At 72.8% G+C, this 57,140-nt stretch carries 52 protein-coding genes (1 of these 52 only partly in view); 39 read left to right on the forward strand and 13 right to left on the reverse strand.

Going from position 1 to position 57,140, the window contains the following annotated elements:
- The 9 genes from leuS to G6W55_RS21505 form a co-directional block, all read left to right on the forward strand.
- Positions 1-2,109, forward strand: partial view of a leucine--tRNA ligase gene (gene leuS / locus G6W55_RS21465; protein ID WP_175522458.1) — the 3' portion only. Its footprint begins 762 nt before the window's first position; 2,109 of the gene's 2,871 nt are visible here — the last part of the coding sequence; the start codon falls outside the window, past its left edge; it ends in the stop codon at positions 2,107-2,109.
- A gap of 202 nt (positions 2,110-2,311) precedes the next feature.
- Complete coding sequence (locus tag G6W55_RS21470; protein WP_175522459.1) at positions 2,312-3,151, forward strand: hypothetical protein; 840 nt, start codon at positions 2,312-2,314, stop codon at positions 3,149-3,151.
- Between the two features lie 85 nt (positions 3,152-3,236).
- On the forward strand, positions 3,237-4,082 hold the full coding sequence (locus tag G6W55_RS21475) for a DegV family protein (RefSeq protein WP_175522460.1): 846 nt from the start codon (positions 3,237-3,239) through the stop codon (positions 4,080-4,082).
- A 155-nt stretch (positions 4,083-4,237) separates the two neighbouring features.
- Positions 4,238-5,275, forward strand: a complete 1,038-nt coding sequence (locus tag G6W55_RS21480) for a ComEA family DNA-binding protein (RefSeq protein ID WP_175522461.1) — start codon at positions 4,238-4,240, stop codon at positions 5,273-5,275.
- A 74-nt stretch (positions 5,276-5,349) separates the two neighbouring features.
- On the forward strand, positions 5,350-7,854 hold the full coding sequence (locus tag G6W55_RS21485) for a ComEC/Rec2 family competence protein (RefSeq protein WP_309243779.1): 2,505 nt from the start codon (positions 5,350-5,352) through the stop codon (positions 7,852-7,854).
- A gap of 4 nt (positions 7,855-7,858) precedes the next feature.
- Positions 7,859-8,734, forward strand: a complete 876-nt coding sequence (locus G6W55_RS21490; protein ID WP_175522463.1) for an arylamine N-acetyltransferase — start codon at positions 7,859-7,861, stop codon at positions 8,732-8,734.
- Between the two features lie 48 nt (positions 8,735-8,782).
- The gene (locus G6W55_RS21495) at positions 8,783-9,028 is read left to right on the forward strand and encodes a hypothetical protein (RefSeq protein WP_078633459.1); all 246 of its coding nucleotides are present in this window, start codon (positions 8,783-8,785) and stop codon (positions 9,026-9,028) included.
- Positions 9,029-9,094: 66 nt separating this feature from the next.
- Positions 9,095-10,081 carry a DNA polymerase III subunit delta gene (gene holA / locus G6W55_RS21500; protein WP_205069611.1) on the forward strand — a complete coding sequence of 329 codons (987 nt, stop codon included), beginning with the start codon at positions 9,095-9,097 and terminating at the stop codon, positions 10,079-10,081.
- 69 nt (positions 10,082-10,150) lie between these two features.
- Positions 10,151-10,549: a nuclear transport factor 2 family protein gene (locus G6W55_RS21505; protein WP_175522465.1), complete on the forward strand. Its 399-nt coding sequence runs from the start codon at positions 10,151-10,153 to the stop codon at positions 10,547-10,549.
- Between the two features lie 193 nt (positions 10,550-10,742).
- On the opposite strand, the gene rpsT is transcribed toward G6W55_RS21505, so the two are convergent.
- Complete coding sequence (gene rpsT, locus G6W55_RS21510) at positions 10,743-11,009, reverse strand: 30S ribosomal protein S20 (RefSeq protein WP_030779316.1); 267 nt, start codon at positions 11,007-11,009, stop codon at positions 10,743-10,745.
- A 221-nt stretch (positions 11,010-11,230) separates the two neighbouring features.
- Here rpsT and lepA point away from each other — a divergent pair, with 221 nt between their 5' ends.
- The 5 genes from lepA to G6W55_RS21535 all read left to right on the forward strand — a co-directional run bounded on the left by lepA (position 11,231) and on the right by G6W55_RS21535 (position 19,349).
- The gene (gene lepA / locus G6W55_RS21515; protein ID WP_175522466.1) at positions 11,231-13,099 is read left to right on the forward strand and encodes a translation elongation factor 4; all 1,869 of its coding nucleotides are present in this window, start codon (positions 11,231-11,233) and stop codon (positions 13,097-13,099) included.
- A 233-nt stretch (positions 13,100-13,332) separates the two neighbouring features.
- Complete coding sequence (locus G6W55_RS21520; protein WP_175522467.1) at positions 13,333-15,207, forward strand: long-chain fatty acid--CoA ligase; 1,875 nt, start codon at positions 13,333-13,335, stop codon at positions 15,205-15,207.
- 311 nt (positions 15,208-15,518) lie between these two features.
- Positions 15,519-17,411, forward strand: a complete 1,893-nt coding sequence (locus tag G6W55_RS21525) for a SpoIIE family protein phosphatase (RefSeq protein ID WP_175522468.1) — start codon at positions 15,519-15,521, stop codon at positions 17,409-17,411.
- 27 nt (positions 17,412-17,438) lie between these two features.
- Entirely contained in the window at positions 17,439-18,671 is a 1,233-nt protein-coding gene (hemW, locus tag G6W55_RS21530) for a radical SAM family heme chaperone HemW (protein ID WP_175522469.1), read from the forward strand.
- A 99-nt stretch (positions 18,672-18,770) separates the two neighbouring features.
- Entirely contained in the window at positions 18,771-19,349 is a 579-nt protein-coding gene (locus G6W55_RS21535; RefSeq protein WP_175522470.1) for a Uma2 family endonuclease, read from the forward strand.
- Here G6W55_RS21535 and G6W55_RS21540 read toward each other — a convergent pair.
- Entirely contained in the window at positions 19,318-20,142 is an 825-nt protein-coding gene (locus G6W55_RS21540) for a DUF3097 domain-containing protein (protein WP_175522471.1), read from the reverse strand. The two genes, G6W55_RS21535 and G6W55_RS21540, sit on opposite strands and share 32 nt — an antisense overlap.
- 42 nt (positions 20,143-20,184) lie before the next feature.
- On the reverse strand, positions 20,185-20,910 hold the full coding sequence (locus G6W55_RS21545; protein ID WP_175522472.1) for an MBL fold metallo-hydrolase: 726 nt from the start codon (positions 20,908-20,910) through the stop codon (positions 20,185-20,187).
- Between the two features lie 156 nt (positions 20,911-21,066).
- On the opposite strand from G6W55_RS21545, the gene hrcA reads away from it, so the two are divergent.
- The 4 genes from hrcA to G6W55_RS21565 all read left to right on the forward strand — a co-directional run bounded on the left by hrcA (position 21,067) and on the right by G6W55_RS21565 (position 25,172).
- Positions 21,067-22,083 (forward strand): heat-inducible transcriptional repressor HrcA, encoded by a 1,017-nt coding sequence (gene hrcA / locus G6W55_RS21550; RefSeq protein WP_030779292.1) that lies wholly within the window; start codon positions 21,067-21,069, stop codon positions 22,081-22,083.
- Positions 22,084-23,220, forward strand: coding sequence for a molecular chaperone DnaJ (gene dnaJ / locus G6W55_RS21555; protein WP_030779289.1), 1,137 nt, complete (start codon positions 22,084-22,086; stop codon positions 23,218-23,220).
- A 123-nt stretch (positions 23,221-23,343) separates the two neighbouring features.
- Positions 23,344-24,429: a nitronate monooxygenase gene (locus tag G6W55_RS21560; RefSeq protein WP_175522473.1), complete on the forward strand. Its 1,086-nt coding sequence runs from the start codon at positions 23,344-23,346 to the stop codon at positions 24,427-24,429.
- Entirely contained in the window at positions 24,426-25,172 is a 747-nt protein-coding gene (locus G6W55_RS21565; RefSeq protein WP_175522474.1) for a 16S rRNA (uracil(1498)-N(3))-methyltransferase, read from the forward strand. The genes G6W55_RS21560 and G6W55_RS21565 overlap by 4 nt, the downstream gene beginning before the upstream one ends.
- Positions 25,173-25,209: 37 nt before the next feature.
- Here G6W55_RS21565 and G6W55_RS21570 read toward each other — a convergent pair whose 3' ends face one another.
- Positions 25,210-25,569, reverse strand: a complete 360-nt coding sequence (locus G6W55_RS21570; protein WP_175522475.1) for a hypothetical protein — start codon at positions 25,567-25,569, stop codon at positions 25,210-25,212.
- Positions 25,570-25,929: 360 nt separating this feature from the next.
- Between G6W55_RS21570 and G6W55_RS21575 the strand changes: the two genes are divergently transcribed.
- The 5 genes from G6W55_RS21575 to G6W55_RS21595 all read left to right on the forward strand — a co-directional run bounded on the left by G6W55_RS21575 (position 25,930) and on the right by G6W55_RS21595 (position 32,108).
- On the forward strand, positions 25,930-26,466 hold the full coding sequence (locus G6W55_RS21575; RefSeq protein WP_175522476.1) for a hypothetical protein: 537 nt from the start codon (positions 25,930-25,932) through the stop codon (positions 26,464-26,466).
- A 116-nt stretch (positions 26,467-26,582) separates the two neighbouring features.
- On the forward strand, positions 26,583-29,783 hold the full coding sequence (locus tag G6W55_RS21580; RefSeq protein ID WP_175522477.1) for a S41 family peptidase: 3,201 nt from the start codon (positions 26,583-26,585) through the stop codon (positions 29,781-29,783).
- A gap of 49 nt (positions 29,784-29,832) precedes the next feature.
- Positions 29,833-30,186 (forward strand): histidine triad nucleotide-binding protein, encoded by a 354-nt coding sequence (locus G6W55_RS21585; protein WP_030779272.1) that lies wholly within the window; start codon positions 29,833-29,835, stop codon positions 30,184-30,186.
- Positions 30,187-30,192: 6 nt separating this feature from the next.
- Positions 30,193-31,098, forward strand: a complete 906-nt coding sequence (locus G6W55_RS21590; protein WP_175522478.1) for a ribonuclease Z — start codon at positions 30,193-30,195, stop codon at positions 31,096-31,098.
- Between the two features lie 20 nt (positions 31,099-31,118).
- Positions 31,119-32,108, forward strand: a complete 990-nt coding sequence (locus tag G6W55_RS21595) for an adenosine deaminase (RefSeq protein ID WP_175522479.1) — start codon at positions 31,119-31,121, stop codon at positions 32,106-32,108.
- 14 nt (positions 32,109-32,122) lie between these two features.
- On the opposite strand, the gene G6W55_RS21600 is transcribed toward G6W55_RS21595, so the two are convergent.
- Entirely contained in the window at positions 32,123-33,184 is a 1,062-nt protein-coding gene (locus G6W55_RS21600) for a hemin ABC transporter substrate-binding protein (RefSeq protein WP_175522480.1), read from the reverse strand.
- A gap of 86 nt (positions 33,185-33,270) precedes the next feature.
- Here G6W55_RS21600 and G6W55_RS21605 point away from each other — a divergent pair, with 86 nt between their 5' ends.
- The 15 genes from G6W55_RS21605 (at position 33,271) to G6W55_RS21675 (ending at position 49,171) form a co-directional block, all read left to right on the forward strand.
- Positions 33,271-34,077 (forward strand): hypothetical protein, encoded by an 807-nt coding sequence (locus G6W55_RS21605; RefSeq protein ID WP_175522481.1) that lies wholly within the window; start codon positions 33,271-33,273, stop codon positions 34,075-34,077.
- 88 nt (positions 34,078-34,165) lie between these two features.
- A complete protein-coding gene (locus G6W55_RS21610; RefSeq protein ID WP_175522482.1) occupies positions 34,166-35,110 on the forward strand; it encodes an HtaA domain-containing protein in 945 nt (314 codons plus the stop codon).
- Positions 35,111-35,223: 113 nt separating this feature from the next.
- The gene (locus G6W55_RS21615; protein ID WP_175522483.1) at positions 35,224-35,760 is read left to right on the forward strand and encodes a hypothetical protein; all 537 of its coding nucleotides are present in this window, start codon (positions 35,224-35,226) and stop codon (positions 35,758-35,760) included.
- A gap of 129 nt (positions 35,761-35,889) precedes the next feature.
- On the forward strand, positions 35,890-38,499 hold the full coding sequence (locus G6W55_RS21620) for an immunoglobulin I-set domain protein (RefSeq protein ID WP_175522484.1): 2,610 nt from the start codon (positions 35,890-35,892) through the stop codon (positions 38,497-38,499).
- 142 nt (positions 38,500-38,641) lie between these two features.
- Positions 38,642-39,580, forward strand: coding sequence for a 5-dehydro-4-deoxyglucarate dehydratase (locus G6W55_RS21625; RefSeq protein WP_309243777.1), 939 nt, complete (start codon positions 38,642-38,644; stop codon positions 39,578-39,580).
- Positions 39,581-39,591: 11 nt separating this feature from the next.
- Positions 39,592-40,890 carry a glucarate dehydratase family protein gene (locus G6W55_RS21630; protein ID WP_217687209.1) on the forward strand — a complete coding sequence of 433 codons (1,299 nt, stop codon included), beginning with the start codon at positions 39,592-39,594 and terminating at the stop codon, positions 40,888-40,890.
- Positions 40,891-41,010: 120 nt separating this feature from the next.
- Positions 41,011-42,171: a PfkB family carbohydrate kinase gene (locus G6W55_RS21635; RefSeq protein ID WP_175522487.1), complete on the forward strand. Its 1,161-nt coding sequence runs from the start codon at positions 41,011-41,013 to the stop codon at positions 42,169-42,171.
- 134 nt (positions 42,172-42,305) lie between these two features.
- On the forward strand, positions 42,306-43,364 hold the full coding sequence (locus G6W55_RS21640; RefSeq protein ID WP_175522488.1) for a PhoH family protein: 1,059 nt from the start codon (positions 42,306-42,308) through the stop codon (positions 43,362-43,364).
- Between the two features lie 13 nt (positions 43,365-43,377).
- Positions 43,378-43,875 carry an rRNA maturation RNase YbeY gene (gene ybeY / locus G6W55_RS21645; RefSeq protein ID WP_030779236.1) on the forward strand — a complete coding sequence of 166 codons (498 nt, stop codon included), beginning with the start codon at positions 43,378-43,380 and terminating at the stop codon, positions 43,873-43,875.
- A complete protein-coding gene (locus tag G6W55_RS21650; RefSeq protein ID WP_175522489.1) occupies positions 43,872-45,176 on the forward strand; it encodes a hemolysin family protein in 1,305 nt (434 codons plus the stop codon). Before ybeY ends, G6W55_RS21650 begins: the two co-directional genes overlap by 4 nt.
- On the forward strand, positions 45,173-45,532 hold the full coding sequence (locus G6W55_RS21655; RefSeq protein ID WP_175522490.1) for an MmcQ/YjbR family DNA-binding protein: 360 nt from the start codon (positions 45,173-45,175) through the stop codon (positions 45,530-45,532). Before G6W55_RS21650 ends, G6W55_RS21655 begins: the two co-directional genes overlap by 4 nt.
- 37 nt (positions 45,533-45,569) lie before the next feature.
- Positions 45,570-45,923: a cytidine deaminase gene (locus G6W55_RS21660; RefSeq protein WP_175522491.1), complete on the forward strand. Its 354-nt coding sequence runs from the start codon at positions 45,570-45,572 to the stop codon at positions 45,921-45,923.
- Between the two features lie 186 nt (positions 45,924-46,109).
- Complete coding sequence (locus G6W55_RS21665) at positions 46,110-46,586, forward strand: hypothetical protein (RefSeq protein WP_175522492.1); 477 nt, start codon at positions 46,110-46,112, stop codon at positions 46,584-46,586.
- Positions 46,587-46,762: 176 nt separating this feature from the next.
- Complete coding sequence (locus G6W55_RS21670; RefSeq protein ID WP_175522493.1) at positions 46,763-48,106, forward strand: beta-xylosidase; 1,344 nt, start codon at positions 46,763-46,765, stop codon at positions 48,104-48,106.
- 108 nt (positions 48,107-48,214) lie between these two features.
- Positions 48,215-49,171 carry a WxL protein peptidoglycan domain-containing protein gene (locus G6W55_RS21675; protein WP_254876369.1) on the forward strand — a complete coding sequence of 319 codons (957 nt, stop codon included), beginning with the start codon at positions 48,215-48,217 and terminating at the stop codon, positions 49,169-49,171.
- On the opposite strand, the gene G6W55_RS21680 is transcribed toward G6W55_RS21675, so the two are convergent.
- Positions 49,168-49,506 carry a P-II family nitrogen regulator gene (locus G6W55_RS21680; RefSeq protein ID WP_175522495.1) on the reverse strand — a complete coding sequence of 113 codons (339 nt, stop codon included), beginning with the start codon at positions 49,504-49,506 and terminating at the stop codon, positions 49,168-49,170. The genes G6W55_RS21675 and G6W55_RS21680 overlap by 4 nt on opposite strands.
- A gap of 147 nt (positions 49,507-49,653) precedes the next feature.
- Between G6W55_RS21680 and era the strand changes: the two genes are divergently transcribed.
- Entirely contained in the window at positions 49,654-50,607 is a 954-nt protein-coding gene (gene era, locus G6W55_RS21685) for a GTPase Era (RefSeq protein WP_175522496.1), read from the forward strand.
- A gap of 191 nt (positions 50,608-50,798) precedes the next feature.
- Here era and G6W55_RS21690 read toward each other — a convergent pair whose 3' ends face one another.
- From G6W55_RS21690 to G6W55_RS21720, 7 genes are all read right to left on the reverse strand, one after another.
- Positions 50,799-51,455 (reverse strand): hypothetical protein, encoded by a 657-nt coding sequence (locus G6W55_RS21690; protein WP_175522497.1) that lies wholly within the window; start codon positions 51,453-51,455, stop codon positions 50,799-50,801.
- A gap of 5 nt (positions 51,456-51,460) precedes the next feature.
- The gene (locus tag G6W55_RS21695) at positions 51,461-52,768 is read right to left on the reverse strand and encodes a hypothetical protein (RefSeq protein ID WP_175522498.1); all 1,308 of its coding nucleotides are present in this window, start codon (positions 52,766-52,768) and stop codon (positions 51,461-51,463) included.
- A gap of 5 nt (positions 52,769-52,773) precedes the next feature.
- Positions 52,774-53,541 (reverse strand): ATP-binding cassette domain-containing protein, encoded by a 768-nt coding sequence (locus G6W55_RS21700; RefSeq protein ID WP_309243778.1) that lies wholly within the window; start codon positions 53,539-53,541, stop codon positions 52,774-52,776.
- A gap of 100 nt (positions 53,542-53,641) precedes the next feature.
- Positions 53,642-54,052: a hypothetical protein gene (locus G6W55_RS21705; protein WP_175522499.1), complete on the reverse strand. Its 411-nt coding sequence runs from the start codon at positions 54,050-54,052 to the stop codon at positions 53,642-53,644.
- Between the two features lie 144 nt (positions 54,053-54,196).
- Positions 54,197-55,522, reverse strand: a complete 1,326-nt coding sequence (locus G6W55_RS21710) for a GH1 family beta-glucosidase (RefSeq protein WP_175522500.1) — start codon at positions 55,520-55,522, stop codon at positions 54,197-54,199.
- 58 nt (positions 55,523-55,580) lie between these two features.
- Complete coding sequence (locus G6W55_RS21715) at positions 55,581-55,847, reverse strand: protealysin inhibitor emfourin (RefSeq protein WP_175522501.1); 267 nt, start codon at positions 55,845-55,847, stop codon at positions 55,581-55,583.
- A 21-nt stretch (positions 55,848-55,868) separates the two neighbouring features.
- A complete protein-coding gene (locus G6W55_RS21720) occupies positions 55,869-56,939 on the reverse strand; it encodes a M4 family metallopeptidase (RefSeq protein ID WP_175522502.1) in 1,071 nt (356 codons plus the stop codon).
- Positions 56,940-57,140 lie beyond the last annotated feature (201 nt).

Raw genomic sequence — 57,140 nt, forward strand, 5'->3', positions numbered from 1 at the left:
AACTTCCCCGTCTTCAAGGCCAAGCTGCGCCAGTGGAACATGCGCATCACCGCCTACGCGGACCGCCTGCTCGACGACCTGGACGCGCTGGACTGGCCCGAGGCCATCAAGCTCCAGCAGCGCAACTGGATCGGCCGCTCCGAGGGCGCCCGGGTGCGCTTCCCGATCGACGGCGAGGACATCACCGTCTTCACCACCCGCCCCGACACCCTGTTCGGCGCGACCTACATGGTGCTGGCGCCCGAGCACCCGCTGGTCGACAAGTTCACCCCGGACACCTGGCCCGAGGGCACCCGCGACGCGTGGACGGGCGGGCACGCGAGCCCGGCCGAGGCCGTCGCCGCGTACCGCGCGCAGGCCGCGTCCAAGTCCGACGTCGAACGGCAGGCCGAGGCCAAGGACAAGACCGGTGTCTTCATCGGCGCCCACGCCACCAACCCGGTCAACGGCGAGCGGATCCCGGTCTTCATCGCCGACTACGTCCTGATGGGCTACGGCACCGGCGCCATCATGGCCGTCCCGGCCGGCGACCAGCGCGACTTCGAGTTCGCCCGCGCCTTCGAACTGCCGGTCACCTGCATCGTCGAGCCGACCGACGGCCGCGGCACGGACACCGCGACCTGGGAGAACGCCTTCGGGTCCTACGACGCGAAGATCATCAACTCCTCCAACGACGACATCTCCCTGGACGGCCTGGCCGTCGCCGACGCCAAGGCCCGGGTCACCGAGTGGCTGGAGCGCAAGGGCATCGGCGAGGGCACCGTCAACTTCCGGCTGCGCGACTGGCTGTTCAGCCGCCAGCGCTACTGGGGCGAGCCCTTCCCGATCGTCTACGACGAGGACGGCGTCGCCCACGCGCTGCCCGCGTCGATGCTGCCCCTGGAGCTGCCGGAGGTCGAGGACTACTCGCCGCGCACCTTCGACCCGGACGACGCCGACTCCCGCCCCGAGACCCCGCTCTCGCGCAACGAGGACTGGGTCCACGTCACCCTGGACCTGGGCGACGGCCCCAAGCGCTACCGGCGCGAGACCAACACCATGCCCAACTGGGCCGGTTCCTGCTGGTACGAACTGCGCTACCTGGACCCGCACAACAGCGAGCGCCTGGTCGACCCGGAGATCGAGCGCTACTGGATGGGCCCGCGCGAGGGCGCGCCGCTCGGCGGCGTCGACCTGTACGTCGGCGGCGCCGAACACGCCGTGCTGCACCTGCTGTACGCGCGTTTCTGGTCCAAGGTGCTGTTCGACCTGGGCCATGTCTCGTCGGCCGAGCCGTTCCACAAGCTGTTCAACCAGGGCATGATCCAGGCCTACGTCTACCGCGACAGCCGGGGCTTCCCGGCGCCGGCCGCCGAGATCGAGGAGCGCGACGGCGGGTTCTACCACGCCGGCGAACCGGTCAAGCGCGAGATGGGCAAGATGGGCAAGTCCCTGAAGAACGCGGTGACCCCGGAGGCGATCTGCGCCGAGTACGGCGCGGACACCCTGCGCCTGTACGAGATGGCGATGGGCCCGCTGGACGTCTCCCGCCCCTGGGACACGCGCGCGGTCGTCGGCCAGTACCGGCTGCTCCAGCGGCTGTGGCGCAATGTCGTCGACGAGGCCACCGGCGAGGTCACCGTCGTCGACACCGAGCCCGACGAGACGACGCTGCGCGCCCTGCACAAGGCGATCGACGGAGTGCGCCAGGACCTGGAGGGCCTGCGCTTCAACACCGCCATCGCCAAGATCACCGAGCTGAACAACCACCTGACCAAGGCGGGCGCCGCGGTGCCGCGCACGGTCGCCGAGGCCCTGGTGCTGCTGGTTGCGCCGCTGGCCCCGCACATCGCCGAGGAGCTGTGGCGCAAGCTGGGCCACACCGACTCGGTCGTCCACCAGGACCTGCCGGTCGCCGACCCGGCGTACGTCGTGGACGAGAGCGTCACCTGCGTCGTCCAGATCAAGGGCAAGGTCAAGGCGCGCCTGGAGGTGTCGCCCGCCATCTCCGACGAGGAACTGGAGAAGGTCGCGCTGGCCGACGAGAACGTGGTCAAGGCGCTGGGCGGCGCGGGGATCCGCAAGGTGATCGTGCGGGCGCCGAAGCTCGTGAACATCGTGCCGGCGTGAGGTACGTCGTCGTGCCGGCGTGAGGTACGTCCTGCCGGGGCGCTCGGTGCCGGGCGTCCCCTAGGGGTTCGCTGAGGGCAGGTTCGGGGTTCTGCTGGAACTCCGGACCTGCCCCTTGCGTTTACGGTGGGAAGAGCGACGCGGACACGCGGCGCGAGGTGAGCGGCGCGAGGTGTGCCGCGGCAGGCCGGAGGAGGAGCCCGTGGAAGCGGTCGCCGCAGTGTTCGCCCTGCTCGTCGTACTGTTCCTGGTGCTCGGCGCGTACGCCACGGTGAAGGTGGTCGGCGCCGCCAAGCGCGGCGTGGACCGCACCATCAACCAGGCCCGCCGCACGGTCGAGGACCACACCCTGCGCGCCAAGTCCTTCGCCCAGCCCGGACCGGCCGGCGAGGTCGCCCAGCTCCGCCTCAAGCTGCGCACCTCGATGCGCGCCACCCAGGAGGCCCTGCACGCGGGCGCCGCCGAGGACGAGTCGCTCAAGGAGTCCCTCGGCCTCTTCGAGCGCCTCAGCGCCCACGGCCAGGAGCTGGACGCCGAACTCAGGCGCCTGGAGTCCGAACCCGACCGTGCGACGCTCGCCGGGCGGATGCCGTCCCTGCGGGAGCGCACCGACCGGATCACCGAGTCCGCCGACGCGCTGCGCTGGGCCGCCCGCGACCGCGCCCGCCGCTTCGCGGAGGACGACCTGGACTCCCTCAGCGCTCAGATCGACGTCGAGGCCGGCGCCCTGCGGCACTGGACCACCACCGAGCCCCCGCGCGCGGCCGCCCCCTCGGCACCGGGCACGAAGACGCCGGGCACGAAGACACCGGGCACGAAGACACCGGGTACGAAGTCACCGGGTGCGCCCACGCCCGCGCCCACGCCTCCGTGGCCGGAGGCCCCGCCCGCCGCGGCCGGCGCCGCGGACCCGCGCCAGACCTGGCCCGAGACGCCCGGCGCGCGCACCGCCGAGGAGCCGACCCGGCCCGCCATCACCCCGCCCGGACCGCGCCCCACCTACCCCTGGCAGAAGAAGCCGCGCCCCGAGAGCACCACCTGAGGCGGGGCCATGATCCGGTCAAGGGCCTCCCGGATCAGAGGGGCCGGGCTGCGGTCCCGGAGCTACGCCAGGTAACCTCCAGCTCATGTCCCGCCATGTCGCGATCGTCACGGATTCCACGGCCTACCTGCCGCAGCGGACGATGGAGCGTCACGGCATCACCGCGGTGCCCCTGACCGTCGTCCTCGGCGACCAGGCCCTTGAAGAGGGCACCGAGATCTCGACCCGCTCCCTCGCCCAGGCGCTCCAGAAGCGACGCCCCGTCACCACTTCGCGCCCGAGCCCGCAGCGTTTCGCGGAGACCTACCGCGAGGTCGCCGAGTCCGGCGCGACCGGCATCGTCTCCCTCCATCTCTCCGCCGAACTGTCCGGCACGTACGACGCGGCCGTGGTCGCGGCCCGCGAGGCACCGGTGCCGGTGCGGGTGGTGGACACCGGCATGGTCGCGATGGCCCTCGGCTTCTGCGCGCTCGCCGCGGCCGAGGTGGCGGAGTCGGGCGGGACGGTCGACGAGGCGGTCACCGCCGCCGAGAAGCGGGCTGCCGGCACCTCCGCCTACTTCTACGTCGACACCCTCGACTATCTGCGCCGCGGCGGCCGGATCGGCGCCGCCCAGGCCCTGTTGGGCTCCGCGCTCGCGGTGAAGCCGCTGCTCCAGCTCGACGGCGGCCGGATCGAGCTGCTGGAGAAGGTGCGGACGGCGTCGAGGGCGATCGCCCGCCTGGAGGAGCTGGTGGCCGACCGGGCGGGGAGTGCCTCCGTCGACATCGCCGTGCACCATCTGGCGGCCCCGGAACGGGCGTCCGCCCTCGCGGACCGGTTGCGGGCGCGGGTGCCCGGCCTCGCGGACCTGCATGTGAGCGAGGTCGGCGCGGTGATCGGGGCGCACACGGGGCCGGGGTTGCTGGGGGCCGTGGTCTCGCCTCGGTGAGGTCGCGGGGGCGCGGGTCGCGGGTCTCGGGGTCGAGGGAGCGCGGGGGCGTCCCCTTCACTCGTGGGGGTGGTGCGGTTGTCCACAACCGGGCGGTAATCCACGGGAATTGAGCAAGATCATCGCGATCCGGCGAAGTGTCCGATCCTCGGGGCATGGCACTTCGATCACGCACTCGCACCTCGTACCCGACCAGCGGACCCGGCCGTGGGGCAGGCTCCGACGGGCGGCACCGTACTTCAACGCGCCGCCTGCGAGGCCGCTCTTCTGACCTTGGCCCCGGTTCCGGCCCTGGCCCTGGACTCGGCCCCGGCCGTGCCGGACACCGGCGTGCCTCGGCGGAGGAACTGCGGCGGCGGGCGGCGGCACTCTTCGACGAACGGACCGTGGGCCGACGGGAGTCGGTGACGGGGCCGACGGTCGGGGGCGTCGGCGGTGCCGGGCTGACCGATGCACCGGCTCCGGTCGCCGTGGCCGGTCGGCGGGAGCGGTTCGGGGCGGCGTTGCGGGAGCGGCTGCCGGTGTGGGTGCAGGCGCGGTGCGGTGTGGAGCGGCGGAGCGTGCTGGCGCTCACGGTGGTGCTGGTCGTCGCCGCGGGCTTCGCCGTGCACCACTTCCGGTCGGGGCGGGCCGAGCCCGTGTCGGCACCGGAGGTGGTGCGGGCCGCGCCGTACGGGGAGGGGGAGCGTGAGGGGGCGGTGGGCCCGAGTTCCGCCGAGGCGGCGTCCGCTCCCGTCGCTTCCCCCGCGGCCGAGATCGTGGTGGACGTCAGTGGGAAGGTCCGGGAGCCCGGGATCCATCGGCTGCCGGCCGGTTCCCGGGTGGCCGACGCGCTGAGCGCGGCCGGTGGGGTGCGGCCGGGGACGAACACCGAGGGCCTCAACCAGGCGCGGTTCCTCGTGGACGGCGAACAGGTGGTGGTCGGTGGGTCGGCGCCGCCCGCCCCGGGGGCCGGGGGCGTCCCGGCCGGCGCTCCGGCGAACGCTCCGCCCGGCGTCCCGGCCGTGGTCTCGCTCAACACCGCCACCGTGGAGCAGCTCGACACGCTGCCGGGCGTGGGCCCCGTCCTGGCCCAGCACATCATCGACCACCGCACACGCAACGGCGGGTTCCGGTCGGTGGACGAACTGCGCGAGGTCAAGGGCATCGGCGCCCGGCGCTTCGCCGATCTGCGGAACCTCGTCCGGCCATGAGGGGCGAGGGGAGGGGCGAGGCGAGCGCCGGGGGTGTGCGGGCGGGGCCGCCCGGGTCCTCCGCCCGGCGGGCCGTGCACGTGGTGTCCGGGAGACGGCTGGGCGACGCGCATCCCCGGCAGGAGGGTCCGGCGGATCTGCGCCTGGTCCCGCCCGCGCTCGCGGCCTGGGCGACGGCGGCGCTTGCGCTGGACGCGTCCGTGGCGGTGGCGATCGGCATCGCGCTGGTGTGTCTGGTCGTGGCAGGGGTGCTGTCGGCCCGGGCGAGGGTGCTGTCGGTCCGAACGGAGGTCCTGTCGGCCCGTCGCCGCTGGGCCGGGGTCACCCTCGCCGCCACCCTCCTCTGCGTCGGCGCGGCCGCCGTCTCCGCGGGGCTGCACGGCGCCGATGTGCGGCGGGGGCCGGTGCCGGGGCTGGCGCGGGAGTACGCGATCGTCACGGCCGAGGTCGAGATCGGGTCCGATCCGCGGCTCAGCCGTCCCAAGGTCAGAGGGGACCGTGTGACGTCCGCGGCGGTGCTGGTCCCCGGGGTGGTCCGGCGGGTCGAGATGCGGGACGGCAGGTCCGTGGCGACGCGGACTCCAGTGCTGATGATCGTGGACGCCGAGGAGAGCGCGAGGGCGGAGGCTGCGCGGGCGGAGGCCGGGTCGCCGTGGCTCGGGCTGCTGCCGTCCACCCGGGTGCGGGTCACCGGGCGGCTGGCTCCCGCCACGGTCGGCGGGGACCGTGTCGCCGGTGTGCTGCGGGTGAGGGACGGCGGGCCGCCCTCGGTCGTGGCGGAGCCGTCCGCCGCCCAGCGGGTGGCGGGGCGGCTGCGGGCGGGGCTGCGGGAGGCCACCGACGGGCTCCCGGCGGACGCCAGGGCGCTGCTGCCGGGGCTGGTCGTCGGGGACACCGGGCGGATCACGCCGGAGCTGGACGAGGCGTTCAAGGAGACGGACCTCGCCCACACGCTGGCGGTGTCGGGCAGCAATCTGACGATCATCCTCGCGCTGCTCCTCGGCCCGCCCGGACTGGCCCCACGGGTCGAACGGCGGGGGCTGGCGCCGCGCCTGGGCATCTCGCTGCGGGGGACCGCGCTGCTCGGCGGCGGCCTCACCCTCGGGTTCGTCGTCGTGTGCCGGCCCGATCCGAGCGTGCTGCGGGCGGCGGCCTGCGGAGTCGTCGTGCTGCTCGCCCTCGCCACCGGCCGCCGCAGATCGCTGCTGCCGGCGCTGGCGACGGCGGTGCTGCTCCTGGTGCTCTACGACCCCTGGCTGGCCCGGAGTTACGGGTTCCTGCTGTCGGTGCTGGCCACCGGGGCGCTGCTGACGGTGGCGCCGCGCTGGAGCGCCGGGCTGCGTCGGCGCGGGGTGCCGCCGAGGCTCGCGGAGGCGCTGGCGGCGGCGGGCGCGGCGCAGGCGCTGTGCGCGCCGGTGGTGGCGGTGCTGTCGGCGCGGGTGAGCCTGGTGGCGGTGCCGTGCAACCTCCTGGTGGAGTTCGCGGTGGCGCCGGCCACGGTGCTGGGCTTCGCCGCGCTGGTGACGGCGCCCGTGGCGATGCCGGTCGCCAAGGCGCTGGCGTGGTGCGCGAGTTGGCCGGCCGGCTGGATCGCGGGCATCGCCCGGGCCGGGGCGGCGCTGCCGGGCGGGGGCGTGGACTGGCCGGGCGGCTGGACCGGCGCGCTGCTCCTCGCGCTCGCCACGGCGGCGGTGCTGCTCGTCGTGCGGCGGCTGCTGGGGCGGCCCTGGCTGTGCGCGGTCTGCGGGGTGCTGCTCGTGCTGGCGGTGGTGCAGCCGCCCAGGCTGACCCGGGTGCTCACGGGCTGGCCGCCACCGGGCTGGCGGCTGGCGATGTGCGACGTGGGGCAGGGCGACGCGACGGTCCTCGCGGCGGGCGACGGCACCGGGGTCGTGGTGGACGCCGGGCCGGACCCGGCGCTGGTCGACCGCTGCCTGCGCACGCTCGGCGTCACCAGGGTGCCGCTGGTCGTCCTCACCCACTTCCACGCCGACCATGTCGCCGGGCTGCCCGGGGTGCTGCGCGGGCGGGAGGTGGGGGCGATCGAGACCACCGGGTTCGAGGAGCCGGTGGGGCAGGTGGAGTTCGTGCGGCGGGAGGCGGCGGCGCGGAAGGTGCCGGTGGTGCGGGCGGTGGCGGGGGAGCGGCGCCGGGCCGGTCCCCTCGACTGGGAGGTGCTGTGGCCGCCGCCCCGGCAGACGCCGGAGCCCGAGGGGCCGAACGACGCGAGCGTGGCGCTGGCGGTTCGGTCGGGCGGGCTGCGGATGCTGCTGCTCGGGGATCTGGAACCCCCGGCCCAGCGGGCGCTGGCGCGTTCGCCGGGCGCGGGGCGGTGGAGAGGGGTGGACGTGCTGAAGGTCGCCCATCACGGGTCGGCGTATCAAGATCCGGACCTGATACGCGCGGTGGCGCCCCGGGTGGCGCTGATCTCCTGCGGCGCGGACAACTCGTACGGGCATCCCGCTCCGAGCACGGTCGCGGCGTTGCGCGCGGGCGGTGCGAGGGTGCTGCGGACCGACCGGGACGGGGCGCTCGCGGTCGTGGGTGCGGGCGGTGCGCTGCGCGTGGCGCGAGACTGAGGGCATGGATTCCGTACAGGTCGATTCCCTTCGGCTCGACGCCCGCCAGGTCGACGCCTATCTGCGCCGCCTCTGGGCCGAGCAGCCCGCCTGGCCCACCATCGACGTCCTGCGGGAGCTGCATCTGCGGCATCTGCGGGCCGTGCCCTTCGAGAACCTGTCGGTGCATCTGGGGGAGGAGATCGAGCTGGAGCCGGGGCGGCTGGTGGAGAAGATCGTCGACGGGCACCGGGGAGGGTTCTGTTACGAGCTGAACGGCGCGTTCGGGGCGCTGCTGACGGCGCTGGGTTTCGATGTGACGCTGCTCGCGGCACGGGTGTACGGGGAGCGGGGGGTGCTGGGCATCCCGTTCGACCATCTCGCGCTGCGGGTGCGGACGGTGGACGCCGGGGACTGGCTGGCGGACGTCGGGTTCGGGGCGCACAGCCACTACCCGCTCCGCTTCGAGGACCGGGGCGAGCAGGACGATCCCGGGGGCGTGTTCCGGATCGTCGAGGCCGGTCCCGACCGGGCCGGGGTGAAGGGCGGCGGCGGTCGGGCGGCGCGGCGGTCGGAGGCGGCGGACCTGGACGTCGTGCGCAACGGCTCGCGCGTGTACCGCCTCGAGGTGCGGCCGCGGACGCTGCGCGACTTCGTCTCCGGTGCCTGGTGGCATCGCACCGCGCCGGGGTCGCACTTCACGCAGTCGCTGGTGTGCTCGCGGGTCACGGAGGACGGGGGGAGGGTCACGCTCAGCGGGCGGCGGCTGAAGGTGACCGGCGTCGGCGGGACCAGCGAGGAGAAGGAGTTGGGGACGGACGAGGAGGTGCTGGCGGTGTACCGGGAGCGGTTCGGGATCGAGTTGGAGGAGGTGCCGCGGGTGAGACCGCGGACGGCGTGAGGTGAGGCCCCGGCGATCGCCCCGCGCGCGTACCGGAAAATGGGGCGCGTGAGCGATGTGAGACATGTGCTGGTGCTGCCCGACCGCGATGCCGCGCAGGAGGCGGCGGAGGCGCTCGGGGAGCGGTTCGGGGTGGCGGAGGAGCCGCGGATCGTCCGTGACGCGCTGGCCGGCGAGGACGACGCGGAGGACGCCCAGTGGCTGATCGTGCTGGCGGACGAGGAGAACCGGCTGGACGCGGCGGCGCTGGACGAGTTCGCGGCGGAGTGGGACGGCTGGCGGGAGGAGCCGTAGCCCCGGGCGCCGGCCGAGGCTGACGGGGGGACCCGGCTGTCAGTGGGGCGTGGGATGCTTTCGGGGATGGCCAGGAAGAGTGCGACCGAAGACCCCCTCGCCCCTCTGACGCTCGCCGTGGGGCAGGAGGAGCTGCTGCTCGACCGTGTTGTGCAGGAGGTGGTGGCCGCCGCCCGGGCCGCCGACGCCGACACGGACGTGCGCGATCTGACCCCGGACCAGTTGCAGCCCGGCACGCTCGCCGAGCTGACCAGCCCCTCGCTCTTCGCCGAGCGCAAGGTCGTCGTCGTACGGAACGCGCAGGATCTGTCGGCCGACACGGTCAAGGACGTGAAGGCGTACCTGGGGGCGCCCGCCGAGGAGATCACGCTGGTGCTGCTGCACGCCGGCGGGGCCAAGGGAAAGGCGCTGCTGGACGCCGCGCGCAAGGCGGGGGCGCGGGAGCTGGCCTGTCCGAAGATGACCAAGCCGGCGGACCGGCTGGCGTTCGTGCGGCAGGAGTTCCGGGCCACCGGGCGGTCCGCCACACCGGAGGCGTGCCAGGCCCTGGTGGACGCGATCGGCAGCGATCTGCGGGAGCTGGCCTCGGCGGTGACGCAGTTGGTCGCCGATGTCGAGGGGACGATCGACGAGGCGGTGGTGGGCCGGTACTACACGGGGCGGGCCGAGGCGTCGAGCTTCACGGTCGCCGACCGGGCCGTGGAGGGGCGGGCGGCGGAGGCGCTGGAGGCGCTGCGCTGGTCGCTGGCCACCGGGGTCGCGCCCGTGCTGATCACCAGCGCGCTCGCGCAGGGCGTCCGGGCGATCGGCAAGCTGTCCTCCGCGCGCGGCGGCCGGCCCGCCGATCTCGCCCGCGAGCTGGGCATGCCGCCGTGGAAGATCGACCGGGTCAGACAGCAGATGCGGGGCTGGACCCCCGACGGCGTGGCCTACGCGCTGCGCGCCGTCGCCGAGGCGGACGCGGGCGTCAAGGGCGGCGGGGACGACCCGGAGTACGCCCTGGAGAAGGCGGTCGTGGCGGTCGCGAGGGCGGCCCGTTCCAGGGGCCGATAGGCCCCGCGAAGAGGACAATCGTGGGTGTCAGCCTCATCCACCCCCGTATGGGGAAAGGTGGCGATCGCCATGGCTGAACACCCGCACGCGGCTCTCGTGCGCAAGGGCTACGAGGCGTTCCAGCGCGGGGACATGGACACCCTGCGCTCGCTGATGACCGGGGACTGTACGCACCACGTTCCCGGCTCCCACCCGCTGTCGGGCGACTACAAGGGGATCGACGCGGTCCTCGGCGACTACTACGGCCGGCTCGCCGCGGAGACGGGCGGGTCGTTCCGGGTGGAGCTGCTCCATGTCTTCGTCGACGGCCGGGGGCACGCGATGACCGTGCACCGTTTCACCGCCGACCGAGGTGACCGGCACATCGACGAGAACGGAGGCATCGTGTTCCGGATCGTCGGCGACAAGATCAGTGACCTGGACGAGTGCGTCGAGGACATGGACCAGGCCGACGCGTTCTGGTCGTGAGGCCCATACCGAAGGCCCCGGCCGCCACTCGCCCCGAGACGGGGTGTGGGACGGCCGGGGCCTTCGGTTCAAGCTGTCGGATCCGCGCCCGCGTGGCGAACGCAGGCCGCGCGCGGGTCCTAGGGGTGCCGGTCGGGAGCGGATGAGAGAGGGCCCGCTCTGGGTCCTTCCGGCGGTCAGATCAGATAAGGGTTCAGCCCTTGAGGGTCGCGACCTTGGAAGCCAGCGCCGACTTCTTGTTGGCGGCCTGGTTCTTGTGGATGACGCCCTTCGAGACGGCCTTGTCGAGCTGACGCGCGGCGACGCGCTGGAGCTCGGTGGCCTTCTCGACGTCACCCGCGGCAGCGGCCTCGCGGGCCTTGCGGATCGCGGTCTTCAGGGAGGACTTGACGGCCTTGTTGCGCAGCCGGGCCTTCTCGTTGGTCTTGATCCGCTTGATCTGGGACTTGATGTTCGCCACGAATGAGCCTTTGCAGGTTCAGGCACGGGACCGCTCGGGACCCGCGCCAGGTGATTTCTGAAGCGTGTCTCGCGCTGAGAGGGCATGAGACACAGCCCTCCACGTTACCAGCGGCCCCGAGGATGGCCCAAACCGGTCCCCGGTCGCCGCCCGTGGGACCATGGAACCTACGTATCGATCCGACCCGAGGCACGAAGGCGCCTCAAGAGACAGGACCCTGCGTGCCCGCGACCCCTAAGAATGTGCCCGAGCCGAGCCGTACCGACCCGGCTCTGATCCGCAATTTCTGCATCATCGCGCACATCGACCACGGCAAGTCCACGCTCGCCGACCGGATGCTCCAGCTCACCGGCGTGGTCGAGCAGCGGCAGATGCGTGCTCAGTACCTCGATCGCATGGACATCGAGCGTGAGCGCGGAATCACGATCAAGTCCCAGGCGGTGCGACTGCCGTGGGCTCCGACCCAGGACCCCGGCAACACGCACATCCTCAACATGATCGACACGCCGGGGCACGTCGACTTCACGTACGAGGTCTCGCGGTCGCTCGCGGCCTGCGAGGGCACGATCCTCCTCGTCGACGCGGCCCAGGGCATCGAGGCGCAGACCCTCGCCAACCTCTACCTGGCGATGGAGAACGACCTCACGATCATCCCCGTGCTGAACAAGATCGACCTGCCGGCCGCGCAGCCCGAGAAGTTCGCGGAGGAGCTGGCCAACCTCGTCGGCTGCGACCCCGACGACGTGCTGCGGGTCTCCGCGAAGACCGGCGTCGGGGTCGACGCGCTCCTGGACCGGGCCGTCCGGGACATCCCGGCGCCGGTCGGCGTCAAGGACGCCCCCGCCCGCGCGATGATCTTCGACTCGGTCTACGACTCCTACCGGGGCGTGGTCACGTACGTCCGTGTCATCGACGGCCAGCTCAACAAGCGCGAGCGGATCCGGATGATGTCCACCGGCGCCACCCACGAGCTGCTGGAGATCGGCACCAACTCGCCCGAGATGCTGGCCGCGGACGGCCTGGGCGTCGGCGAGGTGGGCTATCTGATCACCGGTGTGAAGGACGTCCGCCAGTCCAAGGTCGGTGACACCGTCACCAGCCAGGCCAAGGGCGCCACCGAGGCCCTCGGCGGGTACAAGGACCCCAAGCCGATGGTCTTCTCCGGCCTGTATCCGCTGGACGGCTCCGACTACCCCGAGCTGCGCGAGGCCCTCGACAAGCTCCAGCTCAACGACGCCGCGCTGGTCTACGAGCCGGAGACCTCCGCGGCCCTCGGCTTCGGCTTCCGCGTCGGTTTCCTCGGTCTGCTGCACCTCGACGTGATCCGGGAGCGGCTGGAGCGCGAGTTCGGCCTCGACCTGATCGCCACCGCGCCGAACGTGGTCTACCGCGTGGTGATGGAGGACGGCACCGAGCATGTCGTCACCAACCCGAGCGAGTTCCCCGAAGGCAAGATCAACGAGGTCTACGAGCCGGTGGTGCGGGCGACCATCCTGGCGCCGACCGAGTTCATCGGCTCGATCATGGAGCTGTGCCAGACGCGGCGCGGCACCCTGCTCGGCATGGACTACCTCTCCGAGGACCGGGTCGAGATCCGCTACACCCTGCCGCTCGCGGAGATCGTCTTCGACTTCTTCGACCAGTTGAAGTCCAAGACCCGCGGCTACGCGTCGCTGGACTACGAGCCCACCGGCGAGCAGACCTCCAGCCTGGTCAAGGTCGACATCCTGCTGCACGGCGACAAGGTGGACGCCTTCTCGGCGATCACCCACAAGGACGCCGCGTACGCGTACGGGGTGCGGCTCGTCGCCAAGCTGCGCGAGCTGATCCCGCGGCAGGCGTTCGAGGTGCCCATCCAGGCGGCCATCGGCTCCCGGGTCATCGCCCGCGAGACCATCCGCGCCATCCGCAAGGACGTCCTCGCCAAGTGCTACGGCGGTGACATCTCCCGTAAGCGGAAGCTGCTGGAGAAGCAGAAGGAAGGCAAGAAGCGGATGAAGATGGTGGGATCCGTGGAGGTTCCGCAGGAAGCCTTCATCGCGGTGCTGAGCAGCGACGACAGCGCGGGCTCCGGCAAGGGCAAGAAGTAGCCCGGCGGACACCGCCGTTCAGGGCCCGTCGCGTCGTGTCGCGGCGGGCCCCGCCTCGTACTGAGGGGAAAGTAACCCTCCGTGGCCCCTTACGCGGCGGGCGGTCGCCCTCTACTCTGATCCCTGCTCGGTAGTTACTCGTGAGTTAAACAACGGCCACGAGTTACGTAGTAGTTGTGAGTGAAAACAGCCGCATTGAGCCAGCCGCACCGTCGCGGGCCCCGGAGGATGTCGTGAGCGACACACAGACACTGATCGAGAACCGTCCGCCGTCCGTCGCGGGGCTCTTCCTGGAGCGCGTGTCGGTCACGCCCGACGCGGAGGCGTACCGGTATCCGGTCCCCGACGCGTCCGGCCAGGGCCCCGACGCCTGGGCGTCCCTGAGCTGGGGACAGGCCGCCGAACGGGTCTTCGCGATCGCGGCCGGCCTGATCGAACTGGGTGTGGAGCCCGAACAGCGGGTGGCGCTGGCCGCCTCCACCCGGATCGAGTGGATCCTCGCCGACCTCGGCATCATGTGCGCCGGCGCGGCCACCACCACGGTGTACCCGCAGACCAACGCCGAGGAGTCGGCGTACATCCTCTCCGACTCCGAGAGCCGGGTGCTGATCGCGGAGGACGCCGCGCAGCTCGCCAAGGCCGTGGAGAAGCGCGCCGAGCTGCCCGCGCTCACCCATGTCGTGGTGATCGACCCGGCCGGGGTGGAGAGCGACGACTTCGTCCTCACCCTCGACGAGCTGGAGAAGCGCGGTGCCGCCCGGCTGGAGCGGGACGCCCAGCTCATCAAGGAGCGGGTCGGCGCGATCACCAAGGACCAGCTCGCCACCCTCATCTACACCTCGGGCACCACCGGCCGCCCCAAGGGCGTACGGCTGCCGCACGACAACTGGTCGTACATGGCGAAGGCGATCGCCGCGACCGGGCTGGTGGGCGCGGACGACGTCCAGTACCTGTGGCTGCCGCTCGCGCACGTCTTCGGCAAGGTGCTCACCTCCGGCCAGATCGAGGTCGGGCACGTCACCGCCGTCGACGGCCGGGTCGACAAGATCATCGAGAATCTGCCGGTGGTCCAGCCGACCTACATGGCGGCCGTGCCGCGCATCTTCGAGAAGGTCTACAACGGGGTCGCGGCCAAGGCACGGGCCGGCGGCGGCGCCAAGTACAAGATCTTCCAGTGGGCGGCGGAGGTCTCCCGCGAGTACGCCAAGGTCACCCAGGACAACTTCAAGCGCACCGGCAACCGCACCGCGCCGGTCGGGCTGACCGCGAAGCACAAGGTCGCCGACAAGCTCGTCTACGCCAAGATCCGCGAGGCGTTCGGCGGCAACCTGCGCGCCTGCATCTCCGGCTCGGCCGCCCTCGCGCCCGAGATCGGCTACTTCTTCGCCGGCGCCGGCATCCACATCCTGGAGGGCTACGGCCTCACCGAGTCCTCCGCGGCCTCCTTCGTGAACCCCGGCGAGGCGTACCGCACCGGCACGGTCGGCAAGCCGCTGCCCGGCACCGAGGTGCGCATCGCGGACGACGGCGAGATCCTGCTGCGCGGCCCCGGCATCATGGAGGGCTACCACGGGCTGCCCGACAAGACCGCCGAGGTGCTGGAGGCCGACGGCTGGTTCCACACCGGTGACATCGGTGAGCTGTCCGCGGACGGCTATCTGCGCATCACCGACCGCAAGAAGGACCTGATCAAGACGTCCGGCGGCAAGTACATCGCGCCGGCCGAGGTCGAGGGCCAGTTCAAGGCGGTCTGCCCGTACGTCTCCAACATCCTGGTGCACGGCGCCGACCGGAACTTCTGCACCGCGCTCATCGCGCTGGACGAGCTGTCCCTGCTGGACTGGGCCAAGGACAACGGCCTGGCGGGCAAGTCCTACGCCGAGGTCGTCGCCGCCCCGGCCACGGTCGCCCTCGTCGAGGGGTACGTGCAGCAGCTCAACGAGGGTCTCCAGAAGTGGCAGACCATCAAGAAGTTCCGTCTGCTGCCCCGCGACCTCGACGTGGAGCACGGCGAGATCACCCCGAGCCTGAAGCTCAAGCGGCCGGTCGTGGAGCGCGAGTACAAGCACCTGATCGACGAGATGTACGCGGGCACCCGCGAGGCGTGATCCCGCGCCCCACGACGTCCCCCAGGACGTCTCCCGGAACGCCCCCCAAGGCGTAGGACGGACGGCTCCGGAAGGGCACTCGCCCCTTCCGGAGCCGCCGTGCGTCGGTCGCGTCCCGCCACACATGGGCGTTTGGCATAGTCCGGACGGGCACAAGGCGGTGGCAGAGCGGTCGGTTCCGGTCAGGGTCGGGGCACTGTCCTCACTCATGGCGCCCCTCTTCGGTAACCCCTTGCTTATGGGCGGGGCCCGTCTGTCACTCTGGCGGCACTGACCGAGGCGTTGTCCTCCGACCGTGCCGGGAGCTGTGCATGGGGGCCATTCCGACCCAGCGGGAGTTCTCCCGTGCCGGGGACGCGCCGGCCCACGCCTTCCGGGCCGTGCCGTCGCCGTACGCCGAGGTCACCCTGAACGGCGGCCCGCTCGCCCCCGGCGCCGCCCGTGACCTGGTCCGGAGCACCCTCGCCGACTGGGCCGGGCTCGGCCTGACCGGCGCCGGACGGCCCGTCGAGCGCCTCGCCGAGGACGCGATACTCGTCGTCTCCGAACTGGTCACCAACGCCGTCGTGCACGCCGGCACCGACATCACGCTGCTCTGCCGGCTGGACGAGGAGCCCGGCGGGAGTGCCGTGGTGGTCGAGGTGTCCGACCGGCACCCCTCCCGCCCGCCCCGCGACAGCGGCCCCCACCAGGGCGGCCCCGAGGCGTCGTACGAGATCCCGGAGTTCGGCCGGGGCCTGCGGCTGGTCGCGGCGCTGGCCGACGCCTGGGGCGTGACGTACCGCAGGGGCAGCAAGACGGTCTGGGCGCGGCTGGTGCCCACCGAGCCGTACGAGGACGTCGAGGGCACCGGTACCGACGCCTTCGGGCTCCTCGAGGCCCTCGCCCCCGATCCGCAGCCCGCCGGGCCCGACGGCCGCGACTGGCTCAACCGCGGCGCCCTGTCCTTCCTCGCCGAGGCGTCCGACCTGCTCGCCGGGCAGCTCGACGAGGACCTGGTCGCCGCCCTCACCAGCCAGCTCCTCGTGCCCCGGCTCGCCGACTGGTGCGCGGTCTGGCTGGAGGACGAGCTGAGCGGCGGCGCGGGCGGCGAGTGGTCCGGCGGACCCGGACCCCGGCTGGCCCGGGTCTGGCACGGCAGCGAGCACCGCGTCGAGGAACTCCGCCGCGCCCTGGAGAAGGACCCGCTCCGCCCGCCCGAATCCCTCGGCTCGGGACCGACGCCCTTCCCCTGGCCCGCCGCCGCGCTCGGCCCGCACGGCACGGCCCTCGCCTACCGGCTGATCGCCGGCGGCCGCCCGCTGGGCACCCTGGTCATCGGCAGGACCGCCCCGGACGGCTTCCCCGACGAGGTCACCGGCCTGGTGGAGGACCTCGGCCGCCGGGTCGCGCTCGCCATCGGCGCGGCCCGCCAGTACGCCCGCCAGGCCACCATCAGCGCCGTCCTCCAGCGCGGCCTGCTGCCCGGCGCGGTCGCCGAGATCCCCGGCGTGCGCAGCGCCCTCGTCTACGAACCCCGCGAGCAGGGCGGGCCCAGCGGCGACTTCTACGACCTCTTCCCGGCCGGCGACGGCCGCTGGTGCTTCGCGATCGGCGACGTCCAGGGCAAGGGCCCGGAGGCGGCCGTGGTGATCGGCCTGGCCCGCCCCTGGCTGCGGCTGCTGGCCCGCGAGGGCTACGGCGTCGCCGACGTCCTGGACCGCCTCAACCAGCTCCTCCTGGACGACGCCACCGAGGCCGCCGACGCCGCCGCCCGCGCCTTCGTCGGCCCCGGCCCCGCCGACGGCCCCCAGACCCGCTTCCTGTCGCTCCTCTACGGCGAACTGGCCCCCTTCGAGGGCGGCGTGCGCTGCACCCTCGCCTCCGCCGGACACCCGCTGCCGCTGCTCCTGCGCCCCGACGGCTCCGTCGCCACGGTCGCCCGCCCGCAGACCCTCCTCGGGGTCGTCGAGGAGATCACCTACGGCTGCGACTGCGTGGAGCTGCGCTCCGGCGACACCCTGCTGTGCGTCACCGACGGGGTGACCGAGCGCCGCTCGGGCTCCCGCCAGTTCGACGACGGCGACGGCCTCGCCGCCGCGCTCGCCGGGTGCACGGGCCTCGACGCGGACCTGATCGCCGAGCGGATCCGCCGTCTCGTGCACGACTTCGGGGAGCGTCCGCCGCAGGACGATCTGGCCCTGCTGGTCCTCCAGGCGGAGTAGTCCCGCCGGTCCTGGACAATGGACCCCATGCCTTCCGCACTTCCCGACGGCGAGCCGGTCCCCGACGACGGCACACTCCCGGCGTCCGCGCTCACCGGCGCCGCCGACCGCCCCCTCGGGTTCTACCTGCACGTTCCCTACTGCGCGACCCGCTGCGGGTACTGCGACTTCAACACCTACACCGCCACCGAGCTGCGCGGCACCGGTGGCGTCCTCGCCTCCCGCGACAACTACGCCGACACCCTCACCGACGAGATCCGCCTCGCCCGCAAGGTCCTCGGCGACGACCCCCGCGAGGTCCGCACGGTCTTCGTCGGCGGCGGTACGCCGACCCTGCTGGGCGCCTCCGACCTGGTGCGGATGCTGCGCGCGATCCGGGACGAGTTCGGGCTCGCGCCGGACGCCGAGGTGACGACGGAGGCGAACCCGGAGTCGGTCGACCCGGCGTATCTGGCGGCCCTGCGGGCGGGCGGCTTCAACCGGATCTCCTTCGGCATGCAGAGCGCCCGGCAGCACGTCCTGAAGGTCCTCGACCGCACCCACACCCCCGGCCGCCCCGAGCGGTGCGTGGCCGAGGCACGCGCGGCCGGCTTCGAGCACGTCAACCTCGACCTGATCTACGGCACCCCCGGCGAGTCCGACGACGACTGGCGGGCCTCGCTGGACGCGGCGCTCGGCGCGGGCCCCGACCACGTCAGCGCGTACGCCCTGATCGTCGAGGAGGGCACCCAGCTCGCCCGGCGGATCCGGCGCGGCGAGGTCCCGATGACCGACGACGACGTCCACGCCGACCGCTATCTGATCGCGGACGAGGTGATGTCGGCGGCGGGCTACGACTGGTACGAGGTCTCCAACTGGGCCGCCTCGCCCGCGGCCCGCTGTCTGCACAACGAGCTGTACTGGCGCGGCGCCGACTGGTGGGGCGCGGGCCCCGGCGCGCACTCGCACGTCGGCGGGGTGCGCTGGTGGAACGTCAAGCACCCGGGCGCCTACGCGGCCGCCCTCGCCGCGGGCCGCTCGCCCGGCGCGGGGCGCGAGCTGCTGTCGGAGGAGGACCGGCGCGTCGAACGGATCCTGCTGGAGCTGCGGCTGCGGGACGGCGTCCCGCTGTCCCTGCTGCGCCCCGCGGGCCTGGAGGCGTCCCGGCGGGCCCTGTCCGAGGGACTGCTGGACCGGGCCCCGTACGACGACGGGCGGGCGGTGCTGACCCTGCGGGGGCGGCTGCTGGCGGACGCTGTGGTGCGGGACCTGGTGGACTGATCACCCCGGCGGGTGAATCCCCCCGGAACGCGGGTTCGGTGCCTAACCTGATTCGTAGGCTGCCGCCAAAAGGACGCGGCGGATGCGGAGGCCATGGAGATGACCGCTGTGGACGAACGCGGGATGACCAGGTTCTTCCAGGAGCTCGAGCCTCCCGAGGGCGTCAAGGTTGAGCTTCTCCGGGGGGAAATCGTGATGATGGCCACTCCCGATCTGGTGCACAACCGGATCGTGGTGGACGTGCAGGATCAGATCCCGCGTGAGCGCTGGGAGCGACTCCAGACGACCGATGTGGACATCAGTGGCGAGGCCAGCGAGCCCATCCCGGACCTGGTGGTGCTGGAACGTGGCACGGCCCCTGCCTCGGGCAACCTGCTCCCGTCCCCGTTGATCACCTTGGTCGTCGAGGTGGTCTCGAAGACAAGCATCGACCGGGACTATGGGGCCAAGCGTTCCATCTACGCGGCAGGCAAAATCCCTGTCTACCTGATCATCGACCCGATCATGGCGCACTGCGTTACGTTGACCGACCCTGTCGGCGCAGGACACGAAGCCGACTACCGTGCGCAGTGGATCACGAAGTTCGGTGAGCCTGTGCTGCTCGACATGCTTGGCGTGGAACTGGACACGAGCGACTTCGGAACGCTCAACGGAGTCCGGCGTCACCGGCTGCCGTAACAAAGTCGATCAGCTCCTCCACCCTCCCCAGCAGCTCCGGCTCCAGGTCCCGGTAGGACGTCACCCGGGCCAGGATCGCCTGCCACACCGCCCCCGTGTTCTCCGCCGGCCAACCCAGCGCCCGGCACACGCCCGTCTTCCAGTCCTGACCGTGCGGGACCCGCGGCCAGGCGTCGATGCCCAGGACCGACGGCTTCACCGCCTCCCAGACGTCGATGTACGGGTGCCCCACCACGAGCGCGTGCTCGCCGGTCACCGACCGGGCGATCCGCCACTCCTTGGAGCCCGGCACCAGATGGTCCACCAGTACCCCCAGCCGGGCGTCAGGACCCGGGGCGAAGTCGGCGACGACCGCCGGGAGGTCGTCCACGCCCCCCAGGTACTCCACGACCACGCCCTCGATCCGCAGGTCGTCGCCCCACACCTTCTCCACCAGCTCGGCGTCGTGCCGGCCCTCCACGTAGATGCGCCCGGCGCGCGCGACCCGGGCCCGGGCGCCGGGGACGGCCACCGAACCGGAGGCGGTACGGGAGGGACGTACCGGAGCACCCGACGACGGCCGTACGAGGGTCACGACCCGGCCCTCGAGGAGGAAGCCGCGCGGCTCCAGCGGGAACACCCGGTGCTTGCCGAAGCGGTCCTCCAGGGTCACCGTGCCCGCCTCGCAGCGGATCACCGCGCCGCAGAAACCGGTCCCGGGCTCCTCCACCACCAGGCCGGGCTCCGCCGGGACCTCGGGGACGGGCTTCGGCTTCTTCCAGGGAGGGGTCAGATCGGCGGAGTACTGGCGCATTCGGATGACGATAGGAGAAGCGCCGGCCCGATCGCTCCCGGATCAGCGCGACACGCCGAAACGCGCCGCCAGCGCCTCGCGCTGCGCCCGCACGAACGCGGCGTCCACCACCGCCCCGTGACCGGGCACGTACAGGGCGTCCTCACCGCCGAGGTCCAGCAGCCGGTCCAGCGCGGCCGGCCAGTGCGAGGGCACCGCGTCCGGGCCCGCCTGCGGTTCGCCGGACTCCTCGACCAGATCGCCGCAGAACACCACTTCGGGCGAACCGGAGGCGCCGGGGACCAGGACCACCAGGTCGTGGGCGGTGTGGGCGGGGCCGACGTTCGCGAGCAGCACCTGCCGGGCGCCGCCCAGATCGAGGGTCCGCTCCCCGCACACCAGGTGGTGGGGCCGTACCAGGACGTCCGCGGCCTCCGTCGCCGCCGCCTCGTCGAGCCCGTGCCGCACCGCGTCCGCCCGCAGCTCCTCCGCCCGTACCGTCTCCAGACCCACCGCCCCGAAGATCTCCGCGCCCGCGAACGCCGCGGCGCCGAACACATGGTCGAAGTGGGGGTGGGTGAGCGCGAGATGGGTCACACGACCGCCGGCCAGCTCCTCCGCCTCGGCCCGCAGCCGCGCCCCCTCCGCCACACTCGCCCCGGCGTCCACGAGCAGGGCCGAGCCCGCCCCGACGACCAGCCCCGCCGTGCAGTCCCAGCCCGGCAGCCGGCACCGCCCGACCCCGGCCGCGACCCGCTCCCACCCCAGCTCTTCCCAAGTCACCGTCATACCGCGACGCTAACGGTATGGCCGGCGGCACCCCTTGACCTTGCCCCGGGTGTACCCCACCGCCGTACACTGGCGGGGGAACGCTGGCACTCGAACGGGAAGAGTGCCAGGCGAGGAGCCCGGGGGACCGGTGCACGACGTCTGGAGGTGGGCGCGATGCTGAGCGAGCGAAGGCTTCAGGTGCTGCGCGCCATCGTCCAGGACTACGTGGGCACCGAGGAACCCGTGGGCTCCAAGGCGCTCACCGAGCGCCACAACCTCGGCGTCTCCCCGGCCACCGTCCGCAACGACATGGCGGCCCTGGAGGAGGAGGGGTACATCGCCCAGCCGCACACCAGCGCGGGGCGCATCCCCACCGACAAGGGCTACCGGCTGTTCGTCGACAAGCTGGCCGGCGTCAAACCGATGACCGCGCCGGAGCGGCGCGCCATCCAGAGCTTCCTCGACGGCGCCGTCGACCTCGACGACGTCGTGGCGCGCACGGTACGGCTGCTCGCCCAGCTCACCCGGCAGGTCGCCGTGGTGCAGTACCCCTCGCTGACCCGCTCCACCGTCCGCCATGTCGAGCTGCTGTCGCTCGCGCCGGCCCGGCTGATGCTGGTGCTGATCACGGACACCGGCCGGGTCGAGCAGCGGATGGTGGACTGCCCGGCGCCCTTCGGGGAAGCCTCGCTCGCGGATCTGCGGGCGCGGCTGAACAGCCGGATCGCGGGCCGCCGGTTCACCGATGTGCCGCGGCTGGTCGAGGACCTGCCGGAGGCCTTCGAGGCCGACGACCGCGGCACCGTCTCGACCGTGCTCTCCACCCTGCTGGAGACGCTCGTCGAGGAGAACGAGGAGCGGCTGATGATCGGCGGCACCGCCAATCTCACCCGCTTCGGACATGACTTCCCTCTCACCATCCGGCCCGTCCTGGAGGCCCTGGAGGAGCACGTCGTTCTCCTCAAACTCCTGGGCGAGGCGGGAGATTCGGGCATGACCGTACGCATCGGTCACGAGAACGCCTACGAGGGACTCAACTCCACTTCGGTGGTCTCGGTCGGCTACGGTTCGGGCATTGAGGCAGTCGCCAAACTCGGCGTGGTCGGACCGACCCGCATGGATTACCCGGGAACGATGGGAGCGGTACGAGCGGTGGCACGGTACGTCGGACAGATCCTGGCGGAGTCCTGAGTGGCCACGGACTACTACGCCGTTCTCGGCGTGCGCCGTGACGCGTCGCAGGATGAGATCAAGAAGGCATTCCGCCGGCTCGCCCGCGAGCTGCACCCGGACGTCAACCCGGATCCGAAGACCCAGGAGCGGTTCAAGGAGATCAACGCCGCCTACGAGGTGCTCTCGGACCCGCAGAAGAAGCAGGTCTACGACCTCGGCGGCGACCCCCTCTCGCAGGCGGGCGGCGGTGGCGCGGGCGGCTTCGGCGCCGGTGGCTTCGGCAACTTCTCGGACATCATGGACGCGTTCTTCGGAACGGCCTCCCAGCGCGGCCCGCGGTCGCGGACCCGGCGTGGCCAGGACGCGATGATCCGGCTGGAGGTGGACCTCGAGGAGGCCGCCTTCGGCACCACCAAGGACATCCAGGTCGACACCGCGATCGTCTGCGCCACGTGCAGCGGCGAGGGCGCGGCCCCCGGCACCACGGCGCAGACCTGCGACATGTGCCGCGGCCGCGGCGAGGTGTCCCAGGTGACCCGGTCCTTCCTCGGCCAGGTCATGACCTCCCGGCCCTGCCCCCAGTGCCAGGGCTTCGGCACCGTCGTCCCCACCCCGTGCCCGGAGTGCGCGGGCGACGGCCGGGTCCGCTCCCGCCGCACGCTCACGGTGAAGATCCCGGCCGGTGTCGACAACGGCACCCGGATCCAGCTCGCGGGCGAGGGCGAGGTCGGCCCCGGCGGCGGCCCCGCAGGCGACCTGTACGTGGAGATCCACGAACTGCCGCACGCGATGTTCCAGCGCCGCGGCGACGACCTGCACTGCACGGTCACCCTCCCGATGACGGCGGCGGCCCTCGGCACCAAGGTGCCGCTGGAGACGCTCGACGGTCTGGAGGAGGTCGACATCCGGCCCGGTACCCAGTCCGGCCAGTCGATCCCGCTGCACGGCCGGGGCGTCACGCATCTGCGCGGCGGGGGCCGCGGCGATCTGATCGTCCATGTCGAGGTGCAGACGCCGACCAAGCTCGACCCCGAGCAGGAGCGCCTGCTGCGGGAGCTGGCCAAGCTGCGCGGCGAGGAACGGCCCCTGGGCCAGTTCCAGCCCGGGCAGCAGGGTCTGTTCTCCCGGCTGAAGGACGCCTTCAACGGCCGCTGAGGCAACGGGCCGAAGGGCGCCCGCCACGGCGTCCGACGGCCCGGAAAGCGCCGTCATGGGGCGGCGCCGACCGCCGGGAAGACCCGATTCGGACTTGTTCGGAGGACGTGACAACATGCCGTCATGTCCTCCGCACTGACCGATCTCTTCCCGTATCCGATCGTGCAGGCCCCCATGGCGGGCGGTGTCTCGGTCCCGCAGCTCGCCGCCGCCGTGTCCGAGGCCGGCGGGCTCGGGTTCCTCGCCGCCGGGTACAAGACGGCCGACGGCATGTACCAGGAGATCAAGCAGATGCGGGGGCTCACCGGCCGCCCCTTCGGCGTGAACCTGTTCATGCCGCAGCCGGAACACGCGGAGAGCGGCGCGGTCGAGGTCTACGCCCATCAGCTCGCCGGCGAGGCCGCCTGGTACGAGACCGAACTCGGCGACCCGGACAGCGGCCGGGACGACGGCTACGACGCCAAGCTCGCGGTGCTCCTCGACGACCCGGTGCCGGTGGCGTCCTTCCACTTCGGCGTGCCCGGCGCGGAGGCGCTCGCCGCGCTGCGCCGGGCCGGGACGCTCACCCTGGTCACCGCCACCACCGCCGAGGAGGCCCTCGCCGCGGAGCGGGCCGGCGCGGACGCGGTGATCGTGCAGGGCCTGGAGGCCGGCGGCCACCAGGGCACCCACCGGGACGTCCCCGAGAACGACGGCTCCGGCATCGGACTGCTCGCCCTGATCGCCCAGGTCCGCGAGGCCGTGAGCCTGCCGCTGGTCGCCGCCGGAGGGCTGATGCGCGGCAGCCAGATCGCCGCGGTCCTCGCGGCCGGCGCGAGCGCGGCCCAACTGGGCACCGCGTTCCTCGCCACCCCCGAGTCGGGCGCCCACGCGGTCCACAAGCAGGCGCTCATCGACCCGCTGTACGTGCGCACCGAGCTGACCCGGGCCTTCTCGGGCCGTCCGGCCCGCGGTCTGGTCAACCGCTTCCTGCGCGAGCACGGCCCCTACGCCCCCGCCGCCTACCCCGAGGTGCACCACCTCACCGCGCCGCTGCGCAAGGCCGCCGCCAAGGCGGGCGATCCGCAGGGCATGGCGCTGTGGGCGGGACAGGGCCACCGGCTGGCCCGGGAGCTGCCGGCCGCGGAGCTGGTGGAGGTCCTGATGGCCGAACTCGCGGACGCGGAGACAGCGTTGTCCGGCCGCCTCGACGGAGGTGAGGGCCGATGACCGCGCCCGTCTTCGTTGTTGACGAACTCCCTTCCGGGGGCGTCGAGTTCGTGCTCGACGGCGCCGAGGGGCGGCACGCCGTGTCGGTGAAGCGGCTGCGGGCCGGCGAGGCGGTCGTCCTCACCGACGGAGCCGGGCGCTGGGCGCCGGGCGAGGTGCTCGCCGCCGAGGGCAAGGACCGTCTCGTGGTGGCCCTGGAGGACGTCGTCGAGGAGCCCGTCGAGACGCCCCGGATCACCGTCGTACAGGCCCTTCCCAAGGGCGACCGGGGCGAGTTGGCCGTCGAGACGATGACCGAGACCGGCGTCGACGCGATCGTGCCGTGGGCCGCCGCCCGCTGCATCACCCAGTGGAAGGGCGACCGCGGCCTCAAGGCCCTCGCCAAGTGGCGGGCCACCGCCCGCGAGGCGGGCAAGCAGTCCCGCCGGGTGCGGTTCCCCGAGGTCGCCGACGCCGCGAGCAGCCGTCAGGTCGCGGACCTGCTGGCGCGGGCCGACTTCGCCGCCGTCCTGCACGAGGACCGCGACTACGGCAGCGCGCCCCTCGCCACCGCCGAACTCCCCGCCGAGGGCGAGATCGTGCTCGTCGTCGGACCCGAAGGGGGCGTCTCGCCCGAGGAGTTGGCGCTCTTCGAGGCGGCCGGCGCACGCGCCTACCGGCTGGGCCGCAGCGTCCTGCGCACCTCCACCGCGGGCACCGCCGCCACCGCCCTCCTGCTGGGCCGCACGGGCCGCTGGTCCTGACGCCCGGACCCACAACTACGGGCGCGGGCAGGTGACTTCACTCTCCTGCCGACGCCTCGGCCACGGCGGCGATCAGCTCCCAGCCGTCCACCTCACCGCCGGACACCAGCAGCCCCCGCCGTCCGGCCTCGTCCACCAGGGCGCGGACGACGCCGGGTTCGTGGAGGTTGAGGTGGTGGTCGCGGTCGCCCACGCCGCCGGAGTGCGTGTACCCGCCGTCACCGGCGTACCGGCCGGGACCGGCGAGGAAGACGATCCGGGTGTGCACCCCGTCGCGGTTCAGACCGAGCACCTCCGCGCAGGGCCGCTCCCGGTCGCCGTGCCGGTGACGGACCCGCCACAGATAGCGGGTGTGCTCGTCCACGACGAGCGTGCGGATACGGCGGCTGTCACGCATGCCGGTCAGGCTAGGGCCTCTCTTTCGGATCTTGCCGGGGGTCGCGGGGTCTGGCACGCGCTCCCCCAGAGGGGGGACCCCCAGCGGCGTTGTCGTCGGTTGTCAACGCTCCGCGTTGCCGCCCTCCTCCGCCTTGCATCTGCACGCACCAGACCCCGCTCGGGCCCGCCGAGACGCACCGTCGTTCGAGGCCGGCCAGATCCGAAAGAAAGGCCCTAGGCCGCCGAACGGCCGCCTGGCGCGGCAATTTCGGGCGCCCCCCGGGGCCGTCGGTGGGGTGAGGGGCGGGACAGGTGTGCGTGCCGGGAGTGGCCGTATGCGCCCTATCGCGACCGGCGGGACGGTGGCAGGCTGCCCCGCATGGGGTCATCACCGTGGATCCGGCCGCGTCTGGCCGGGGTGGGCGTGCTCGCGGCCCTGGCCGTGGGCGGTCTGACGGCGTGCGAGCCCGGCGGGCTGAGCACCATGTCGGTGGCGTACACCACCGACGAGGCCGCGACCGCCGAGATCGAGCGCCGGGACGTGGACGTGCGCTGGCTGACCTGCACCGGCAAGTACGACGGGGACGCCGGGACCGAACGGATCGCCGCGGTCGACTGCACCGGCGAGACCGGCGACGGGCGGGACATCACCGTCACCGGCAAGGTCACCCGGGCCGTCAACGGCGCCTGTGTGCGCGGCGATCTGCGGGCGGACGTCGGCAAGAAGCAGATCTTCCGGGTCTCCGGGCTCGGCGACTGCGCGTCCGCGACCCCCTCGCCGGTCGACCCGCCCGACACCGGCGGCTCCGGCGGCAGCGGTGGATCCGGGGCGCGGCCCACCGTCACCGTGACGGTCACCGAGACGGTGTGGTGCAGGGCCGGCAAGGCCGGGTGCGGGCCGGTCGAAGGGAAGTGAGCGGCGCGGGAGAGGAAGCGAGCGGGTCGGGAGGGGAAGTGAGCAGTGCAAAAGGAGTGAAAGAGAACTGATCAAAACCCCTGACCTGCGGTCCCTCCGGTGCCTAAAGTGATCGGGTGACCCAGTCCGCGACGCCCGCCTCATACCTCAGATTCCCGCATCCGCACGGCGAGTTGGTGGCCTTCGCCGCCGAGGACGACGTGTGGCTGGCGCCCCTTGACGGGGGACGCGCCTGGCGGGTCAGCGCCGACAACATGCCGGTCTCCCATCCCCGGATCTCACCCGACGGCACCACCGTCGCCTGGACCTCCACCCGCGACGGCGCCGCCGAGGTGTACATTGCCCCGGTCGACGGCGGACCCTCCACCCGGCTCACCCACTCGGGCGCCGCCGGCACCCGGGTGCGCGGCTGGACCCCCGACGGCGAGGTCCTCGCCCTGAGCGCCCACGACCGGCCGAGCCCGCGCCACACCTGGGCCCGCGCCGTCCCGCTCGACGGCGGACCGGCCACCACCCTGCCGTACGGCCCGGTCGGCGCCGTCGCCCACGGCCCGCACACCGTGCTGCTGTCCGCGACGATGAGCCGCGAGGCCGCCCACTGGAAGCGCTACCGCGGCGGCACCGCCGGCAAGCTATGGATCGACCGCGAGGGCGACGGCCAGTTCACCCGGCTCCACGACGGCCTCGACGGCAACATCGAGTACCCGGTGTGGGTGGGCGAGCGGATCGCCTTCCTCTCCGACCACGAGGGCACCGGCGCCCTCTACTCCTCCCTCGCCGACGGCTCCGACCTGCGCCGCCACACCCCGCTCGACGAGTTCTACGCCCGCCAGGCCGCCGGCGACGGCACCCGGATCGCGTACGCCCGCGCGGGCGAGCTCTGGATCCTGGACGACCTCGACGGCGCCGAGCCCCGCCGGCTCGACGTCCGCCTCGGCGGCCAGCGCACCGACCGCAGGCCCCGCCCCGTCGCCCCCGCCCGCTGGCTCGGCGGGGCCGCCCCGGACCACACCGCCCGCGGCAGCGCCGTCGAGGTGCGCGGCGCCGTCCACTGGATCACCCACCGCTCCGGGCCCGCCCGCGCCCTCGCCGCCGAGCCCGGCGTGCGGGCCCGGCTGCCGCGCACCTTCCGCACGGAGGGCGAGGAGTGGGTGGTGTGGGTGACGGACGCCGAGGGCGAGGACGCCCTGGAGTTCGCCCCGGCCACCGGGACGGCCCCGGGCGCGAGCCCGCGCCGGCTCGCCGCCGGCCGGCTCGGCCGGGTCCTGGAACTGGCCATGGCACCCGACGGCAGCCGGGCCGCCGTCGCCGCCCACGACGGCCGGCTGCTGCTCGTGGAACGCGAGAGCGGCGAGGTCCGCGAGGTCGACCGCAGCCCCGACGGCGAGGTCTCCGACCTGGTGTTCTCGCCCGACTCGGCCTGGCTCGCCTGGTCGCACCCCGGGCCGCGCCCGCTCGCCCAGCTCAGACTGGCCAACGTCACCGATCTGTCGGTCACCGAGGCCACCCCGCTGCGCTTCCGCGACTACGCGCCCGCCTTCACCCTCGACGGCAGGCACCTGGCGTTCCTGTCCACCCGCGCCTTCGACCCGGTCTACGACGAGCACGCCTTCGACCTCTCCTTCATCGAGGGCGCCCGCCCGCATCTGATCACCCTGGCCGCCACCACGCCCTCGCCGTTCGGACCGCAGCGGCACGGCCGCCCCTTCGAGGCGCCCGACAAGGACGAGACGCCCGACAGCGAGGGCACCCCCGCCACCCGGATCGACCTCGACGGCCTCGCCGACCGGATCGTGCCCTTCCCCGTCGAGGCCGGCCGCTACTCCTCCCTCGCCGCCGCCAAGGACGGCGTGCTGTGGCTGCGGCACCCGGTGCGCGGGGTGCTCGGCGCCTCCCGCGCCACCCCCGACGACCCCGATCCGAACACCGAGCTGGAGCGCTTCGACCTCGCCCAGCAGCGCCTGGACCATCTGGCCGCCGACGCCGACGGATTCGAGGTCAGCGGCGACGGCAAACGCCTGCTGCTGTGGACCGACGGCAAGCTGAAGGTCGTCCCCAGCGACCGGCGCGCCTCCGGCGACGAGGACAGCGACGGCAACATCACCGTCGACCTCACCCGGATCCGGCAGCGCGTCGACCCGGCCGCCGAGTGGCGGCAGATGTACGACGAGAACGGCCGCATCATGCGGGACAACTACTGGCGGGCCGACCTCGGCGGCGTCGACTGGGACGCCGTCCTCGACCGCTACCGTCCGCTCCTGGACAAGGTCGCCACCCATGACGACCTGGTGGACCTCCTGTGGGAGGTGCACGGCGAACTGGGCACCTCGCACGCCTACGTCATCCCGCGCGGCGGCCACGGCGGCGGCGCCGGGCAGGGGCTGCTGGGCGCCGACATCTCCCGTCACGAGGACGGCGGCTGGCGCATCGACCGGATCCTGCCCTCGGAGACCTCCGACCCCGACGCCCGCTCCCCGCTCGCCGCCCCCGGCGTCGCGGTGCGCGCCGGGGACGCGATCACCGCCGTCGCCGGACATCCGGTGGACCCGGTCACCGGTCCCGGACCGCTGCTGGTCGGTACGGCGGGCAAGCCGGTGGAGCTGACCGTCTCGCCGTCCGGCGGCGGCGAGCCCCGGCACACCGTCGTCGTCCCGGTCGCCGACGAGGAGGCGCTGCGCTACCACGCGTGGGTCGCCGACCGGCGGGCGTACGTCCACCAGGCGTCCGGCGGCCGGCTCGGCTATCTGCACGTGCCCGACATGCAGGCGCCCGGCTGGGCCCAGATCCACCGGGACCTGCGGATCGAGGTGGCCCGCGAGGGTCTCGTGGTCGACGTGCGGGAGAACCGGGGCGGGCACACCTCGCAGTTGGTGGTGGAGAAGCTGGCCCGCCGGATCGTCGGCTGGGACGTGCCGCGCGGCGTGCGGCCCTCCAGCTACCCGGAGGACGCGCCCCGGGGGCCGGTCGTCGCCGTCGCCAACGAGTTCTCCGGCTCCGACGGGGACATCGTCAACGCGGCGATCAAGGCGCTCGGCATCGGACCGGTGGTCGGCACCCGCACCTGGGGCGGCACCATCGGCATCGACAGCCGCTACCGGCTGGTCGACGGCACGCTCGTCACCCAGCCCAAGTACGCGATCTGGCTGGAGGGTTACGGCTGGGGCGTGGAGAACCACGGCGTCGACCCCGACGTCGAGGTCGTCTGCCGCCCCCAGGACCACGCGGCGGACCGTGACGTCCAGCTCGACGCGGCGATCTCACTGGCCCTGACCGCCCTGGAGTCGACACCGGCGAAGACCCCACCCACCGCTCCGTGACCCGCTCGCTACGATGCCCGCAAGAGATCACCGCTGTGGAGGAGGCCGTATGGCAGGCGAGCCGCAGGACGACTGTCTGTTCTGCAAGATCGTCGGGGGGCATGTCCCGGCGACGATCGTGCGGGAGACCGAGACGACCGTGGCGTTCCGGGACATCAACCCCCAGGCGCCCACGCACGTCCTGGTGATCCCGAAGGCGCACTACGAGAACGCCGCCGCGCTCGCCGCCGCCGAACCCGCGCTCGCCGCGGACGTGCTGCGCGAGGCCCAGGCCGTCGCCGACGAGGAGAAGCTGGAGAGCTACCGGACGGTCTTCAACACCGGCAGCGGCGCCGGCCAGACCGTCTGGCACGCCCACGCGCACGTCCTCGGGGGCCGCGGCCTCCAGTGGCCCCCCGGGTGAGGTGACGTGTCCGTACGCGAACTGGTGGTCCTCGGCACCGCCAGCCAGGTCCCGACCCGGCACCGCAACCACAACGGCTATCTGCTGCGCTGGGACGGCGAGGGCCTCCTCTTCGACCCGGGCGAGGGCACCCAGCGCCAGATGCTGCGGGCCGGGGTCGCCGCGCACGATCTGCACCGGATCTGTGTCACGCACTTCCACGGCGACCACTCCCTCGGCCTGGCCGGGGTGATCCAGCGGATCAACCTCGACCAGGTCCCGCACCCGGTCACCGCCCACTACCCGCGCTCCGGGCAGCGGTTCTTCGAGCGGCTGCGGTACTCCACCGCCTACCGCGAGACCGTCGGCGTCACCGAGGCCCCGGTCGACGCGGACGGCATCCTCGCCACCACGCCGTCGTACACCCTCGAAGCCCGGCTGCTCTCGCACCCCGTCGAGTCATACGGCTACCGGGTCGTCGAGCCCGACGGGCGGCGCATGCTGCCCGAGCGGCTCGCCGCGCACGGCATCCGGGGCGCCGACGTCGGCCGTATCCAGCGCGAAGGCGTCCTGGACGGCGTCTCGCTGGACGACGTCAGCGAGACGCGGCGCGGACAGCGGTTCGCGTTCGTCATGGACACCCGGCTGTGCGACGGCGTGCACGCGCTGGCCGAGGGCGCCGATCTGCTCGTCATCGAGTCGACCTTCCTCGACGAGGACGAGCGGCTCGCCGTCGACCACGGGCATCTGACGGCCGGACAGGCGGCGCGCGCCGCCCGGGACGCCGGGGTGCGCCACCTCGTCCTCACCCACTTCAGCCAGCGCTACACCGAGCCCGAGGAGTTCGAGCGGCAGGCACGGGCCGCCGGATTCGAGGGCGAGCTGACCGTGGCCCATGATCTGCAACGGGTGCCGATGCCGAAACGACGGTAAAACGGGCGTACGATTCTTTGATGCCCCTCCCCAAAGCCGAACTGCACCTGCATATCGAAGGCACCCTGGAGCCGGAGCTGGCTTTCGAGCTGGCCGCCCGCAACGGGGTGGCACTGCCCTACGCCGACACCGAGGCGCTCCGCGAGGCGTACCGGTTCGAGGACCTCCAGTCCTTTCTGAACCTGTACTACGAGCTGATGGCGGTGCTGCGCACCGAGCAGGACTTCGAGGACCTCGCGGACGCCTATCTGGCGCGCGCGGCCGCGCAGGGCGTCCGGCACGCGGAGATCTTCTTCGACCCGCAGGCCCATCTCGCCCGCGGGATCTCCATGGGCACGGTCGTGGAGGGGCTGTGGCGCGCGCTGGGCCGCAGCGAGACCTCCCACGGCGTCTCGACCCGGCTCATCCTGTGCTTCCTGCGCGACGAGTCCGCCGAGTCGGCCCTGGAGACCCTGGCGGCGGCCGAGCCCCACCTCGACCGGATCACCGGGGTGGGACTGGACTCCGCCGAGGTCGGGCATCCCCCGGCGAAGTTCCGCGAGGTCTACGAGGCGGCCGCCGCGCTCGGTCTGCGGCGTGTGGCGCACGCGGGGGAGGAGGGGCCGCCGGAGTACATCACCGAGGCCCTGGACGTCCTCGGCGTCGAGCGCGTCGACCACGGACTGCGGTGCGTGGAGGACCCGGCGCTGGTCGAGCGGCTGGTGCGGGAGCGGATCCCGCTGACGCTGTGCCCGCTGTCCAACGTCCGGCTGCGCACCGTCGACACCCTCGCCGACCACCCGCTGCCGGCCATGCTCGACGCCGGGCTGCTGTGCACGCTCAACTCCGACGACCCGGCCTACTTCGGCGGCTACGCGGGCGACACCTTCGACGCCGTACACGCCACCCTCGGCCTGGACGAGGACCGGCTGCGCGAGCTGGCCCGCAACTCCTTCCTCGCCTCCTTCCTGGAGGACGACGAGGAGCGGCGGGCCCGGTATCTCGCCGAGGTGGACGCCTACGTCTTCTGAGCCGTCGCCGCCGGTCAGCCCTGGTGGATGCGGTCCACCAGGATGTCGATGACGAGCGGGGTGCGCGGCCCGAAGCTCAGCAGTACGCCGTCCTCCAGGTCGACGACCCTGCGGTTCATGCCCGCCGGGGTCTGCGCGATGCCGGGGACCTTGAGGAGGCCGTCGAGTCCGCCGACCGACTCCAGGCCCTTGGTCATCATCAGGATGACGTCCGGCTGCGCCGCGGCCAGCGCCTCGGTGGTGATCGGGGTGAAGGGCCGGTCCAGGCCCGCGTCCGTGCCGGCGTCGACCGCGCCCGCCGCCTCCAGCAGCGAGTCGGCGCCCGAGCCCTTGCCGCCGATCAGATAGACGGCCGCGCTGCCGCGCATGTAGAGGAAGGCCACCTTCGGCCTGCTCCCGGCGGGCACCGCGGCGCGGGCGGCGGCGAGTTCGGTGCTCATGCGCGCGTTGAGCGCCTTCCCGGCCGCCGGGACGCCGAGCGCCTCGGCGATCCGGGTGGTGCGGGTGGTGACGTCGGCGAGCTTGGTCGCCGGGTCGAGGACGACGACGGGGACACCGGCGTCCCGGATCTGGTCGACGGCCTCCTTGGGGCCGGTGTCCGTGTCGGCGAGCACCACCGTCGGCCGCAGCGACAGCACGTTCTCCGCGCTCACGTCGTGCGCCTTGGTGACCTGGGGGAGCTTCTTCGCCTCCTCGAAGGTGGCGGTGATGTCCCGGCCCACGACCCGGTCACCGAGCCCGAGCGTGAACACGATCTCCGCGACGCCGCCGTTGAGCGGCAGGATGCGCGAGGCGTCCGTCACCGTCACCTTCCGGCCGTCGGAGGAGTCGACGGTCACCGGCAACTCCGGTACGGGCGCCTTGCCTTCGAGCGGGACGAGGGTGTTCGCGGCGAGCTGTTTCCCGGCGGCGGCCGCGCGGGCGCTCGCGGACGTCGGGGTCGCCCCGGCGCCTTCCTGACCCTTGGTGGAGCCGCCGGCGCAGGCCCCGGTCAGCAGGGCGAGCGCAAGCCCGAGGACGGCGAGGCCCCTCCTCGGTCCACGCCCTGACGGCCGGCCCTTCCGGGATGCGCGCATGGCTCGTTCCTTTCCTCTCGGCTGGCACACGATTGAATATTAGTTTAGGTTAGGCTTCCCTTAGTGTCGCGTGGTGGGGGTTGTCCATGAAGAGGCCAAGTGGCCTGCGCGGTAACGGAGTTGCCTGTCTTCTCGCAGTCGCCTCGGCGTCCGCCCTGCTGCTCCCGGCGGCCTCGCCGGCGGTGGCCGCGGGCGGTTCGGCGACCGGCCCCGAGGGTCAGAAACTCTCCGTCTCCGCCTCGTCCGGTCTCGACCCCGCCGGCCAGTCGGTCACCGTGACCGGCTCCGGCTACAACACGGAGAAGGGCATCTACGTCGCCTTCTGCGTGGACAACGGCGCCGGGAAGACGCCCACGCCCTGTGTCGGCGGCGTCGACATGTCCGGCGAGTCCGGCGCCTCCGCCTGGATCTCCTCCAACCCGCCCTCCTACGGCAAGGGGCTGGCCAAGCCCTACGGCGGCAGCGCCCACAAGGGCACCTTCAGCGTGAAACTCACCGTGCGCGCCAAGGACGCCAACACCGACTGCACCGCGTCCGGGGTGACCTGCGCCGTCATCACCCGCAACGACCACACCCGGGGTGGCGACCAGAGCCAGACGGTGCGCATCCCGGTGACCTTCGCGTCGGGCGGCGCCTCGACGGGGGCCGGTACGGGCGGGTCCGGTGCCTCGGCGACTCCGGGCGCGAGCACGACGGCGCCGGCGACCGCGACCGGCGGCACCGGCGCCACCCCGTCCTCCGGCACGACCGACGGTTCCATGGCGATCACCGGCTCCGGCCTCGCGCTGCCCGTCGGACTCACCGCCGCCGGACTGGTGGCGGCGGGCACGGGCGCCTGGTTCTGGGCGCGCCGCCGCAGGACCGGATCCGCCGGGGCTTCGCGCACGAGCTGAGGCGGCCGCCTCCGACATCGACACCGGCGCGGACCGGCTGCTTCGCCGTGCGCCGACGCAACCTCACCTTCCAGAGGGAGAACTGAACATGGTGAAGAGACCCGGCGCCGTCGCCCTGGTGGCCGGTGCCCTGTTCGCGCTGAGTGCCCCGACCGCGGTGGCCGGCGAGGAGCCGTCCGAGGCGGTCTCCGGGGGCCGTGCGGACTGGACTCCGGCCGCCGGTGGCGTCTCGTTCGACGTCATGGCACCTGCCGTACCGACCGCGTCCGGCGGGGGCTCCTTCCCCGCTCTCGGCGGGACCGCCGATCCGCGGACCGGCGCCGCCGAGGTGACGTTGGGCGGTGTCGCCCGGCTCGGCGATCCGGGGCGGGCGCCGCTGGTGCTCGCCGGGCTGCGGCTGCGGCTGACCGGTGAGGAGGGCGCGCTGTACGCCCGTACGGTCGTCGACGGGCGGGCCCGGGAACTGGCCCTGGCCGAGGTGGCCGAGGTGGCGGAGGTGAAACCCGCCGTACGGGCCACCGGGGTCACCTGGAGCGGACTGCGGGCCTCGCTCACCGAGGAGGGCGCGGCGCTGCTGTCCGACTGGAGCGGGGGCGGGTTCACGGCCGGGGACGCGTTCGGCGCGTTCGACGTGACGGTGGGGACGGAGCGGGGGGAATCCCCCGTGCCTCAGGCGTCGCCGAGTGTCGAGGCCGAGGAACCGTCGCCCGCTTCCGCGGCGCCGGACCCCGCCGAGGACGAAGGGGGCGGACCCGCCGCCGTCGTCGCCCGGCCCGCCCTCGCCGCGGGTGCCGAACAGACCGTCACCGGTGCGGGGTTCGCGCCCGGTGCCGTTGTGCTCGTCGCGATCGACGGCGACACCCGGTACCAGGCGGTGGCGGACGCGGAGGGCCGGTTCGCGCGGGCCTTCCCGGTGTACGCCAACGCCGCCGAGGGCGAACACACCGTTGTCCTGACCGCCGTCGGAGGTGAGCAGGCCGTCGCCGAGGTCGCGTTCTCGGTCACCGCTGCCCCGAACTCTCCTGCGTCCTAGGTGAGTTGGGGTTTTTGCACTCCGTTGACAAACGACCCGCATTCGTACTTAGGTTTGCCTTACCTAAGTTCGAACTGGCGAAGTTCGGACCCCACGACCGGAAAGGTCTCGTCATGAGAGTCCCCACCCCCCGCACCGCCGCCCGTGCCGCCCTCGCCGTCGCCGCCTCCGCCGCGCTGACCGTGGGCCTGGCCGGCTCCGCCTCCGCGGCCACCGCGACCCGCACGATCACCGACGGCGGCACCACCTACAACCTGTCGCTCACCGCCCCCGACACCGCCTCCGCGTCGGGCCAGGTCATCACCGTCACCGGCTCCGGATACAACAGCAGCCAGGGCATCTACGTGGGCCTGTGCGTGGTCGACGGCGTGCCGGGCGCCAACAAGCCGACCCCGTGTCTCGGCGGCCAGGACGAGAGCGGCTCCACCGGCGCCTCGCACTGGGTCAACAACGTCTTCGGCGGTCTGTTCGCCAACAGCTCCACCTTCGGCAGCGGCGGCACCTTCAGCGCCCAGATCTACGTCAAGGCCACCCTCGACGACGGCCGGGTCTGCGGCGAGGACGTGACCTGCGCGATCGTGACCCGCGCCGACCACTTCGACACCAACGACCGCAAGTACGACGTGCACGCCCCCATCACCTTCCAGTGACGGTCGGCGCAACGACCTTGCAGTGACGGCCTGTTGAACTCCGGCCGGGCCGGACCTCGCGCGGCGGGGTCCGGCCCCCTCGGCGTTCGGCGGCGCGTCGCGCGCACGCGAGAAGTGAGGAACACTCCCATGCAGCACAGACGCCCGGCGGCGCTGCTCGGCGCCGCCGCCCTGGTGGCCGCCGCGGTCACGGCCGTCACGGTGGGTCCGGTCGCGCAGGCCGCCGACACGCCGAGGACCGCCCTCGGCGCGCACGGCCAGAAGCTCACCGTCTCCGCCTCGGCGAACCTCGACCCGGCCGGCGAGACCCTCCGGGTCACCGGCGAGGGGTACGACGTCACCAAGGGCGTCTATGTCGCCCTCTGCAAGGACAACGGAGACAACCGCATCCCCACGCCCTGCCTCGGCGGCGCCGACCAGACCGGCGGCAGCGGCGCCTCGAAGTGGATCGTCCCGGAGGGTTCCGCGGAGGCGCCCGCGGGCGTCGCCGAGGTCTGGGGCCCCGGCGGCACCTTCGACGTCGAACTGGACGTCAAGGCGAAGGACAACGGCCTGGACTGCACCGAGGTCGCCTGCTCGGTCGTCACCCGCGTCGACCACAACGGCACCGGCGACCGCTCCCAGGACGTCCGCATCCCCGTCGCCTTCGAGGGCCAGGAGCCCGGGGGCGGGGACGGCGGCGAGGGCGAGGAGGTCCCGCCGGGCACCGTCAGCTATGTCCGCTCGGCCGAGTTCACCGCCGCCGGCATGCCGCTGTCCCTGCTGCTGCACCCCGACTCGGGCCGCCTGTACGTCGGTTCGGGCAACACGGTCGACACCGGGTCCGTCAACGAGTCCGGCCTGTACGTCCTCGACCCCGCCGACGGCAAGGTGCTCTCCTACATTCCGCAGGCACCCGGCACCACCGGCGCCCTCGCCCAGCGGGTCGTCCAGCGGCTCGTCAAGGCGCTGCCCGGCGACGGTGTCGTCTTCCAGTACCCGGTGCGCGGCATCGGCGTCGCGAAGACCGGCGACTCCGCCGCGACCGGCGTCTGGCCGGCCGGGGGCACCATCACCGGCACCGGACCCGGCACCACCGACGGCAGCGTGCTGATCGCCCAGGGGGCGGTCGTCTCCGAGGTCGAGTACGCCACCGGGAAGGTCCTCCGCACGGTCACCCTGCCGAGCAGCGGCGGCCACCTCGGCGTGGACCCGGCCCGCCGTCTGGCCTGGGTCTCCGACACCGTGAACGGCAAGCTGTTCCGGGTGAGCACCGCCGGGGACACCGCCCTCGACCTCACCGCCACCCTCGACCTGCCCCAGGGGCAGTCGTACGTCACCGCCGTCGACCCGGCGACCGGCAACGTCTGGGCGGGGTCCGGCTATTCGGTGTTCGTCTTCGACAAGGACGGCGAGCCGCTGGCGGAGCTGAAGGGCACCGACATGCCCACCGCGATCGCCTTCGACGCCGGCACGCACCAGGCGTTCGTGCTGCGCGAGGACTACGGCAACGAGGAGGACGGCGCGGACCAGAAGGGCCTCCTCGAGGTGTACGACAGCGGCACGTTCCGGCCGGCGGCCACCCCGGCCGCGCTGCCCGGCAACCGCGTCAACGCCTACGCGGGCCTCGCGGTCGTCCCGGGCGGCGGCACGGTCTATCTGACCGACGGCGCCGAGAGCAAGGTCCTCGCCTACGAGCGCCGGGTCTCCCCGAAGGTCACCCAGACCCCCACCGACCGCACGGTGTTCGCGGGCGACCAGGTCACGTTCGTCGCGGCGGCCGAGGGCACCCCGACACCGACCCTGAAGTGGGAGGTCAGCCCCGACGGCGGCCAGACCTGGACCACGGTGGCGGGTGCGACGGGCAACACGTACTCCTTCACCGCGCGCGCCGCGCACGACGGTTACCGCTACCGCGTCGCCTTCACCAACACCTCCGGCACGACCCGCACGGCGGAGTTCACGCTCACGGTGAAGGAGGCCGGGAACGGCGACGGCGGCACCGGCGGAGGTGACGGAGACGGCGACGAGAAGCCGTCCGGCACCAGGACCGTCACCGGCTCCCAGGGCCAGAAGCTCACCGTCACCCCGGTCAACAACCTCGCCACCGAGGACCAGGTCCTGAAGATCACCGGGTCCGGCTACGACGAGAAGAAGGGCATCTACGTGGCCCTGTGCGTCGACAACGGCCCCGGCCAACTGCCCACTCCCTGCGTCGGCGGCGTCGACATGACCGGTTCCTCGCACAGTTCGGCGTGGATCTCCTCCAACCCGCCCGACTACGGCGAGGAGTTGGCGACCCCGTACGGCGCGGGCGGCAGCTTCTCGGTCGAGCTGACCGTGGACGCCAAGGACGAGTTCACGGACTGCTTCAAGCAGACCTGCGTCCTGGCCACCCGCGCCGACCACACCTTGTCCGGCGACCGCTCCCAGGACGTGAAGGTCCCGGTCAGCTTCGTGGGCCAGCCCCCGGTGGACACGGACGACGGCGGCACGACGGGCGGCTCCACGGGCGGTTCGACGGGCGGCGGTTCGACGGGCGGAACGGACGGCGGCACCACCGGCGGCGGCTCGTCGGGCGGCACGACCGGTTCCACCGGCGGAACAGGCAGCGCGGGCGGCACCGGGGGTACGACGACCACCGGCTCCTCCGGCAGCCTCGCCTCCACCGGTGCCACCGTCGGCACGGTCGCGGGCCTGGCGCTCCTCCTCGCGGCGGGCGGCTGGTACGTCCGCCGCCGGGCGCTCACCGCCCGGTAGGACGTCCGGCTCCGGCTCCACTCCACCGACCCCCACGCGGCTCCCGCGTGGGGGTCTCGCCGTTGGCCCGTCCTTGACGACCCGTGTTCATGTATCTAACCTTCATTCTCATACATGGATGACGTCCGGAGGGGGAGACAGCGTGGGCCTCGACACCGACACGGTCCGGCGGCTGCGGGAGGGCATGGCGCGAGGCGTCCTCTCCTTCCCGCTCACCAGCTTCCGCGCGGACGGCTCGCTCGACCCCGACGGCTTCCGCGCCCACCTCGCCGGACGGCTCGCCGCCGCACCCGGCGCCGTCTTCCCCGCCTGCGGCACAGGCGAGTTCTTCTCCCTCGACGAGGACGAGTACCGCCGGGTCGTACGGATCACCGTCGAGGAGACCGCCGGCCGCGTCCCCGTCGTCGCCGGCACCGGCTACGGCTGGGCCCAGGCCCTGCGCTTCGCCCGGATCGCCGAGGAGGAGGGCGCCGACGCCCTGCTCGTCCTGCCGCACTACCTCGTCGCCGCCCCGCAGGACGGTCTCGTCGCCCAACTGGAGCGGATCGCGTCCGGCACCCGGCTGCCGCTCGTCGCCTACCAGCGCGGCCAGGTCGCCTTCACCCCCGGCTCGCTGCGGCGCATCGCCGCCCTGCCCGGTGTGATCGGCCTCAAGGACGGCCACAGCGACCTGGACCGCCTCCAGCGCCTCACCCTGGCCGCCCCCGAGGGCTTCCTCTTCTTCAACGGCGCCGCCACCGCCGAGATCCAGGCCCGCGCCTACGCCGCCGTCGGCGTCCCCGCCTACTCCTCGGCCGTGCACGCCTTCGCCCCCGAGATCGCCGACGCCTTCTTCACCGCCCTGACCTCGGACGACCGGGGCACGACCGACAAACTCCTGCGCGACTTCTACGTCCCGTTCGTGGAACTGCGCGACCGGGTGCCGGGGTACTCGGTGTCCCTGGTGAAGGCCGCAGCCCGGCTGCGCGGCGCCCCCGTCGGCCCGGTCCGCGCCCCGCTCACCGACCCCACCGCCGCCGACCTCGCCGAGCTGAGGACCCTGCTCACCGCCGGACTCGACCTCGTAGGAGCCACCCTGTGACCGCCGCGCATCTGACCGCCGCGCACCTGACCGTCGCCGAGGTCCGGCTGACTCCGATCCTGGTCGCCGACCCGCCGCTGCTCAACACCCAGGGCGTGCACCAGCCGTACACCCCCCGGCTGATCGTCGAAGTGGTCACCGCCGACGGCACCACGGGCGTCGGCGAGACCTACGGCGACACCAAGTACCTCGAACTGGCACGGCCGTTCGCGGAACGCCTGAAAGGCCGTCAAGTCAGCGACCTGAACGGGCTGTTCACCCTCGCCGACGAACTCGCCGTCGACCGCTCCCGGATCTCCGGACAGGTCGACGTGGGCGGACTGCGCGGCGTCCAGACCGCCGACAAGCTGCGGCTGTCCGTCGTCTCCGCCTTCGAGGTCGCCTGCCTCGACGCCTTCGGCAAGGCGCTCGGACTGCCCGTGCACGCGCTGCTCGGCGGCAAGGTCCGCGACAGCGTCGAGTACAGCGCCTACTTGTTCTACAAGTGGGCCGCCCACCCCGACGGCGTGCCGGGCGAGCCGGACGACTGGGGCGCCGCCCTCGACCCGGCCGGGATCGTCGCCCAGGCCCGCCGCTTCACCGAGCGCCACGGCTTCACCTCCTTCAAGCTCAAGGGCGGTGTGTTCCCGCCCGATCAGGAGATCGCCGCCGTCCGCGCCCTCGCCGCCGCCTTCCCCGGACACCCGCTGCGGCTCGACCCCAACGGCGCCTGGAGCGTGGCGACTTCACTCGCCGTCGCCAAGGAACTCGGGGACGTCCTCGAATACCTGGAGGACCCCGCGCTCGGCACCCCCGCCATGGCCGAGGTCGCCGCCGGGACCGACGTACCGCTCGCCACCAACATGTGCGTGACGACCTTCGCCGAGATCCCGGAAGCCTTCACCCGGGGCGCCGTCCAGGTCGTCCTCTCCGACCACCACTACTGGGGCGGACTGCGCAACACCCGCCAACTGGCCGCCGTCTGCGCCACGTTCGGCGTCGACGTGTCCATGCACTCCAACACCCACCTCGGCATCAGCCTCGCCGCGATGACCCAGGTCGCCGCCACCGTCCCGGGCCTGCGCCACGCCTGCGACTCCCACTACCCCTGGCAGTCGGAGGACGTGCTGACCGAGCGGATCGCCTTCGAGGACGGCCGGGTGACCGTCTCCGACACCCCCGGCCTCGGCGTCGAGCTGGACCGGGAGCGACTGGACCGGCTGCACCGGCGCTGGCTCGACGACGACGGCACCCTGCGCGACCGCGACGACACGGCGGCGATGCGCGTCGCCGACCCGGACTGGGTGACGCCGGCGGTCCCGCGCTGGTAGCGGTCGCGCGGCCTTCTCCCCCTCCCTTCCGGCACACGGGTGGTTCACACGGGACGCACGGCCCGTTGTCGGTGGCGTGGTGCACACTGGCCAGAACCGCACCATGTCAGGGAGCGCCTCGTGACCGCGTCCACCGCGCCCATCGCGTCCGCCGGAGGGGAACCGCCCACCGGTGAGGGACCTCACCGCCGGATCCGCCGCGCCGCCGGGGTCGACCCCCTGGCCGGATTGCGCACCCCCGACGACCCGCCGTGGGACGTCTACCTCACCGGCACCGTCTTCCTCGACATCGTCTTCACCGGTCTCGACTCCGCCCCGGTGCGCGGCACCGAGTCCTGGGCGCGCGGCATGGGATCCAGCCCCGGCGGGGTCGCCAACATGGCCACCGCCCTGGCCCGCCTCGGCCTGCGCACCTCCCTCGCGGCCGCGTTCGGCGACGACCACTACGGCGAGTACTGCTGGGACGCCCTCGAACAGGGCGAGGGCATCGACCTGTCGACCTCCCGCACGGTCCCCGGCTGGCACTCCCCGGTCACCGTCTCCATGGCCTACGAGGGCGAGCGCACCATGGTCTCGCACGGCCACGAACCGCCCCCCGAGGAGCCCGCCCCCGCCTGTCCGCCGCCCGCCCGCGCCGCCGTGGCCGCCCTCGCGCCCGGCCGCACGGACCCGTGGATCGCCCAGGCCGCGAGCCGCGGCACCCGTGTCTTCGCCGACGTCGGCTGGGACGACACCGGCGCCTGGGACCTGGCGGGGCTCACCGACCTCGCGCACTGCGAGGCGTTCCTGCCGAACGCGCAGGAGGCCATGCGCTACACCGGCACCGACAATCCGCGCGCCGCCGCCCACGCCCTCACCGACCACGTACCGCTCGCGGTCGTCACCCTCGGCGCGGACGGCGCCTACGCCGTGGACGGCCGCACCGGCGAGACCGCCGAGGTCCCGGCGATCGCCGTCGAGGCTTTGGACCCCACCGGCGCGGGGGACGTCTTCGTGGCCGGTTTCGTCACCGGCACCCTGGCCGGCTGGCCGCTCGCCGACCGGCTCGCCTTCGCCGGGCTCACCGCCGCGCTCTCCGTCCAGGAGTTCGGCGGGTCCCTCTCCGCGCCCGGCTGGTCCGAGATCGCCGCCTGGTGGCGCAAGGTCCAGTCGGTCGAGGGCCAGGACCCCGAGGCCCTGCGCCGGTACGCGTTCCTCGACGGCCGGGTCCCGCCCGAGGAGACCAGCGCCTGGCCCCTGCGCCGCGCGGTCCCCACGATCGGTTTCCGCCGCTCGGCGTAGCCGAGGGGCTGCTGAGACCCCCGAGAAAAGCCCTACGGCGTTGTCAGCCCCCTGGCGTACCCTGGAACACGCCAGGCCGCCCTCGTGGCAGGCGAGTCGCATCCGGGAGGACGTAGAGGCCCTCGGGCCGGCCTATGACTGAGACACCCACAGCTCAGACGCCCGCGCAGGGCAAGGCGAGAGCACAGTTCACCGTTCCCGCCCAGCACCCCATGGTGACCGTGCTGGGATCCGGAGACTCCCTCCTGCGCGTGATCGAGACGGCTTTCCCGGCGGCCGACATCCACGTCCGGGGCAATGAGATCAGCGCGGTCGGCGACCCGCGGGAAGTCGCCATGATCCAGCGCCTGTTCGACGAGATGATGCTGGTGCTCCGCACCGGGCAGCCGATGACGGAGGACGCAGTGGAACGCTCGATCGCCATGCTGCGGGCGAGTGAGAACGGGACGAGTGACGGCCAGGAGACCCCGGCCGAGGTACTGACACAGAACATCCTGTCCTCGCGCGGCCGCACCATCCGCCCCAAGACCCTCAACCAGAAGCGGTACGTCGACGCGATAGACAAGCACACCGTCGTCTTCGGCATCGGCCCCGCCGGCACCGGCAAGACGTACCTGGCGATGGCCAAGGCGGTCCAGGCCCTCCAGTCCAAGCAGGTCAACCGCATCATCCTGACCCGCCCCGCGGTCGAGGCCGGCGAGCGCCTCGGCTTCCTCCCGGGCACCCTCTACGAGAAGATCGACCCCTACCTGCGCCCGCTCTACGACGCCCTGCACGACATGCTCGACCCCGACTCCATCCCCCGCCTGATGGCGGCGGGCACGATCGAGGTCGCCCCGCTGGCGTACATGCGCGGCCGTACCCTGAATGACGCGTTCATCATCCTGGACGAGGCGCAGAACACCAGCCCCGAGCAGATGAAGATGTTCCTGACGCGGCTGGGGTTCGACTCGAAGATCGTGATCACGGGTGACGTGACGCAGGTCGACCTGCCCGGCGGCACCAAGTCGGGGCTGCGCCAGGTGCAGGAGATCCTGGACGGCGTCGAGGACGTGCACTTCTCCCGCCTGTCGTCCCAGGACGTCGTACGGCACAAGCTGGTCGGCCGTATCGTCGACGCGTACGAGAAGTACGACAGCGAGAACGATACGGAGAACGGCACCCACCGGGGCGGCCGTTCCAAGCGGAAGTAGACAAGCCAGCACCATGTCGATCGACGTCAACAACGAGTCCGGAACCGAGGTCGACGAGCAGGCGATCCTCGACATCGCCCGCTACGCGCTCGCGCGGATGCGCATCCACCCGCTCTCCGAACTGTCGGTGATCGTCGTGGACGCCGACGCGATGGAGCAGCTCCACATCCAGTGGATGGACCTGCCGGGGCCGACGGACGTCATGTCCTTCCCGATGGACGAGCTGCGGCCGCCGTCGAAGGACGACGACGAGCCCCCGCAGGGGCTGCTCGGCGACATCGTGCTGTGCCCCGAGGTCGCGGCCAAGCAGGGGGCGGACGCGCCCACGCGGCACTCCATGGACGAGGAGCTCCAGCTCCTCACCGTCCACGGCGTGCTGCACCTGCTGGGCTACGACCACGAGGAGCCCGACGAGAAGGCCGAGATGTTCGGCCTCCAGGCGGCCATCGTGGACGGCTGGCGTGCGGAGAAGGGCCTGACCGGCCCGTCCCCGGCCCCGACCGTCTCATGAGCCCCGCCCTCGTCGGCGGCGCGATCGCCCTGGTCGTCGTCGCATGGCTCGCCGCCTGCGCGGAGGCGGGCCTCGCGCGCGTCTCCAGCTTCCGCGCCGAGGAGGCCGTACGGTCCGGGCGGCGCGGCAGCGCCAAGCTCGCGCAGGTCGCCGCCGACCCCACCCGCTATCTCAACGTGGCGCTGCTGGTCCGCGTGACCTGCGAGATGGCGGCCGCCGCGCTGGTCACCTACGCGTGTCTGCGCGAGATCGACGACACCGCCCCGGCGCTGCTCGCCGCGATCGGCGTGATGGTCCTGGTGTCGTACGTCGCGGTGGGCGTCTCGCCGCGCACCATCGGCCGTCAGCACCCCCTGAACACGGCGACGGCCGCCGCGTACGTGCTGCTGCCGCTGGCCAGGATCATGGGCCCGATCCCCTCGCTGCTGATCCTCATCGGCAACGCGCTCACCCCCGGCAAGGGCTTCCGGCGCGGCCCGTTCGCCTCCGAGGCCGAGCTGCGGGCGCTGGTCGACCTCGCCGAGAAGGAGTCGCTGATCGAGGACGAGGAGCGCCGGATGGTGCACTCCGTCTTCGAGCTGGGCGACACCCTGGTCCGCGAGGTGATGGTCCCGCGCACCGACCTGGTCGTCATCGAGCGCTACAAGACCATCCGCCAGGCCCTGACCCTCGCGCTGCGCTCCGGTTTCTCCCGGATACCCGTCACCGGGGAGAACGAGGACGACATCGTCGGGATCGTCTATCTGAAGGACCTGGTCCGCAAGACGCACATCAGCCGGGACGCCGAGTCGGACCTGGTGTCCACGGCGATGCGGCCCGCCGCGTTCGTCCCCGACACCAAGAACGCCGGTGACCTGCTGCGCGAGATGCAGCAGGAGCGCAATCACGTCGCGGTCGTCATCGACGAGTACGGCGGCACGGCCGGCATCGTCACCATCGAGGACATCCTGGAGGAGATCGTCGGCGAGATCACCGACGAGTACGACCGGGAGCTGCCGCCGGTGGAGGAGCTGGGCGACGACCGCTTCCGGGTCACCGCCCGCCTCGACATCACCGACCTCGGCGAGCTGTACGGCCTGGAGGAGTACGACGACGAGGACGTGGAGACCGTCGGCGGGCTCCTCGCCAAGGCCCTGGGCCGGGTGCCCATCGCCGGGGCGTCCAGCGTGGTCGACCTGCCCGACGGGCGGGTCCTGCGGCTGACCGCGGAGGCCGCCGCCGGCCGCCGCAACAAGATCGTCACGGTGCTGGTGGAGCCCGTCGCCCCGGCGGGCCCGCCCGGGGAGGGCGGACCGGAGTGACCCCCGACGAGCTGCGCGCCCGCTGCCTGTCCTTCAACGAGGCCGTGGAGGAGTTCCCGTTCCGCCCGGAGATCTCGGTCTTCAAGGTGCTGGGCAAGATGTTCGCGCTCAGCTCGACGGACGAGCGGCCCCTGAAGGTCAACCTCAAGTGCGACCCCGAGGACGCGGTCCGGCTGCGCGCCGAGCACCCCGGTCTGATCGCCCCCGGCTACCACATGAACAAACGCCACTGGAACACGGTGACGGTCGACGCAGGTCTGCCCGACCGGCTGGTCCGGGAGCTGATCGAGGACTCCTACGACCTGGTGGTGGCCGGGCTGCCGCGCGCCGAGCGGCTCCGCCTCGACCGGCCCTGAGCCGGTGACCGCGAGCCGGTGATCGTATGCTCGGCGCATGACCGACAGCACCGCGCTCGACCCCGAGGACCGCAAGATCGTCACCCTGGCCCGTTCCGCGCGGGCCCGTAACGGCACGCCCGAGGGGGCGGCCGTACGCGACGAGACGGGGCGCACGTATGTCGCGGCCACCGTCGACCTGCCGTCGCTGAAGCTGAGCGCGCTGCGTACGGCCGTGGCGATGGCCGTGGCCTCGGGGGCCGGGTCGCTGGAGGCGGCGGCGGTGGTCACCGCGGCGGAGGACGCCGACGCGGCGGACCTGGCCGCCGTACGCGACCTCGGCGGGGCGGGCACCCCGGTGCATCTCGCCGCGGCGGACGGCACCGTACGCCGCACGGTCTCCGCGGGCTGACGGAACCGGCCGCCCCGAGGCCGGTTTTCCCCCTTGCCGGGTCCCGTCCCTCGCGCATCAATGGAACCGTTGGTTCCGACGGACCGTCAGATGCGATCCCCACCGGGGCCGGTGCCCGCACCCACCCGTCCCGATCCGCCTCCGGCCGTCCGTCTCCCCCCATCAGAGAAGGAGCCGGAACTCCCCATGAGAGCCAAGCGAATCGGATCAGGTGCGGCACTGCTGGCCGGGGCCCTCGCGGCCGCCGGGCTGGCCTTCGCGCCCTCGGCCCTCGCGGTCGCGCCCGCGACGGCGACGTTCACCGCGTCCTGCGGTCTGTTCGGCGGCGGTGCCGCCACCCTGGAGGCCACCCAGAGCGGTACCTCCGCCACCCTCACGCTGTCGTCCACGGCGATCACCGCGCCCCTCCCGATCGGCGCCGACAGCATCGACTCCACGCTCACGATGGCGAACTCGGCCGGATCCGCACGGGTGTTCAGCGGTTCCGTGAACCCGGCGATGGCCATCGGCGACCCGATCACGGTCGGCCCGCTCGACGGCACCGTGGCCTCCGGGGACAGCCTGGACGTCGACGGCGGCTCGCTGACGATGGTCGTCTTCGGGATCACCGTCACCTGTACGGCGACCGGGCCGCAGTCGCCGGGCCCGTTCGTGTTCGACTGAGAACACCGGCGCCCCTGACGCCGACGGACCGTCAGTTTCCGTGCGGGAGCAGGAAGCTGACGGTCCATCAGTTGACATCGACGTGTCCATTGACTTCTCCGGCGATCCGCACCTCAATGCCCCCTGTCGGCGCGGAAGAGCCGCCGCGCCCGCACCCCGGAGGAGGGGGCACACCCATGGGTCCGACACCCCGCACGTCCTGTAGTTCCCCGCGGTCCCGAAGACGGCGCTGGGCGTCACTGCTCGGGGCGACCGCGCTCGCGGTCACCGCGGGCGGAGCACTGGCGGTCCCGGCCGCCGCAGCCGTGAACGTGGACTTCCCCACGCACTGCGTCCCGCCGCCGATCGCGGGCATCCCGCCGATCGACGGCACCACCACCGCCAAGATCACGGTCGACGACGCCACCCCCCAGGTCGGCGACATCGTCACCGTCACCTACACGGTGGTCGCGCCCGCCGCCAGCAACCCCACCGACCTCGCCCTGCCGGCCGACATCATGACCCCGACGGGCAAGGTCACCCTCGGCGGCGCGCAGTCCGGCAGCGTCACCGTCACGGGACCCAAGAAGAACCCGCCGGTCCCCGGCAAGGGCGTCTTCCCGTCCTTCTCGATGACCGGCACCTTCACCGTCACCACGCCCGGCGCGATCACCCTCTCGCCCGGCGACTACAACATCCACACCAGCTACATCCTGGAACTGGACACCCCCTGCACGGTGACCAACCCGCCCGCCCCGGTGTCCGAGACGGTCACCGCCGCGGACAACCCCCCGGCCAACACCCGTGCCATCAGCCTGGGTTCGGCCTCCGGAGCGCCGGGCGCGAGCGTCACGGTCACCGGCACCGGCTTCACGGCCGGCGCCACGGTCACCCTCGCCGGACGCTCCGGGGCCGCCCAGACCGCGGACACGGCGACCGTGACCGCGAACGCGCAGGGCGCCGTCTCGGGCTCGCTCGTCGTCAACGACCTCACCACCACCGGCGTGGTGGCGTACGAGGGCGGCGCGTGGAGCACGGACCTCGGCGCCGGGCCCGTCGCGTACGTCGTCATCGACGACCAGCCCGTGCCCGAGGGCAGTCAGAAGCTGACGACCACCGTGAAGGCCGGCACCCTGTCGATGTCCCAGGCCGGGGACGCCGTGGCGATGTCCGCGGTCGACTTCGGCTCCGGCGACGCCTCGACCGGGGACCTCAACGCGGTGACCGTCAAGGACTACCGCGGCGGACCCGCCGGCTGGTCCCTGACCGGCAAGGTCACCGACTTCACCGGCGCCGGCGCCAAGATCGACGCCGGCGAGCTGAGCTGGACGCCCGAGTGCACCACCAAGGCGGGCAGCCCCAGCACCTGCCGGGCCGGCTCGGCCGGAGCCGTCGGCAGCGCGGGAGCCACCCTGGCGTCCGCACCGGACGGCACGCTCACCGGCGGCGAGTTCACCGTCAAGGCCGGACTCTCCCTGGACGTACCGGCGTTCACGCCCCCGGGCACCTACGCCGGCGTCCTGACGCTCACGCTCACCTGATCCGCGCCACTCCCACGGTGGCGGGCGGCCGTCCCAGCGGCCCGCACCCGCCCGCCCACCGCGCCCTTCCGTCGCCTTCGTCGCCCGCGGGGGTCCGCACCCATGCTGCTGCGCAAGCCGTACGCCCTCCTCTTCCCCTTGTTCCTTCTCCTGCTCCCGGTGCTGTCCGCCGCACCGGCGCGTGCCGCCGACAACGGGAGCTGGTCCGTCTACCCGGCCTCCTCGGCCGTCTCCACCCGCCCGTACTTCTACGTCACCGCCGATCCCGGCCAGACGGTCGAGGACGAGGTCGTCGTCGCCAACAAGACCGGCCGGCCGCTCACCTTCCGGCTCTACGCCGCCGACGCCTACAACACCGCGCGGGACGGCGGCTTCGCCGTCCGGTCGGAGGGGGAGCGGATGCGGGGCGTGGGGGCGTGGGCGCGGCCCGCGAAGGACCGGGTCACCGTGCCGGGCCGCGCGACGGTCACCGTGCCGGTCACCATCGAGGTCCCCGAGGACGCCGAGCCCGGTGACCACCCCGGCGCGATCGTCGCCCTCGACGAGCGGATCGACCCGGGCGACGGCGCGGTCGCGCTCGGGGTACGGCGGGCCGTCGGCGCCCGTGTCTACCTCCAGGTCGGCGGGCCCACCCTGCCGGCGCTGGCCGTGGAGGACGTCCGCGTCTCCCACCGCCAGCCGCTCGTGCCCGGCCTCGGCGACAGCACGGCCACCGTCTCCTACACCCTGCACAACACCGGGAACGTCACCCTGGACCCCAAGGTGGAGCTGCGGGCGCGGGGGCTCTTCGGCCGCACCCTGCTGACCCGCGACCTGACGGAGATCCCCTCCGAGCTGCTCCCCGGCCAGCGCGTCCGCCTCACCGAACGCTGGCGGGACGCGCCCCAGCTCGACCACGCGGACGTGACGCTGACGGCGACCGCGCGGGACACCAGGGAGTCGGCGACCGTGTCCTTCGTGGCGGTGCCGTGGCTGGTGGCGGGGGTGCTGCTGGTGGCGGTCGGGGCGGGGGTGTGGTTCGCGGTGATCAGACTGCGGGGCCGCGGAGTGCCCTGGAGGAGCTAGAGGGCGTCCGGGCCGCGCTCACCGGTGCGGACCCGGACCACGGTCTCCACCGGTACGGCCCACACCTTCCCGTCGCCGATCTTCCCGGTCCGCGCGGCGGCCACGATCGCGTCGATCACCGCGTCGGCGTCGGCGTCCTCCACGACGGCCTCGATCCGGACCTTGGGCACCAGGTCGACCTGGTACTCGGCGCCCCGGTACACCTCGGTGTGGCCGCGCTGACGGCCGTAGCCACTGGCCTCGGTCACGGTCAGACCGTGCACGCCCAGCTCTTGGAGAGCCGTCTTGACCTCATCGAGGCGGTACGGCTTGACGACGGCGGTGATGAGCTTCATGCGAGCGGCCTGACCTTCCCACGGGGCCCGGGACGCGGTGATCGTATGCGGTGGCGGCGCGCACCGTAAGATCACGGTCGCCCGCGGTCGGCCGTGGGGCCGCTCGTGTGTGCGGCAGGGCTTCGGGGATCAGGGACAATGGGGGCCATGAGCGTTCGTACCCAGTCATCCGAGCGGTCGGGCGAGACCGTCCACCGCGCCGGCTTCGCGTGCTTCGTGGGCCGCCCCAACGCGGGCAAGTCCACGCTGACGAACGCTCTGGTCGGGAAGAAGGTGGCGATCACCTCGAACCGTCCGCAGACCACCCGGCACACGGTGCGGGGCATCGTGCACCGGCCCGACGCGCAGCTCATCCTGGTGGACACCCCGGGGCTCCACAAGCCGCGCACGCTGCTCGGCGAGCGGCTGAACGACGTGGTGCGCACCACCTGGGCCGAGGTCGACGTGATCGGCTTCTGTCTGCCCGCCGACCAGAAGCTCGGGCCCGGTGACCGGTTCATCGCCAAGGAACTCGCCGGGATCAAGAAGACCCCGAAGGTCGCCGTCGTCACCAAGACCGACCTGGTCGACGCGAAGGCGCTGGCCGAGCAGCTCATCGCGATCGACCAGCTCGGGCGGGAGCTGGGCATCGAGTGGGCGGAGATCGTGCCGGTCTCGGCGGTCGGCGACCAGCAGGTGTCGCTCCTCGCCGACCTGCTGATCCCGATGCTGCCGGAGAGCCCGCCGCTGTACCCCGAGGGCGACCTCACCGACGAGCCCGAGCAGGTGATGGTCGCCGAGCTGATCCGCGAGGCGGCGCTGGAGGGTGTCCGGGACGAGCTGCCGCACTCCATCGCGGTGGTCGTCGAGGAGATGCTGCCCCGCGAGGACCGTCCGGCGGACCGGCCGCTGCTCGACATCCACGCCAACATCTACATCGAGCGCACCAGCCAGAAGGGCATCATCATCGGCCCGAAGGGGCGCCGCCTGAAGGACGTCGGCATCAAGTCCCGCCAGCAGATCGAGGCGCTGCTGGGCACGCCGGTCTTCCTCGACCTCCACGTCAAGGTCGCGAAGGACTGGCAACGAGACCCGAAGCAACTCCGCAAGCTGGGCTTCTGACCGGCCCGTTTTCTTTCCCACCCACCCGCCCGACTCGGTAGTCCGAAAGGCACCGCCACGGGGCTCCGCCCCGGACCCCGAGGAAGCGGCGTGCCCGCCTCGGGGAGCGGGGCAGCCCGGCCCCGCAGGCTCCGCCGCGGACCCCGGTGTGACAGTCGTGCCCGTTGCTCCGGGGTGCGAGGGGCTCCGGCTCAGCCCCGTTCCTCGCGTTCCGTGCGGCGAGGTGTCGTCGTGGCGGCCAGGGCCAGGCCCGTGGCGCACAGCGCCGTCGCCGTCACCGCGGCCGGGGTGCTGTGGGGGCCGTGGATGGACCAGGCCCAGGGTTCCGGGGTGTTGTCCCAGCGGACGCCCGCGAACAGTGTGGGGCCGAGCATCGCGAGGGGTGGCAGCCAGGCCAGGCCGCTGCCGAAGAAGCGGGCGCCGATCATGGCGAGGCCGAGATAGCCCGCGACATTGCGGACGGCGGCCATGGTGACGTCCGCGGACGCGCCCGCCGTCATCGGCAGTACGGCCAGCAGCATCGCGTACAGCAGCACGGCGGCCATCTGCACCGCCCGGTGCCGGCGCATCGGCTGTGCCGCCGTGTGTTCCAGGTCGGCCATCGGCGAGAACGTCGTGCCGGCGAGCACCACCGCGTGCACCACCGGCACCACGGCCGCCAACGGCACGCTGTAGTCGGTCAGTTGACGCAACTGTGGCAGCGGCACCTGCCGTCCCGCGTACACCGTGGCGACGCCCGCGACGGCCAGCGAGATCAGCGCCGCGCGTGGCATGTCGCGGCTGCGGGTGTAGCCCAGGAGCGCACGCAGCGCGGGCGATTCGGGGGTGTACAAAAACCTGCGCCTCACGCCGTTCACCGTGGTGGTGCGGGGACGGGGCGGCAGGACCGGATGTCGTCGGCCGCGGCCGCGAGCCAGCGGTCCTGTGCGGCGACGGGGGTCTTCAGGAAGCGTTCCAGCGCGGCGGCGAACTCGTCGCTCCAGTAGCCGTTCTGGACCTTCGCGCGGTCACGGACCACCGCCTCGAAGAGGAAGGTGTCCGGGTAGTCCCCGATCTCCTTCATCAGATGCGGCCCACAGCCCTCCGGCGGCTGGGGCAGGGACGCGGCCAGCATGTCCTGGGTCAGCCCCTCCCGGTCCAACCCCGGCGTGTAGACGGGCAGTTCGGCGGTCGGGGACGCACCGGGCGGGGCGGTGAGCCCGCGTTCGTAGTAGACGCGGGTCAGGCCGGGGACCGTGCCGACGGTTCCTTCGACGCGGCGCAGTGCCGCCCGTACCTCCGGCAGCAGATGCCGGTCCGCGGGCCACAGGCACGCCTTCGTCCCGCCCTCGGCCGCGCACAGGGGCCGCTGCGGCTGCGGGTTGCGCAGGGCCCAGTACAGCTCGGGCAGCGGCGCCCTGAAGGTGAACAGCGCCCCGGCCGCGACCACCGCCGCCAGCGCCACCGGCAGCAGGATGCCGGGCGCCGGCCGCACCGCCCGTCCGCGCAGCAGCCCCGGCAGGGCCAGGACCAGCAGACCGCAGGCCAGACACCAGACGGCCGCGGTGAGCAGCCGGCCCGTGTTCGGCCGGAACGCCATGTCCCAGTGCACGTCGAGCGCGGGCAGCAGCGCCCACGGCAGTGCCGACCGTTCGTCGGAGAGCAGTGCGACGGCCACCAGGACGCCGTACCAGCCGAGGCCGACGAAGGGGACGGCGATCCGGGACGGCGACAGGACGCCCACCACGACCCCGACGGCGGTCTGGAGGCCGATCACGGCGGCGCCGGTCAGCAGCGGCGACCACACCGGCTCGGTGACCGCGCTGACCCCGGCGGTGCGGGAGAAGGCCATCGCCGCGAACAGGGCGTACACGGGCAGCGCGCAGGCCATGGCGGACAGCCAGACCATGACGTTCTGCTCCCAGCCGCTGCGGGCGGCCGTCTCGGCCCAGGACAGGGTGCGGTGCCGGCGTACCCGGCCCGCGGTCCAGGCGGCGCCGGTGCTCACCAGCGGGCCCATCACCATCACGCCGAAGATCTGGACCTCGACCGCGCTCTGCGTCCACCAGCCCACCCAGTCGCTGGTCGCCGCGTCCTCGCCGAGGAAGTACCAGGCGCCGATCACCGCCAGCAGGAGGGCGATCCACCGGGACTCGCCGCGCCGCGTCTCGGTCCACAGCATGCGGATCACAGCACGGCCCCCTCGGTGCCGACCAGGTGCAGATAGCCGGACTCCACGGTGCCGTCCTCGCCGGGCAGCGCGCACAGTTCGGCGAGCGTGCCGGTGAAGCGGACCCGGCCCTCCATCAGCACCGCGATCCGGTCGCAGGTGTGCGCCACGTCCTCGGCGAGGTGGGTGCTCATCACCACGGCGGACGTCTCCCCGAGCCCCTTGATGAGGTCCCGGAAGCCGACCCGCTGGGCCGGGTCGAGGCCGACGGTCGGCTCGTCGAGCAGCACCAGCGCGGGCCGGTTGACGACGGCCTGGGCGATGCCGACACGGCGCAGCATGCCGCCCGAGAGCGCCCCCATCCGGCGGTCGGCGTACTTCTCCATGGCGACCTGGCGCAGCGCCTCGCGGGCCCGGTCGCGGCGCTCGCGGGCGGGGACCTTGCGCAGCCAGGCGGCGTACTCGACGAACTCCAGCGCGGTGAAGCGCGGGTAGTGGCCGAAGGACTGGGGGAGTACGCCGATCCGCTCACGGACCCGGCGCACGGCCCCGCGCCCGCCCGCGCCCACCGTCTCACCGAGCAGGGTGACCGTGCCGCCGTCGGGGCGTTGCGCGGTGCTCAGCAGGGAGAGCAGGGTGCTCTTGCCGGCACCGTTGGGCCCGAGCAGCCCGGTCACACCGGTCGAAAAGCCGAGCGAGACGTCGTCGAGCGCGGTCAGTGAGCCGTAGCGGACGCTGACCTGTTCGACGGCGGCGACCACGGCGGGGTCATTGCCAAGGGACACGGGTGTTCCTGGGTTTGTGGGGGGGCGATGTCTTCTGCACGTCTCTTCTTACCGGTCCGTCGGCCGGGTCTTCCCGGCCGACGGACCGGTACCGGCCGAATCAGTTCTCGGCGGCCGCGTACCCCACACCCCGGCTGCCCGGCACGGCGGCCCAGCTCACCTTCGTGTAGTACTTGTTGGACGTGCTGGTGCCCTTGTAGGCGCCACAGCCGTAGCCCTGCGCGTAGCTGCGGGACGCCGTGGTGATCTGGCGGTCGGGCGACCACGAGACGTCCCGCCACACGGACGCGGTGAACGTCCGCGTGTCATTGACCGGCACGTCACCGCACGCCTTGACATGGCCGGAGCCCGGACCGGACCAGCGGTTGCCGTCCTCGGCGCTGCCCGCGGTGGCGACCGCGAACGGCAGACGGCTGCCGTTGATCTCCGCCGCCAGCGCGCTGACGGTCGGAACGGCGACGGTGAAGGCGGCCAGCGCGGCCACCACGGCCGACTTGCGCGGTAACGACATCAGACGATTCTGCACGTGAACTTCCCCCTGTTCAGGGCCAATTGGTCACCAGCGACACTATGTGCACCAACTGTCACGTGTCTGTGCGGAAGTTCACGGAACCCCCGGCCGGGATTTGCCCTCGCAGTGTCGTGAACTCCCTGTTCAGCGCTGCGCCCGCAGCACCTCCCGGAACCACGCGTACGACGCCTTCGGTGTCCTGCGCTGGGTCTCGAAGTCGACGTGGATCAGGCCGAAGCGGCGTTCGTAGCCTTCCGCCCATTCGAAGTTGTCGAGGAGGGACCAGGTGAAGTAGCCGCGGACGTCGACGCCCGCCGTGATCGCGTCGTGGAGGGCGCGGAGGTGGGTGTCGAGGTAGGTGATGCGGGGGCGGTCGTCGAGGCCGGGGTAGGAGCAGCCGTTCTCGGTGATGATCACCGGGGGGAGGCGGTCGCCGTAGCGGGACTTGAAGGTGGTCAGGAGTTCCGTGAGGGCCTCGGGGACCACCGGCCAGCCGAAGTCCGTGACCGGGACGCCCTCGATCTCGCGGACGGAGAAGGGGAGTTCGGCCGGCATGGTGATGCCGCCGAACTCGATCTCCGCGCCTTGCGGGGCGCCCACCCGGGTCGGGGCGTAGTAGTTGACGCCGTACCAGTCGAGAGGTTCCGAGGTGATCTTGAGGTCCCCCGCAATGTCGTCGCCTGGCATCAACTCGCCCAGGCCCTCCGGGTATTCGCCCAGCAGGAGGGGTTCCGCGAAGAGGCGGTTCAGGAGGAGGTCGTAGAAGGCCGCCGCCTCCACGTCGGCGCTCTCCTGCGACGCCGGCCAGGTCGGGCCGTGGCTGTTGGCGATGCCGATGTCGAAGGTGCCGGCCGCGCGCAGGGCCCGTACCGCGAGTCCGTGGGCGAGGAGCTGGTGGTGGGCGGCCGGGAGTGCGTCGAAGAGCAGTTGTTTACCCGGCGCGTGCGTGCCCAGCGCGTGGCCCAACAGGGTGTGTTCGGCGGGCTCGTTGAGGGTGATCCAGCGTGTGACGCGGTCGCCGAGGCGGTCTACGACCTTCGCCACGTGGTCGGCGAAGCGTGAAGCCGTGTCCCGTTCCAGCCAGTCCAGTTCGGCCGGCAGGTCCCAGTGGAAGAGGGTGGGCACCGGGCGGACCCCGGCCGCCGCCAGCTCGTCCACCAGACGGTCGTAGAAGTCGAGGCCGCCGGGGGCGTTCACCCGCGGCCAGGAGATCGAGAAGCGGTACGCGTCCACGCCCAGGTCCGCGAGGAGCGCTACGTCCTCGCGGTAGCGGCGGACGTGGTCGCAGGCCACCGCCGCGGTGGAGCCGTCCTTCACCCGTCCCGGCTCGGCGGTGAAGGTGTCCCATACGGAGGGCCCGCGTTCGTCCACCGCGCCCTCGATCTGGTGCGCGGAGGTGGACACCCCCCACAGGAAGCTGGCCGGGAACCGGGGCATCGGGTTCGTCTCGTCGCGCGTGTCGGTCGCCATGGCCCGGATCATCCGTACCGGCCGGTAAGGAAGTCAACGGTCACGGCTCAAGACGTGCTCACGCCCCTTCCTTCAACACCCGCCGCACCAGCTCGCGTTGGGCCTCCGTGAGCCCCGGGTCCGCCGTGTGGACCGTGCGGCCGTCGACCGTGATCTCGTAGCTGAAGCCGTCCGGCACCCCGGCGGGGGGCCGGCCCCGGCCGGCGGACAGCGCCCGCTCGGCCAGGGCCTGCCACTCGGACGCGTCGGGCCGCCCCGAGGTGTCCACCTCGGCCTGCCGCTCGATGCCCGCGAACCCGCCTGTGCGCCTCACCTGAATCCGCATGGGTCTCTGTGTAGTACGGAACTACAGGATCCGCACCCCGACCTGTTCCCACGCCTTCTCGACGGCCCGGAGTTCGTCGCCGCCGTCCCCGAAGCGTTCGCGCGCGGCCTTGACGGTGAGCCCGGCGAAGTCGGTGAACAGTGCCCGGGAGGAGAGTTCGCCGCCGGTCAGGACGTCGTACCAGATCACGCCCGCCTTCTCCCAGGCGTGTCCGCCGAGGGCGGTGGCGACCAGGTAGAACGCGTGGTTGGGGATGCCCGAGTTGATGTGGACGCCGCCGTTGTCGCGGCCGGTGCGGACGTAGTCGTCCATGGTCGCCGGCTGCGGGTCCTTGCCGAGGACGTCGTCGTCGTACGCCGTGCCCGGGGCCTTCATCGAGCGCAGGGCGCTGCCGGTGACGGCCGGGGCGAGCAGTCCGGCGCCGATCAGCCAGTCGGCCTCGGCGGCGGTCTGGCCGAGCGAGTACTGCTTGATGAGCGAGCCGAAGACGTCCGACATCGACTCGTTGAGGGCGCCCGGCTGGCCGTAGTACGTCAGGTTGGCCGTGTACTGCGTGACGCCGTGGGTCAGTTCATGGCCGATGACGTCGATCGAGTTGGTGAAGTCGACGAAGATCTCGCCGTCGCCGTCCCCGAACACCATCTGCTCGCCGTTCCAGAAGGCGTTGTTGTACCCCTCGTCGTAGTGGACCGTGGCGTCCAGCGGCAGGCCGTCGTCGTCGATGGAGTGGCGCCGGTACGCCTTCAGGAACAGTTCGAAGGTGGCGCCGAGCCCGGCGTAGGCGCGGTTGACGGTGGCGTCCTGGCCGGGGTCCTCGCCCTCGGCGCGGACCTTGGTGCCGGGCAGGTCGGTGCCGTGCCGGGCGTCGTAGATCGTGCGCAGCGGCTGCTCGGAGGGTGCCTTGGCCACCGGGGCCGCCATCAGGCTGAACTCGGTGGTCACCCGGCGCCTGGCGCGCAGCTCGCTGTCGCGCACCAGGGTGCGCTGGGCGGGACCGGAGAGTGCGGGGTCGTCGTTGCGCGCCAGCCTGTCCAGGACATGCGGCGGTACGACCGTGCAGAAGACGGGCTCGAAGCCCCCGTTCGTCGTCATGCCCGGCACCCTTGCACTGCGTCATGGCGGTGTCACCACCCGCAACCATGATTGGTGAAAAACGGTGACAAACAGTGCTGATCCGACGGTTCGAGTGGTATGGCCCACGATTGGGGTGCTTTTCCTGGGCCTGTCTCCGGTGGTCCCGCATACTGATACGGACCCACGCGACAGCAGCGGCTCGGCTAGGCTGCGGAGCAC

It is taken from the genome of Streptomyces sp. CAI-85, from assembly GCF_013363615.1.
Classification (GTDB): domain Bacteria; phylum Actinomycetota; class Actinomycetes; order Streptomycetales; family Streptomycetaceae; genus Streptomyces; species Streptomyces antibioticus_B.

Excerpts from the sequence above, each read along its gene's own strand:
- G6W55_RS21600 (WP_175522480.1), bottom strand. The coding sequence starts at position 33,184 with ATGCGCGCATCCCGGAAGGGCCGGCCGTCAGGGCGTGGACCGAGGAGG.
- G6W55_RS21475 (WP_175522460.1), top strand. The coding sequence starts at position 3,237 with ATGTCCCGCCATGTCGCGATCGTCACGGATTCCACGGCCTACCTGCCG.
- G6W55_RS21570 (WP_175522475.1), bottom strand. The coding sequence starts at position 25,569 with ATGCGTGACAGCCGCCGTATCCGCACGCTCGTCGTGGACGAGCACACC.
- G6W55_RS21660 (WP_175522491.1), top strand. The coding sequence starts at position 45,570 with ATGACCGACAGCACCGCGCTCGACCCCGAGGACCGCAAGATCGTCACC.
- G6W55_RS21560 (WP_175522473.1), top strand. The coding sequence starts at position 23,344 with ATGTCCTCCGCACTGACCGATCTCTTCCCGTATCCGATCGTGCAGGCC.
- G6W55_RS21595 (WP_175522479.1), top strand. The coding sequence starts at position 31,119 with ATGCCCCTCCCCAAAGCCGAACTGCACCTGCATATCGAAGGCACCCTG.
- G6W55_RS21670 (WP_175522493.1), top strand. The coding sequence starts at position 46,763 with ATGGGTCCGACACCCCGCACGTCCTGTAGTTCCCCGCGGTCCCGAAGA.
- G6W55_RS21505 (WP_175522465.1), top strand. The coding sequence starts at position 10,151 with ATGGCTGAACACCCGCACGCGGCTCTCGTGCGCAAGGGCTACGAGGCG.
- G6W55_RS21575 (WP_175522476.1), top strand. The coding sequence starts at position 25,930 with ATGGGGTCATCACCGTGGATCCGGCCGCGTCTGGCCGGGGTGGGCGTG.
- G6W55_RS21695 (WP_175522498.1), bottom strand. The coding sequence starts at position 52,768 with ATGCTGTGGACCGAGACGCGGCGCGGCGAGTCCCGGTGGATCGCCCTC.
- G6W55_RS21535 (WP_175522470.1), top strand. The coding sequence starts at position 18,771 with ATGACCGCTGTGGACGAACGCGGGATGACCAGGTTCTTCCAGGAGCTC.
- G6W55_RS21710 (WP_175522500.1), bottom strand. The coding sequence starts at position 55,522 with ATGGCGACCGACACGCGCGACGAGACGAACCCGATGCCCCGGTTCCCG.
- G6W55_RS21610 (WP_175522482.1), top strand. The coding sequence starts at position 34,166 with ATGGTGAAGAGACCCGGCGCCGTCGCCCTGGTGGCCGGTGCCCTGTTC.
- G6W55_RS21525 (WP_175522468.1), top strand. The coding sequence starts at position 15,519 with ATGGGGGCCATTCCGACCCAGCGGGAGTTCTCCCGTGCCGGGGACGCG.
- hrcA (WP_030779292.1), top strand. The coding sequence starts at position 21,067 with ATGCTGAGCGAGCGAAGGCTTCAGGTGCTGCGCGCCATCGTCCAGGAC.
- G6W55_RS21620 (WP_175522484.1), top strand. The coding sequence starts at position 35,890 with ATGCAGCACAGACGCCCGGCGGCGCTGCTCGGCGCCGCCGCCCTGGTG.
- G6W55_RS21715 (WP_175522501.1), bottom strand. The coding sequence starts at position 55,847 with ATGCGGATTCAGGTGAGGCGCACAGGCGGGTTCGCGGGCATCGAGCGG.
- era (WP_175522496.1), top strand. The coding sequence starts at position 49,654 with ATGAGCGTTCGTACCCAGTCATCCGAGCGGTCGGGCGAGACCGTCCAC.
- ybeY (WP_030779236.1), top strand. The coding sequence starts at position 43,378 with ATGTCGATCGACGTCAACAACGAGTCCGGAACCGAGGTCGACGAGCAG.
- G6W55_RS21705 (WP_175522499.1), bottom strand. The coding sequence starts at position 54,052 with ATGTCGTTACCGCGCAAGTCGGCCGTGGTGGCCGCGCTGGCCGCCTTC.
- G6W55_RS21665 (WP_175522492.1), top strand. The coding sequence starts at position 46,110 with ATGAGAGCCAAGCGAATCGGATCAGGTGCGGCACTGCTGGCCGGGGCC.
- G6W55_RS21615 (WP_175522483.1), top strand. The coding sequence starts at position 35,224 with ATGAGAGTCCCCACCCCCCGCACCGCCGCCCGTGCCGCCCTCGCCGTC.
- G6W55_RS21480 (WP_175522461.1), top strand. The coding sequence starts at position 4,238 with ATGGCACTTCGATCACGCACTCGCACCTCGTACCCGACCAGCGGACCC.
- G6W55_RS21565 (WP_175522474.1), top strand. The coding sequence starts at position 24,426 with ATGACCGCGCCCGTCTTCGTTGTTGACGAACTCCCTTCCGGGGGCGTC.
- G6W55_RS21490 (WP_175522463.1), top strand. The coding sequence starts at position 7,859 with ATGGATTCCGTACAGGTCGATTCCCTTCGGCTCGACGCCCGCCAGGTC.
- G6W55_RS21640 (WP_175522488.1), top strand. The coding sequence starts at position 42,306 with ATGACTGAGACACCCACAGCTCAGACGCCCGCGCAGGGCAAGGCGAGA.
- G6W55_RS21585 (WP_030779272.1), top strand. The coding sequence starts at position 29,833 with ATGGCAGGCGAGCCGCAGGACGACTGTCTGTTCTGCAAGATCGTCGGG.
- hemW (WP_175522469.1), top strand. The coding sequence starts at position 17,439 with ATGCCTTCCGCACTTCCCGACGGCGAGCCGGTCCCCGACGACGGCACA.
- holA (WP_205069611.1), top strand. The coding sequence starts at position 9,095 with ATGGCCAGGAAGAGTGCGACCGAAGACCCCCTCGCCCCTCTGACGCTC.
- G6W55_RS21650 (WP_175522489.1), top strand. The coding sequence starts at position 43,872 with ATGAGCCCCGCCCTCGTCGGCGGCGCGATCGCCCTGGTCGTCGTCGCA.
- G6W55_RS21720 (WP_175522502.1), bottom strand. The coding sequence starts at position 56,939 with ATGACGACGAACGGGGGCTTCGAGCCCGTCTTCTGCACGGTCGTACCG.
- G6W55_RS21605 (WP_175522481.1), top strand. The coding sequence starts at position 33,271 with ATGAAGAGGCCAAGTGGCCTGCGCGGTAACGGAGTTGCCTGTCTTCTC.
- G6W55_RS21680 (WP_175522495.1), bottom strand. The coding sequence starts at position 49,506 with ATGAAGCTCATCACCGCCGTCGTCAAGCCGTACCGCCTCGATGAGGTC.
- G6W55_RS21545 (WP_175522472.1), bottom strand. The coding sequence starts at position 20,910 with ATGACGGTGACTTGGGAAGAGCTGGGGTGGGAGCGGGTCGCGGCCGGG.
- G6W55_RS21540 (WP_175522471.1), bottom strand. The coding sequence starts at position 20,142 with ATGCGCCAGTACTCCGCCGATCTGACCCCTCCCTGGAAGAAGCCGAAG.